Below are 45,318 nucleotides of genomic sequence, written 5' to 3'. Positions count from 1 at the left end.
AGGATCCAGTTGACGGCCGTTCCCCGCTCGGGGCGGTAGCGCGGAGCGGTCCGCCACACCTCCACCAGCACCTCCTGCGCCACCTCCTCCGACTGGGCCCGGTCCCTCACCACGGCCCGCACGACACCCAGCACCCCGCCCGCGACGGCGTCGTAGACCCCGGCGAAGGCCTCCTCGTCACCCAGGGCCACACGGCCGACGAGTTCCTGCAGATCGGGCTCTGTCGATGGATCTCTGCCGACATGTACTGCTTCCTTCACCGAGAGCCTCCGTCATCGCGACATGTCCACGCGTAATCCGTTCCCGCGCGGACCGCGGATTGGTCGCGGTGATGCCGAACGGGCTGGTGGTGCGGGCGGGAAAGGACCCGTCTGCCGCTGCGCCGGCCCCCTTGCGCGTGGGTCGGGCGACCCCTCAGTGCGTCCTCAGGGAAGGCTCAGAGTTCCGCCAAGCGACGGCCCGGCGGCGGGCTCGATCATCGAGGCGTTCAGGCGGCACAGCCATCCGAGGGACGGAGACCTCATGATCTACACAAGTATGCGCCCGGACGTCGGCGTCGTCGATCACCCCCTGCACGCGTGGGTGCTCGGCGACGCGGCGCGGCGTGGGACGCGGCCGGCGATGGTGGACGTCTCCAGCGGACGCACCCTCACCTACGCCGAGCTGGCCGGGCTGGTCGGCAGGCTCGCGGCGGGTCTTGCCGCCGAGGGCATCGGCAAGGGCGACGTGGTCGCGTTGCACTCGCCGAACACGATCCTGTTCCCCGTGGTCCTGTACGCCACCACCACCGTGGGCGGGACGGTGACCACGCTGTCGCCGCTGGCCGCGCCGGACGAGATCGCCAAACAGCTGATCGACTCCGAGACGCGGCTGATGGTGAGCGTCTCGGCGCTGATCGAGTCCGCGCGGGCGGCCGTCGAGGTGGTCCGGCGCATGACCGGCCGGGACATCGAGATCCTGGTCTGCGACAGCGCCGAGGGCCACCGTCCGGTGCTCGGGCTGCTCGGTGACGGCGATGTTCCGGCCTACGAGTTCGACGCGGCCGAGGACGTCGCCGTGCTGCCCTACTCGAGCGGCACGACGGGTGTGCCCAAGGGCGTGATGCTGACCCACCGCAACCTGTGCACGAACCTCGAGCAGATGGCCGGCCTGCATCAGGTCGAGGAGGGGGACCGGGTCATCGCGATCCTGCCGTTCTTCCACATCTTCGGGTTGACCGCGCTGGTCAACGGCGCCCTGCGGCGCGGTGCGACGGTGTACGTGCACGCGCGGTTCGACCTGGAGGCGTTCCTGACCAGCCTGGAGCGCGACCGGATCACCCACGCGTACGTGGCCCCGCCGGTGATGCTGGCGCTGGCCAAGCACCCCGCGGTCGGGAACGTGGACCTGTCGGGTCTGCGGCGGATCATCTGTGCCGCGGCGCCGCTGGACGCCGGGGTGCAGGCGGCGGTGGCGGACCGGCTGGGCGTGGAGGTCGGGCAGGGGTACGGCATGACGGAGCTGTCCCCCGTCTCGCACCTCCACGCCGACGGCAACCTCGGCGAGCCCGCCGCCTGCGTGGGGCACCTGCTCCCGTCGACGCAGGCGCGGCTGGTCGATCCCGACACCGGTCTGGACGTGGCGGAGGGCGAGCCGGGCGAGGTGTGGATCCGGGGGCCGCAGGTGATGAAGGGCTACTTCGGCCGCCCCGAGGCCACCGACGCGACGGTCGACGCCGACGGGTGGCTGCACACCGGTGACATAGGCCGGGTCGACGAGGACGGGAACTGGTTCATCGTCGACCGGGTCAAGGAACTCATCAAGTACAAGGGCTACCAGGTGGCGCCGGCCGAACTCGAAGCGATCCTCGTGCAGCATCCCGGCATCGCCGACGCGGCCGTGATCGGCGTCCACGACGAGGCGGGGGGCGAGATACCCAAGGCGTTCGTGGTGCCGATGACCGGGGTGTCGATATCCGCCGCCGAGGTGATGGCCCATGTCGAGGGCCAGGTGGCTCCGTACAAGAGGATCCGGCGGGTCGAGTTCATCGAGGCGGTGCCGAAGGCCGCCTCCGGCAAGATCCTCCGGCGCCGGCTGCGGGACCGGGAACCGGCCCGCTCCTGAGGCCGCGGCCGTCCGCGCCGGCCCCGGCCCGTGCCCCGACCTGACCCAACTGCCCGCTAATGAAAGGATGTTGTAAGGTTTTTGTGTGGACGGCGCGGTGTACCGGTTCGGGCAGTACGCGTTGGACGCGGACCGCCGCAGGCTCAGCTGTGACGGGCTGCGGGTCGATGCCGAGCCCCGGGCCCTGGAGTTGCTGTGCCTCCTGGTCGAGCACCGCGATCGTGTCGTGTCCGAGGACGAGCTGTGCGACAGGATCGGTCGCGGAGGCGCCGTCAGCAGGACGGCGCTGGCGGCCTGGGTGCGCACGGCCCGGCTAGCGATCGGTGACAGCGACAGCGGACAGCAGCTCATCCGCACCGTGAGTCCGCACGGCTACCGGTTCGTGGCCGGTGCGACCGTGGCGTCCGGCGGCGGACCGGCCCCGGGGGCCGATCACGAGGTCATCCGTTTCTGCCGGTCCGCGGACGGCACGCGGATCGCCTACGCCCTGACCGGCGAGGGGCCGCCCCTGGTGAAGACCGCCAACTGGCTGACCCATCTCGACCTCGACCGCACCATCCCGATGTGGGCCCACTGGTTCGACGGCCTCACCCGTGGCCGGCAGCTCCTCCGCTACGACGAGCGCGGCTGCGGCCTCTCCGAGTGGACGGTGCCCAGCTTCACCCTCGACGACCTGGTCGACGATCTCGACACCGTTGTCAATGCCGCGGGGCTCGACCGCTTCCCCCTGCTCGGCGTGTCACAGGGCGGCGCGGTGGCCGTCGCCTACGCCGTGCGCCACCCCGAGCGGGTCAGCCGGCTGGTCCTCACCTCGGCCTACGCCCGGGGGCAGCAGATCCGTGCGGTCAGCGACGACGAGCGCGACGCCGCCGAGGTCGACCTCAACATCGCCCGCGCCGGATGGCGTTCCCAGGACAGCAGCTTCCTGCGCTACTTCGCGTCCCAGTTCCTCGCCGACGCCACGCCCGCGGAATGGGACGCGTTCGCCGCCTACCAACGGCAGACGACCTCCCCCGCCAACGGCCTGCGCTTCCTGGAGGAGTTCACCCGCATCGACGTCTCGGGCATCGCCGATCAGGTGGCCTGTCCCACGCTGATCGTCCACTCCCGCGACGACGCGCGGGTTCCCGTGGCACAGGCCCTGGAACTGGCCACGCTGATCCCCGACAGCCGGCTGGTCCTCCTGGAGGGCCGCAACCACCTGTTCACGGCCACCGATCCCGCCTGGCCGACCTTCCTGTCCCACCTGCACACCTTCCTGTCCGAGTAGCCGGGACCCGCGCGCGACGTGCCGGCGCACGGCGGACGGGGACCGTCGGAAGGCGAACCGCGGGAGTCCCGCCGTCCGAAGCGCGGACGGCGGGACTCCCGTACCAGGGCCCCCGGGCGGGTTTCGAAAGTCCCCCTGCCCGGCGGGCGCCTGGCACGCAGGCGCCCGCCGGACCCGCCCCGCGGGCGGACGACGCTCCTTTCGGAGCGCGCCCTAGCCGATGACGATGTCGCAGTCGGCCCGGCCGTGGTCGGCGATGGCGGCGAAGTCCGCCTGGATGTTCGGGTCGTACGCCTCCGAGCTGATGGTGCGGGTCTTCTTGCCGGGTACGCCCTTCTTCCCGGTCGCGTGCGTGACGGACGCGGCGTCCCAGTTCAGGTCGCAGGTCCAGTGGAAGGTCCGGCTGAGGAGGTGCGAGTTGTGCCCGCTTCCCGTGATCGACCAGTTGCCGTCCGCCTTCACCACGAACGTGACGTCACCGCTGACACCGCGGCTGCTGTCGCCGGTGGCGAAGGTGACGGACTGGCCGTCCGCCGAGACGATCTTGGTGGTGTCGTTGGCCTGCGCGGGGAGCGTACCCAGCGTCAGGGAGCCCACGGCGGCCCCCGAGGCGATCAGCAGCGCCAGCCCCCGTCGAGTCCCGATGAGGCCGGGCTTCCTGGTGTTGTCGAATCGCATGTCTGTCCTTTTCTCTCGTGTCTCGCCTCTTGATCAGCGCCGGGCGGGGGAGCGATGTGTGCCGAAGTGCCCCTCCGTGCGGCGTGGTTCAAGCTTCGGTCCCGTCACGGGTCCGGACCTTGGGGGAGGTCTGAGGCTTCTCTGAGGGCGAGCTGAGGGGGCGCGTCCTCAGCGAGCCGGCCGCCCGGCGCGGCCTCGGCCGGCCACCGGACCGCGGGTCACTCGGCCAGGAAGGCGTCGATGTGGGCGAGGAACTCGTCCCAGGCCGGCTCGAACGCGGTGAGCAGGTGGTTACGGCTCTTGAGCAGGACCAGCCGGCTGTCGGGGATCAGCGCGGCCAGTTCACCGGCCTGCGAGGCGGGCACCCGTTCGTCGTCCCGCGCGTGGATGATGAGCGTCGGGCACTGCACCCGGTGGGCGATGTCGGACACGTCGATGTGGGCGAACTGCTCCAGGAACCGGACCCCGTTGGCCGGCGAGGTCGTCTGCCGCTGGAAGGCGGTGAACTCGTCCCATTCCCGCTGCGTGCCCTCGGGCAGGAACTGGGAGGCGAAGACCCGCAGGAACCGGGGGTCCTGGTGGATCCACCCCACCCGCGCCAGATCCAGGTCGAGGGCCGCCTCCTCGCGCTCGGCCTCGCCCTGGGCCCGGACCTGACGTCCCCGGGCGTAGGCGCCGGCGAGGATCAGCCGGCTGACCCGCTCGGGGTGGCGCACGGCGTAGGCGACCGCCACCGCGCCGCCCTGTGACACGCCGAGCAGGGGGAAGCGGTCGAGCCCCGCGGCATTGACAACGGTGTCGAGATCGTCGACCCAGTCGTCGAACGTGAAGCCGGGCACGTCCCAGTCCGACAGGCCGCAGCCGCGCTCGTCGTACCGGATCAGCCGGCGGTCGCGGGCCAGGCCGCGCAGCCAGTGCGACCACACCGGTGTCGTCCATTCCAGGTCGAGGTGGGTCATCCAGTTGGCCGCCTTGAGCAGGGGCGGCCCCGAACCGACGGAGGCGTGGGCGATGCGGGTGCCGTCGTCGGCCCGGCAGAACCGGATGGTCTGGTGGTGGGCGCCGACGGGGCCGTCCGCGGGGGGCGGCTCGGCACCGCCCTGCTGCACGGACGCGGCCGAAGGGCCGCCCGCCACGGCCGTGGCCTCGGCCACGAACTGGTATCCCCGCCGGTGCACGGTACGGATCACCTGCTGGCGGCTGCCGGTGTCGCCCACGGCCAGCCGCGCGGTCCGCAGCGCCGTGGTGAGGGCGGCCTCACTGACGAAGCGGTCGCCCCACACCTCGTCCAGCAGCTCGTTCTTGGTCACCACCCGGTCCCGGTGCGCGACCAGGTGGCACAGAAGGTCCAGGGCGCGAGGCTCGACGTGGACCGACTCGCCGGCCCGGCGGAGCTGGTGCCGGGTCAGGTCCAGCTCGTATGCACCGAATCGGTACGTGTCCCCCTCCACCTTTGCAGCGTACAACCCGCCTTCATGGGCGTACACATGACCGATTGCGCCCGGGAGCCCGGAGGCCGGGCACGCCACGCGCGGACCTCGACCGGCCGGGCACGGAACGTCGCCGGAAGGCGGCATCAAAATCGCATAAAGATTGCCGGAAACCGGCAATGAATCGGGCGGTCTCTCCATGTCAGGATTCCGTCAAGTTGGAGATCAGCGGCAATGGAGAGGGGGCGGCGCGCATGGCCTGGTTTCTCGGAATCGGCATCACGGGGGTCGTGCTGCTCGCTCTGTCGCTGGTCTTCGACGGGCTGCTGGACGGCGCGCTCGACGGCGCGCTGGGCGGTGGCCTCGACGGGTGGCTGTCGCTGCCGGTCGTCGCCGGGTTCCTGGCGATGACCGGTTTCGGCGGAGTCATCGCCCAGGCGGCCACGGGGGTCGGCCCGCTGGGAGCCACCGGCGTCGGCGCACTGTCGGGGGTGGGCACGGCTTGGCTGACGTATCGCTTCAGCCGTGCCCTGATGCGTGACCAGACGTCGGTGGCACCCACCGGGAACGACCTCGTCGGTACCTCCGGCAGCGTGGTGACGGCCATTCCCGCCGACGGGTTCGGCGAGGTGCTGCTGCATCTCGCGGGCCAGCCGGTGAAGCTCGCCGCGCGCAGCGCGGCACCGGTGGCCAGGGGTGCCGAGGTGTGGGTGGAGGCGGCTCCTTCCGCCACCTCCGTCCTGGTCCGCCAGGTCGACCACTGACTTACCGGCGTCGCCGTCCCGCCCTTCTCTTCGTTTTCCGCAACCGTCCTTTCCTCTACATGAATCGGGGGCACTGTCATGAGTCCTGTCGTCGTCGCCGTGGCCGGAGTGGTCGTGCTCCTCGTGCTGCTGGCACTGGTCGTCATCAGCCGCTACAAGGTCGCCGGGCCGAGCGAGGCGTTCATCGTCACCGGCCGCCGGGGCAAGAAGGCCACCGATCCGGAGACCGGCCGGGTGTTCACCGACAACAGCGGGCAGAAGGTCGTGGTCGGCGGCGGGGTGTTCGTCGTCCCCTTCGTGCAGCAGAAGTTCAGCCTCGACCTGTCCTCCCGGCACATCCCGGTCGCCGTGCGCGGCGCGGTCACCCTGCGCGGGGTGAAGGCCAACCTCGACGGTGTCGCGATCGTCAAGGTGGGCGGCACCGAGGACTCCATCCGCGCCGCCGCACAGCGGTTCCTGATGCAGCAGGACGGCATCGTCGGCTTCACCCAGGAAGTCCTCTCCGGCGCGCTGCGCGCGATCGTCGGCCGGATGTCGGTGGAGGACGTCATCCGCGACCGGGCCGCGTTCGCCGGCCAGGTCGCCGAGGAGGCGGAGGCGAGCCTGTCCGGGCAGGGCCTGGTGCTGGACGCCTTCCAGATCCAGGACATCACCACCGAGGGCTCCTACCTGGAGGACCTGGGACGGCCCGAGGCGGCACGGGCGAAGCAGGAGGCCGACATCGCCGAGGCCGTGGCCCGGCGGGCCGCCGAGCAGGCCCGGCTGAAGGCGGAGGAGGAGATCGCGGTCGCGCAGCGCACGTTCGCGCTGCGGCAGGCGGAGATCAAGGCCGAGACCGACGAGGCCGGGGCCCGTGCGGCGGCCGCGGGTCCGCTGGCCGAGGCGGCCCGGCAGCAGGAGATCCTCAGCGAGCAGGAGAAGGTCGCCGAGCGGCAGGCCGCACTGACCGACCGTCAGCTCGACACCCAGGTCCGCAAGCCGGCCGACGCCCAGCGGTACGCCGCCGAGCAGGAGGCCGAGGCCCGCAGGGTGGCCCGGGTCAAGCAGGCCGAGGCGGAGAAAGCGGCGGGCATCGCCACCGCGCAGGCGGAGGCGGAGCGGGCCCGGCTGACCGGTGAGGGCGAGAAGCAGCGGCGCAGCGCACTGGCCGAGGCGGAGGCCGTCGAGGGCCTCAAGCAGGGTGAGGCCGAGCGGTCCCGGCGTGCGGCGATCGCGGAGGCGGTCCGTCTGGAGGGCGAGGCCGAGGCCGCGGCGATCGGCGCGAAGGGGACGGCCGAGGCGGACGCGATGCGCAACAAGGCCGACGCGTTCGCGCGGTACGGCGACGCGGCGATCCTCCAGATGCTCGTCGAGGTGCTGCCGCAGGTGGTCGCCAAGGCGTCCGAACCGCTGAGCGCCGTCGACAAGATGACCGTCATCTCCACCGACGGGGCGAGCCAGTTGTCGCGCACCGTCGCCGACAACGTGGCCCAGGGCGTCGAACTCCTCAGCTCCACCACCGGAGTCGACCTCGCCGAACTGCTGAAGGGCGTCACGCGGCGGGCCGAGGGCGCGCAGCCCGCGCCCGAGACCAACGGAAAGATCGAGATCGCCGGCTGAGCCGGGCGGCGATCCGGAGCACGGAGCCCGGGCGGGCGGTGACCGCCCGGGCTCCGCCGGTTCCGTCCGGGCGCGCCCGCCCGCCCCCGGGCACTGACAGGACCCCGTGACCGTCCTTTGCCGCGATGCCGCGATGCCGCGATGCCGCGGGGGCGGCCGGGTCGGTGCCGGTGAGTTCGTGGACGCGCTCCACCCGGTGGGTCAGGGCGCGCACACTCAGGCCGCCTTCCGCCTTCCGCCTTCCGCCTTCCGCCTTCCGCCTTCCGCCTTCCGCCTCGCGCCGGGTGACCAGGACGATCAGGACGATCAGGACGAGGTGGCGTCCACCCGGGTGCCGGAAGGGGGCGGCCACCCGGCGGAAGCCGCGTCGGGGGCGGTTCAGGCGAGGGCGAAGTAGCGGACCCACACGTAGGCGAGCGAGATCGTCACCGTCACCGCGGTCACGATCAGGCCGTACTTGGTGAACTGCCAGAAGGAGATGGGCTGCCGGCTGCGCTCGGCGATGCCGAGGACGACCACGTTCGCGGAGGCGCCGATGGCGGTGGCGTTGCCGCCCAGGTCCGCCCCCAGCGCGAGGGCCCACCACATGACGTGGTCGCCCGCGCCTCCCATGTCGCGGACGATCTCGGCGGTGATGGGCGCCATGGTGGCGACGTAGGGGATGTTGTCGACGATGCCCGACAGGACGGCGGAGCCGCCGAGCAGCGTCATCGAGCCGGCCAGTTCGTTGCCGCCGATCAGGTCGGCGAGCTTCTGGGAGATCTCGCCGACGACACCGGTGTCGATGAGGCCGCCGATCATGACGAAGAGACCGGCGAAGAAGGCCAGCGTGGGCCACTCCACCTCGGTCAGGACGTCCCGCGTCTCGACGGTGGAGACCGCCACCAGCAGCCCGGCGCCGAGCAGGGCGACGATGCTGGGCTCGAAGTGCAGGACCGGGTGCAGCACGAACCCGGCCACCACCAGGGTCAGTACCAGCAGCCCCTGGGCCAGCAGGCGCGGGTCCCGGATGGCCTCGCGCTCCTCCAGCTCCATGATCTCGGTGGCGCGCTCCTCGTCGTAGACGAAGGACCTGCGGAACATCACCCGGCACAGGGCGAGCAGGACGACGACCAGGACGGCCGCGAGCGGGGCGAGGTGGACGACGAAGTCGTTGAAGGTCAGGCCCGCCCGGCTGGCGATGATGATGTTCGGCGGATCGCCGACGAGGGTGGCCGTGCCGCCGATGTTCGAGGCCATCACCTCGGCGATCAGGAACGGCGCGGCGGGCAGCGCGAGGCGCTCGCACACCAGCAGGGTCACCGGGGCGATGAGCAGGACCGTGGTGACGTTGTCGAGCAGCGCGGAGGCGACGGCCGTGATCACGACGAGCATGGTCATCACGCGGAAGGGTCTCGCGCGGGCGCGCTTGACCGCCCAGATGGCCAGATACTCGAACATGCCGGTCTTCTTGAGCACGCCGACGATCATCATCATGCCCATGAGCAGGAAGATGACGTTCCAGTCGATGCCGGAGTCCTCGGAGTAGAACGCCGAGACGTCGTCGGTCGCCCCGATCGCCAGCATCAGGCCCGCGCCGCCGAGGGCCACGGCGACGCGGTGGATCTTCTCGCTGATGATCAGGACGTATGCGCCGACGAAGACGACGATCGCCGCCCAGCTGTGCCAGTCGTTCACGGTCCTCCGATTGCTGTCAGGGCCTGCTGTGGGGTGTCGTCGTGCTGGTCCGGCGCGGCGGCCGTGAGCTCCTCCACGTCGAAGGCGCGCGCGATCGGCACGTCCGTGGAGCTGTGGGCGACGATCGAGAACGCGATGCATACGGCGATCAAGGTGAACGCCTCCTCGGCCTGCGGGATTCCGGACTGCAGGACCAGCAGGCCGTACACCACGGAGGCGAAGCCCTTCGGGCCGAACCAGGCCGCCACCAGCTTCTCCTTGCGGGAGATGCGCGTGCCGAGCAGCGACAGCAGCAGCGAGGCCGGCCGGATCAGGACGATGGCCACCACCACCGCCGCGTACCCGCCGACCGGCAGGTCGCCGAAGAGGCCCGGGGTCAGCAGCGCGCCGAACACCAGCAGGGCCGCGAACTTCGCCAGCTCCGCCAGCGCCTCGCCGAGCGGCTCGAAGGACCTCTGGGCCTCCGGCGACACGTGCGTCAGCGTCGCGCCCGCCGAGAACGCCGCCAGGTAGGGGTTGGCGTGGGTGAGGTGGCAGGCCGCGTACAGGATGACGCCCGTCGCCAGCGGCAGGAGCGGCTGCAGCTTCGGCTCGGCACCCAGCAGCCGGAACCGGACGAGCCGGCCCACGCACAGCGGCAGCGCCGTGCCGAGGACCAGACCGAGCAGCAGCTCCAGCGCGATCTTCCCCGGGGCGGCCTCCGCGCTGCCGGCCGTCGGACCGGCCGCGGCGATCAGGAGCAGGACGACGGGCAGGGCGAGCCCGTCGTTGACACCGCTCTCCACGTTCAGCAGCTGACGCAGCTTGGCCGGGACTTCGGCGCGTCCGACGATCGCCGAGGCGAACACCGGGTCGGTCGGCGCGAGGACCGCGCCGACGAGGAACGACGTCGTCCAGTCCAGACCCACCAGGTAGTGGGTGATCAGGGACATGAAGACGAACGCGAGCGGCATACCGAGCCCGAGCGCACGGGCCGGGTGGCTCCAGTTGGCGCGCAGCTTCGGCAGTGAGACGTGCATGCCGTCGGTGAACAGCACCGCGAACAGCGCCAGGTCCGCCGTCACGGAGACGATCTCGCTGTCCGGCGTGATGTGGATCAGCCCGAGGAAGCCGTCGCTGACGAGTGCGCCGCCGACCAGGAAGAGGAAGGAGGTGGACAGCACCGTCCGCGCCGCAAGGCCGGACAACAGCACTGCCACCAGCAGCGCGATGCCGAATACGACCACCAGCACCATGACGGACGCCCCCGATCGGAAGAGAGAGTGATCCCCTGCTCGCCGACCAGACTTCCCGGCACACCGAGGGGAACCTTACCTTCCCTTGACGCATCCTTAACAGATCACTGACCAGCACCCAGGAGGCGCGGGGACTGCCGGGTTCCGGCAACGTCGGCCGAGGCCGGCCCCCGTACGTGGGGGACGCGGCACACCGGCGTCAGGACGCGGCGATCAGCAGCTGCTCCAGCAGGTGCGCGGCGGTGATCACCCCGAGCAGGCGCGTCCCGTCCCGCTGCTCTTCCGCGACCGCCACGAGCGGGCTGCGCACCTGAGCCATCAGGGCCGCGACCTCCAGCGCCGTCGCGTCCGGCTCGGCCACCGGCGGCGCGGGCACGCTCTCGGACAGGCAGTCGTGGACGGTGCGGCCCTTGAGGGCCTGGCAGAGGCGGTCGGCGTGCCGCTCGTCGACCACCGCGGCCAGCGTCGGGTCGTCGATGACGTAGGCCGGCACCACGGTCTTGATCATCTGGGAGGCGGGGAGGATCGCCCGGGGCGCCCCCCGCTCGTCGAGGACCAGCAGCGCCGGCAGGCTCTGCTCGGCCATCAGGCGCGCCGCCGCCATGGCGTCGTCGTCGATGCCGACGGTCTCGTACTCCACTGCCAGTTCACGTGCCCGCACGTTCGGCTCCCGTTGTCGTTTCCGTGTCGCTCCCCAGGGAAGCGTCAGGCGTCGCGCGATGTCCAGACCGGCGGGTGGCGCGGCGCGCGTGCGGCACGCCGGAGGCACTGACGGTCCGGTAACGATCTGTCTGCGCGAATACCTGCACAGTGCAAACAAACATACGATCCACCGTATGAACAGAGCTGTGAAGATCGGCATAGCCGGTACCTCTACGGCGCTGCTCACCGTCGGGGGAATCGGCGCCTACAACGTCGTGCAGGCGATGTCCTCGGGGACGACGGGGAGTGGTGGGACCAAGGCGGAGAGCGGTTTCGACCCGGCGGCGGTATCGAGCGAGCCGCCGTCGGACGCCAAGGCCGTCGAGCTGACGCGCACCTTCCTGGACCAGTGGTCCGCACAGCGGCTGGACCGCGCCGCGAGCGACACCGACGCGTCGGCCACGGCCGTATCGGCCCTGCGGGGATACGCGGACGGCCTGCACCTGAAGAAGCTGACCTTCCGGCACCTCACCTCGGCGGGTCCGTCGACGGTGACGGCGGGGGCCACCAAGGTCACCTTCGACGTCACGGCGCAGGTGGCCGGGGGCACCTGGACCTATGCGAGCGCGGTGGCGGTACGGCAGAGCACGAACGGCCGGACGGCGGTGCACTGGAACAACTCGGTGCTCTCTCCGGGCCTGGGGGACGACCAGTCGCTGACCGCCGGCACGCTTCCCGCGGGCGTGAGCACCGCCAAGGTCGTGGCGAGCGACGGCAGGACCGACCTGTCCCGCTTCTCCTCCCTGCGGGGCATGGCGGCGACGATCCGCAAGAACGCCACACCGAGCGGCGGCAGCGCGGGCACGGGCGTGGCCGTGCTCGGCGCGGACGGTGCCGGCGTGAAGACACTGAAGGTCTTCTCCCGGGGGAAGGCCCCGGTCATCAGGACGACCATCGACGCCTCCCTGCAGGAGGTGGCCGAGGCCGCCGTCAAGGACCCGCACCTCCAGGACAAGCCCGCCGGGACGGTGGCGCTGGACTGGAGGACCGGTCACCTGCTCGCGATCGCCCACACCGGCGCCGACGGCGACATCGCTGTCAACGGCATCAAGTCGCCGGGCTCCACCATGAAGATCATCACCTCGGCGGCCCTGTTCGACCGGGTGGGCCTCACCCCGAACTCCCCCGCCCCGTGCACGGACTCGCTGATGGCCAACAGCCAGCTCTTCCACAACGACTCCGGGGTGCGGGCCAACCCGGCCTCGACCCTCGCCCAGGCGTTCACGGTCTCGTGCAACACCGCCTTCATCAAGGACGGTTTCCACTACCTCGTGCACGGCCAGGAGGCCTCCGCGCTGCACGACGAGGCCGTGAACGTCTTCGGCATGGGCAGCTGGTCCATCGGCGGCGGGGTCGCGACCACCGACCCGAGCATCCCCGTGGACGCGCAGGGCGGCGACCAGGCGGCCCAGTTCATCGGCCAGGGCAGGGTCACGGCGACCCCGCTGTTCATGGCGTCCGTGGCGGCCACCGTGCGCGGCGTCGGGTTCAAGCAGCCCGTCATCCTGCCCGGACAGCACCAGGAGACCGCGCCCCGGCCCATCTCCGCCCGCACGGCGGGCTATCTGCAGTCGATGATGCGTTCCGTGGCCACCGGCGGTACCGCGGCCCCACGACTTGGCGGTCTGCCGGGTGTGGGCGCCAAGACCGGCACCGCGGAGGAGGGCGACCACACCAACGGATGGCTGACCGCGTACAACTCCCGTATCGCCGTCGCCGCCCTGGTCGAGGGCGGCCGCTCCGGTGTGGACTCCGCCGGGTACGTCGTCCGGCACCTGCTCACCGGCAACTGACGTGGCGCGGGCGGCAGTTGCCGCCGCGGTGCCGATTCCTCGCCGTCCTGGCCGGCCGCACCGCCCCCCGGCCGCTCACAGGAGCTGCTCGATCTGCCGCAGCTCCTTGCGCACGCTGGGCAGATCGGTGCGGTCCCGGTCCAGGACGACGTAGAGGAAGAGCCCTTCGTGCCGGCGGCGGTTCAGCGGCCGGATGAGGTGGTACTCCGTGTCCAGGGTGATCAGGATGTCTTCCAGCCGCGTCGGCGCGTAGCCGACCAGGTCCAGGGCCGAGAGCTTGGCGCGTACGACGTCCGTGCCGCCGCTCGCGGCCTTGCCGAGGTCGAGGCCGTCCGGTGTGCCGAGCGTGCCGAGCGTCATCCGGCTGACGTAGTCGACGACCATGACCCCGAGCGCTCCGTCGAGGCGCATCGCCCGACGCAGCGCGATGGTGATGGCGGACACGGTCAACCCCCTAGTCGTACGGCACGAGCTTGTGTTCCGGCCGTCTTTGCATCGTGCCACGATTCACGGCGACTGGCCCCGGCAACGGGCGGGCAGGTGAAACCGCCGTCCCGCACCCCACCGCCCCTGTGCCCGCCGCCCCGGCGGCCGGGCTCCCCGCCGGCGCGACGCCCCGTCCCGCAACGAGTCCTCAGCACAGCTGTTACACGTGTTTGGCCTCTCCTTTGCATGGTGCAAAATATGATGGCGGTTTGTCTCACGGCCGCCGCTTTGGGCGGCCGTTGACCGCTGCTGCACCCATTCCGGGGGGATGTGGGTATGAGTTCCGCACATGATGTCGGCGCGCGCCGTCGCGTCCGCCGTCTTGCCGTCGGCACCGTCGTGGTCCTGGCCCTGGCCGGACTGAACGGTCCGTGGCTGTACCGCTTCGGGAACGAGAAGTACCACGCGTACAAGATCAACAGACCGGAGTACAAGTCCGCCAACGGCCACTGGGACCTGGTGGACGTGCCGAAGGAGTTCCGCCAGAACACCATCCACGGGGCCCTGCTGCAGACCGGCAAGGTGCTGCTGGTCGCGGGCTCCGGCAACAACCTCGACAACTTCGACGCGAAGAACTTCCGCTCGGTGGTCTGGGATCCGGTCAAGAACACCTTCCACGAGATCAGGACCCCGGCCGACCTGTTCTGCACCGGCCACATCCATCTCGCCGACGGCAACCTGCTGTTCGCGGGCGGCACCAAGCGCTACGAGAAGCTCAAGGGCGACGTCACCAAGGCCGGCGGCCTGATGGTCGTGCACAACGAGAACCCGGACAAGCCGGTCACCCTGCCCGCCGGCACCCGCTTCACCGGCCGGGAGAACCACAAGACGTTCGTCTCCAGGGACCCGGTCACCGTCAAGCCGGCGAAGAAGGTCTTCGACAAGAGGACCGGCGCGTTCCTGCGCACGGAGGCGAGCCTGGGCCGCACCTACGTCGAGGCGCAGAAGAAGGGCGCCAAGTACGAGACCGGCGCCCAGGAGAACTACCGCATCCAGGGCCTGACCGGCTCCGACACCCACAACGTGTACGGCATCGCCAACAAACTCGGCCTGGACAAGAAGGACTTCCAGGGCATCCGGCAGGCGTACGAGTTCAACCCCTACACGGAGAAGTTCACCAAGGTCGCCCCGATGAACGAGGCGCGCTGGTACCCGACCCTGACCCGCCTGGCCGACGGCCGGGTGCTGGCCCTGTCCGGCCTGGACGACATCGGCCAGGTGGTGCCCGGCAAGAGCGAGATCTACGACCCGAAGAGCAGGACCTGGCACTACAGCGGCAAGATCCGCCAGTTCCCCACCTACCCGGCCGTCTTCCAGCTGCCCGACGGCACCTTCTTCTACTCCGGCTCGAACGCCGGCTACGGTCCCAGCAACGTCGGCCGCGCGCCGGGCATCTGGCGGTTCGGCCCCAACAAGTTCACCAAACTGCCCGGCCTGGGCGACGCGAACCTGATGGAGACCTCCGGGACCGTCCTGCTGCCGCCCGCCCAGGACGAGAAGTTCATGGTGGTGGGGGGCGGCGGCATCGGTGAGTCGACCAAGTCGTCGAAGAAGACCCGGGTCATCGACCTCAAGGCGAACAGCCCGCACTTCACGGACGGGCCCCGGCTGCAGGAAGGCACCCGCTACCCGGAGCTGTCGATCCTCCCCGACGACACCGTCCTGATCACCGGCGGTTCCCAGGACTACCGCGGTCCGGCCGCCGAGAACATCCACCAGGCCCGTATCTACGATGCCAGGACCGGCCGGATGCGTCGCGTGGCCGACCCCGAGGTGGGCCGCAACTACCACTCCGGCTCCATCCTCCTGCCCGACGGCCGGGTCATCACCTTCGGCGGCGACTCCCTCTTCGCCGACCGGGCCAAGACCAGGCCCGGCGTGTTCGAGCAGCGCCTGGAGATCTACACCCCGCCGTACCTGTACCGCGGCTCGCGGCCCTCACTCACGAGCGGGCCGGGCACCGTCAGGCTCGGCCGGACGGCGACCTTCGCCACCAAGTACGCCTCGGTCATCAAGACGGCGCGGCTCATCCACCCCAGTTCCACCACCCACGTCACCGATGTCGAACAGCGCTCCATCGCACTCGACTTCAAGAAGACGAAGGACGGCAAGGGCATCCGGATCACCGTCCCGGACAACCGCGACCTGGTCCCGGCCGGCTGGTACATGCTCTTCGTGACGGACGACCAGGGCACCCCGTCCAAGGCGCTGTGGGTCCGAGTGCCGTAGGGCAGCGCCGGGCCGCCGCCCGCCCCCGGGGCCCCGCCCGGCGGCCGCGGCGGCCCGGACGCCCCCGGGCCACCCGGAACGGAACTCTGACGTATGGCGGACACAGCGCGACAAACGGCGGTCCTCGCGAGAGGCTGCGGCTGGGGCCGTATCCGTCCTGGGACGAACCGCCGTCCCGCGTCCAAGGAGCCGCCGTGAACGCCACCGACGACAGTTACCGTTTCGACGACCTCACCGCCCTGTTCATCAACTGCACCCTCAAACCCTCCCCGCAGCGGAGCCACACCCAGGGGCTGATCGACAAGAGCGCGGCGATCATGATGTCCCGGGGGGTGACCACCTCCGAGATCCGGGCCGTCGACCACGACATCGCCACCGGCGTCTACCCCGACATGACCGAGCACGGCTTCGCCACGGACGACTGGCCGGCCGTGTACGAGCAGGTCATGGCCGCCGACATCCTGGTACTCGCGGGGCCGATCTGGCTGGGCGACAACAGCTCGGTGACGAAGAAGGTCGTCGAGCGGCTCTACGGCTGCTCGGGGCTGCTCAACGCCGAGGGCCAGTACGCCTACTACGGCCGGGTCGGGGGCTGTCTGATCACGGGCAACGAGGACGGCGTGAAGCACTGCGCGATGAACGTCCTCTACAGCCTGCAGCACCTCGGCTACACCATCCCGCCGCAGGCCGACGCCGGCTGGATCGGACCGGCGGGGCCGGGGCCGTCGTATCTGGACCCCGGCTCGGGCGGCCCGGAGAACGACTTCACCAACCGCAACACCACCTTCATGACGTGGAACCTCATGCACCTGGCGGCCCTGCTCAAGCGGGCCAAGGGCATCCCCGCGCACGGCAACCGGCGCTCGGAGTGGGACGCGGGCTGCCGCGTGGACGCGCCCAACCCCGACTACCGCTGAGCCCTACGCGGTCAGTGGCACCCCGTGCTCGTCGGCGAAGATGCGCCGGCACTGGCCGTTGCAGAAGCCGTGGAGCGTGCCGTCGACCTCCAGGGTGAGGTCGGTGGTGCCGAGGTCGACGGTCATGCCGCACACCGGGTCGATGACGGTGCCGGGCGGCAGGTCGGCGGTGCTCAGGCGGGCGATGGCGTCGCGGTGCGGGGCGGTCATGTGCTGGATCAGGTCGAGGCTGCCCATGGGGCGTCCGCACATACCGAGGCTGCCCTCGGCGATGCCGACGACCTGGACCAGGGCGTGCGGCTGGTCGCGGAGGCGGTCGGGGTCGCGGCCGGCCTCCGCCTCGGTCTCGGCGAGGGCCTGGGTGAGCCGGTCGATGGCGTGGGCGCTCATCTCCTTGCGCCAGGCGGCCGGCGCGCCGACCCGGATCAGGTAGCGGGGCGGATCGGCCGGGTCGACCGGCCGGCGGTCGCCCGTGATCCAGGCGGCCGGCTCGTGGACGAGGACCTGGGTGAGGGCGCGCGCGGAGTCCATGACGGCCTCCGCGTGGGCGTCCTCGGTTCCCATGAGAGCGTCGATGAGCCGCTCGCCGAGTCGTTGCCGTTGTGCCGGTCCGAGAACGCCCGCGGGGGCGAAGACTTCGATGACAATCATGGCTTCATGCTGCTCGGGCGGGCCGTGGTGGTCGTCGTACGGGAGAAGCGGATCGGGATTACTCCGCAGGGAGTGGCGGGCTACTGCACCGGGAGTACGGCGCTCGTCAGGCACCGCTGCGGGTGCGGTTGCGGGTCCTGACCCGGAAGATCACCAGCCCGACCGCGGCGAACCCGGCCGCCCAGGCCAGCCCCAGTGCGAGGTGGCTCCACAGCGCGGTGTGGCCGAAGGAGCCGCCCACGGCGAACTGCATGGGTCCGAAGGACGGGAACCACTGCAGGACGGGCTTGTTGGCCAGCGGGTTGCCCAGCGGGTTCTGCAGGAAGGTGTCCATCAGCCCGCCCATGATGATCAGGAAGAAGCCCTCCAGGTCGTGCTTGACCAGGACGCCGAGGAGCAGGCCGAGAGCGCCGTAGGTGAGCGCGATGGCGGCGAAGCCGGCGAGCACGGCGAACCAGCCGCCGGGGTCCGGCCGCCAGAAGGGCAGGATCGCGAGCGCGGTGTAGAGGGCGATCGCCCCCGCGACCAGGGCGACGGCCAGGGACTTGGCGCCGATGAGTGTGCCCTGCCGGTATCCGGCGAAGACCAGGCGGCGGTCGAAGGCGAGGGCCTTGCGGACGGCGTCGAAGACGACGAAGCCGGCGATCATCGTGACGGAGTTGAGGCCGGCCGAGATCAGCGTCAGATGCCCGCCGTCCACGTGCAGGACCTCGCCGGTCGCGTACAGCTTGAAGTCCAGCGGGGTGTGTCCGGCCAGGGCGTCCATCATCAGGTACCACGCGGGCACGAACAGGACGAGCAGCAGCCCGGCGAGCCGGTTGCGGGTCTGGTCGCGCACGCAGAACCGCAGCGCGGTGGGGAACTGCCCGTACAGCGGCCGCGGCCGGAGTGCGTCAGACGCCGACATGGTGGTCCTCCTTCGACGTCGTACGCGGGGTGAGCCTGCCGTCGGTGAGATCCGCCAGCACGTCGAAGCGGTCCTGTTCGAAGACGAGGTGGGTGATGACCACGACGGCCTTCCCGCGGGCGCGCAGGTCGTCCACCAGGTCCCAGAACCGCAGGTAGGTGTCCCAGTCGAAGCCCTGGTACGGCTCGTCGAGGAGCAGGACGTCCGGGTCGTGCAGGAGGGAGAGGGTGAGGTTGAGCTTCTGCCGTGTGCCGCCCGACAGTTCGCCGACGGGGGACGCGCCGTACCGCTCGTAGCCGAGCACGCTCATCAGGTCACGGCCGCGGCCCAGATCGGGCAGGCGGTGGGCGGCGGCGAAGTAGCGCAGGTGCTGCTCGACGGTGAGGCTCGCGTTCAGGACGGGGTCCTGCGGGCAGTAGCCGAGCGTGCCGGACAGCACGACCTCGCCGCGGTCCACGGGCAGGGTGCCGGCCAGGATCTTCAGAAGCGTCGACTTGCCGGCGCCGTTCTCGCCCACGACGGCGACGAGCTGCCCGGGGTCGACGGTGAGGTCGGCGCCGCGCAGGACGGGGTGCCTGCCGTAGGACTTGTGGACGTCCTGAGCCTGAAGTACGGGTGTCGGTGCGGGTGTTGAGCCGGGCGCCATGCGCAGCCTCCCTAGGGGGCGTCTCCTTGTGTTTCCGGTGGTTCCGGTGGTTCCGGTGTTTCCGCGTTCAGCCCGCCCGCGTAGACGCTGAGCATCTCCGGTGCCCAGCGGGTCATGCCGTCGGCCGAGAGCGGGTCGGTGCCCAGCACCTCGGTGAGCCGGTCGCGCAGCAGGAACAGGGCCAGGTCGTTGGAGAGGAGCAGGGCGGCGCGTACCGCCGGGTCCCGCCCGCGGGAGGCCAGTCCCGCTGCCGCCAGGTCGTCCAGCGCGGCCCTGCTCAGGTCGTACAGCCGCCGGAACAGCAGCCGTGCGGCCTCCGTGTCGGACAGCAGGAGCCGGCGCAGGTAGCCGGGCAGCGGTGAGTCGCCGGGCAGGTGCCGGGCGAACACCTCGCTCAGCGAACCCGCCCCGGACCCGGGGTCGAGCAGCTCCGCACCGCCGTCGCCCGTCAGCTCGCCGACCATCGCCTCGAAGACGTCCAGGACGTACTGGTCGACCTCCTGGCGCAGGCCCTCCTTCGAACCGAAGTGGTGCACGACCAGCCCCGGCGACACATCGGCGGCAGCGGCGATCTGCCGCACCGTCACCGACTCCGGCCCACGTGCGGCGAACAGGCCGAGGGCCTCGTCGCGGATGACCGCACGGGCGGTCCGGTCGTCGCGGGTTGAACGCATGTACAGGATACTAAACGCTTGTCCAGTCAGTGTCCAGGCCGGAGGAACGGACGCTGTGCCGGGTGCCGCGTCTCAGCCGGTGCGGGGCATCGGCGGGGGCGTGCCCGCGTAGGCCGGTGCGGACGGCAGGCCGGTCTCGGTGGGCACTCCGTTCGGCAGCAGCGGCTCGGACTGCTGCGAGGCGGTGTCGCCGGGCGTACCGCCGGGGACACCCGAGCGGCTGGACGCGTAGGACAGGGCCCCGACGGCCACGAGGACCGCGGCGATCGCGCTGAGGATCCGGCCCACCCGCCGGCATCTGGCGGGGCCGTCCATCTCCCGCCACGGCGGGCCGGGCCACACGTCCTCCGGCTCCCACACCTCGCCCACCGCGTCCAGCGAGTCCTCGGCGGGCGCGCCCGTTCGCTTCCGCTGCCCCGGGCCCTGCGGGCCGGCCGGATCGGGGCGCACACCTGCCGCCCGCTCCCGCGCGGAGAGTTCCCTGGTCGCGGAGGCCTGGATGGCCTGCTCGGTGTCCTCCAGGAACTTGCGCCACACGGTGTCCGGGACGGGCGGAACACCGCCCCCCTCACCCGGAGTTCCGCCCTCTTCCGGGTCCTCAGCGGCCATGGCGTCGCTTCTCCTCGCCTCTTCTCGACGGCGTCCCGGCCGCGGGGCGCCGCGGAGCGCGCGGATCGGCGGAAAGGGCGCGGAGCACACTCGTGGCCGAGAACCGGATGGCGGGAGACCTGTCGACGGCCGGCCTGTCGCTCCCACTCCCGACAACGTGCCGATCACTCCTGGGCGCCGGGCGACACCGGCCGCCGACGTGGTCCCCCGGGCGAGAGTTTTGCACAGTGCAAAATGTGATCGCCAGGTCTTTGGGGCCGTCTTGGTCTCGAATTGGACCTGTGCGGTGCCGGGGTCTCACGGCAGCCGCGCTCCCGGGCCGGCCTCCAGGCGGACGAACGGAACGGCCCCGCCCGCTTCCCGGAACCCGGCGTCGGTGCCGTCCGTCCTCAGGCCCGTGAACGCACCCAGGCGGCGGGCGGTCCGCGGGCGGCGCCGGGCGTAGCGGGCCATGATCTCGGCGCCGTCACCCGGCGTGAGGAAGTGGGCCGTCACCGCGTGACGGCGGGTACCCACCTCGATCAGGGTCTTCGGCTCCGCCCGCAGATTGCGGTACCAGGCCGCCTTCGGGCCGAAGCCGGACGCGACGATCCAGCAGCCCTCGTCCGGTGCGTACTCCACGACCTCCAGCACCACGCGGCGGTCGAGTCCGCTCACGCGGCCCGTGTGATGCAGCAGGAGAAGCCGCCCGCCGAAGACCCATCCCAGCCCGCAGCGGAAGATCGGTATCGGCAGACGGGCGAGGAGCCGCCGCCATCCCGTGGGGAGCCGGGGCGGTACCGGTGGGGTGTCTCTGTGCGGCATCTTCGCCTTCCGACGTCGAACAGGTCGGCTCCCGGCCTCTATTGGGTAAAGGGCTCGACCGGGAGCGCTTTTCTCACAGGCACCTTTGCATAGTCTAAATGCGGGGAGGGGTGTCTGTGCCAAAAGCGATATCAGACGGTTCTCATGCCTCTGCAACCTGTCTGGAGGACGCATGACCGAGCCGAAGCCGACGCAGGCTACCGCGGTGCTGTCCTGGATGCCCGTGGCGGCGATGGCCGTGGTGGCCGGGGCGGATGTCGTGGCCGGTCCGGGGGTGGGCCTGCTGCCTCTGGTGTCGCTCGGGCCGGCGTTCTCCGGGCTGGTCGGCGGGTGGCGGCGTACGGCGCTGATCGGCGCGGTGGCGCTGATCGTCTGCGTGGCGCTCGGGATGTACGACGGGCTGTTCGAGGAACGGCGCGGCTTCACCGCGATGGCCTCGGTGGCGGGGGTCACCGGCGTGGGCATCGCCGCCGCGGTGACCCGCTCGCGCAGGGAGGCCGAACTGGCCAGCGTCCGGTCGATCGCGGAGGTGGCGCAGCGGGTGCTGCTGCGCCCGGTGCCGCGGTCCGCGGGGCCGTTGCAGGCGGCGGTGTCGTACACGTCGGCGGTGGCGGAGGCGCGGATCGGCGGGGACCTGTACGAGGTGGTGGCCTCGCCGCACGGGATCCGGGTGATCGTGGGCGATGTGCAGGGCAAGGGGCTGGCGGCGGTGGAGACGGCAGCCGTGGTGCTCGGGGCCTTTCGTGAGGCGGCCCACGACGAGCCGGACCTGCTGGGGGTGGGAGAGCGGCTGGAGCGCAGCGTGGCCCGGGAGCTGGAGGGCGAGAAGTTCGTCACGGCCGTGCTGGCCGAGATCGGCTCGGATCACGAGGTCGTCTTCCTCAACTACGGTCATCCGGCGCCGATGGTGGTCCGCCGCGACGGCGGCGTCGACTTCCCCCAGCCGCTCGTCTACGCCCTTCCCCTGGGGCTGGGCGCCCATGGCGGCGAGGGGCCCCAGCCCTATCGGGTGGACTTCGCGCCCGGCGAGCAGCTGCTGCTCTACACCGACGGGGTCACCGAGGCCCGGGACGAGGACGGCACCTTCTACCCGCTCGGGGAGAGGGCGAGTCTGCTCAAGGAGCCCGACGCCGGCCGGGCCCTGGAGTCGCTGCGTGAGGACCTGGTGCGCCACGTCGCCGCACCCCTCCATGACGACGCCGCGATGCTGCTGCTGCGCTACCACGGTCATGGGGAAGGAAAATCTGTTCCCATCAGATGAGGGGGCAGCACCTTCGGCAAGGTAGAAAGGAGGCATGCCGGAGCGTGAGAACCCCGCAGGGGCGATGGACGACGTCGATGCGGTCACCCGCGCGGTGCTGACCGCGTCCCGCCTGTTGGTGGCGGTTTCCGCCCGCTCGCTCGCCGAGGTCGAGGATCGGGTGACACTGCCGCAGTTCCGGATGCTGGTCGTGCTCTCCACCCGCGGTGCCACCAAGCTGGTCACCCTCGCCGACCTGCTCCAGGTGGCGCCCTCCACGGCGATGCGGATGGTCGACCGGCTCATCGCGGCCGGGCTCGCCGACCGGCAGACCAACCCGGGCAACCGCCGCGAGACCCTGCTGCAGCTCACCGAGGAGGGGCGGCGTACCGTCGCCGACGTCACGGTCCGGCGCCGCACCGAGATCGCCGCGATCGTCGAGCGGCTCTCGCCGATCCAGCGGCTGGCGCTGGTCGAGGCCCTGGGCGCCTTCAACACGGCGGGCGGTGAGCCCCCCGCTCCCGCCCTGGACGGCTCGGAACCGCATCCGCTGGGCTGGGTGGTCGACGGCATGATGGCGCACGACACCTGACGGCCTCCCGGCCGTTCATCACGATTCCCTGACGGCTCTTCTCCGGGACCGGAAGTTTTTGCATAATGCAAGTGAATTGTGAACGTCGGTTGCGCTGGCGTGTTCCGGCGATGCGCGCGACGTGCGGATGGCCGGTCGCGTGGGGTGTCTCCGGGCTGTGGCCCCGGTGGTCGCCGGCGGACGGGAAGGATGCGGGGGTGTGACACGCGTGCGCCGGAAGCGCCAGCACTCGTCCCCGTCCGAGCTGCATCTGATGGCGCACCTGCGGACCTCGGTCTGGGGCCCGGCGGAGTTCGTCGGGCGGCCGCCCTGGTGGCTCGTGGGCGAGGGACTCCTCGCCGGCCTCCTCGGCGCCGGGGCGATCGCCGGTGCGACGTTCTACGGCGCCTGGACGGGCCGGCCCTCGCTGGCCGACGGCGAGGCGGGCCTGGTGTGCACGGGGGCGCTGGCGGTCTATCTGATCCTCGTGGGGGCCGGACGGGCGCTGATCGGCATTGCCGCGCTGCTCGGTGTGTGCCTCGCGCTGCAGGTCCCGCAGGCGGCCGCCGGGGTGGTGCTGGCCGAACGGGGGCAGGTGCAGTCCGTGGTGGTGACGTCGGTCGAGGACGGCCGGGCGGCGCAGGGCGGGCACGCGCGCTACCTGTGCTCGGTGGCGGACAGCGACGGTGTCCCGCTCAAGGTCCGCATCTGGCGTGGCTGCGGCGAGGCCACCCGGCCCGGAGACGCGCTCGCCGTGGTGTCCGACCCGCGGGGACGGGTGCCGACGCGGGGCGCGCAGACGGGGGCCGGACTGCCCGGGCCGCTGCGCGACCTGGCCCCCTGGGCCGCGGCCCTGGTGGCCGCGACCCTGGTCGCGGTCGTGCGCTCCTACCGGCTCTCCGAGCCCGCGGGGACCGTGAGCCCGCGGGAAGCCGGCGCGGCCGGCCGGCGCTGATCAGCCGGCCGAGGGGCTGGGCTTCGGCGACGCGGTGTTGATCCCCAGGTCCGGCCGTGGGGTGAGGACGACGATGGGGGAGCCCGGCGGGGCCGGGGGCGGGGTGAGCTGCTCCTTGGGAAGCTTGGGCGGGGTCGTCTGCTGGAAGTTGACCTGGTCGAAGTTGACGACGCCGGTGTTCTCCAGCACGGTGATGTGGTCGAGGACGGTGTCGTTGGCCAGGTCGGCGAGCTGACGTACGAGGGTGTTCTTGGTGGTGGCGCGGACCTTGGCGATGGCCGGGAAGATCTGGCCGTGCGTCACGCGCATGATGTTGGCGGCGGTGCTGTCGAACTGTCTGCCGGACTGGGCCGCCGACGTCTGCACGAACTGCTGCTGCTGCGGGGTGGCCTGGTTGGGCAGCGTGATGTTCAGCTCCGGCGCGATCCTGCGGCACAGCTCGTCGAGGCCGGCGTGTCCCACGATCAGGTGCTTGCCCGCCTCCCGCATCTCCTCCGTCGAGCCCTTCTCCAGCGCCAGTTCGCCCAGCGGGTACTCCCACAGCCCGGCCGAGCGCACCTTGACCACGAAGTCGCGGTCGCCCTCGGTGAGCGGTCCGTACTGTGTGCTGGCGATGACCCGGTTCGGATCACCGGACACGGTCCGCACACCCAGCATGGCGGGGTAGGCGAGCGCGGTGAGGGTCAGGCCCAGCGCGCCGACCACGACGACCGATCCTGTCAGGTTGCGGGAGATGGACATGCGTCCTCCAGGCATGAGCGGCTGGTACGCCAGGAGGTACGGAGCGATCGGCCCGACCGATCATTGCGCTGGGTAAAATGTGCCCGCCCGCGGAGGCCGGGCCGTGCTCACGGGGACGAGGTCATCCGACCGTGGGGGACGGCGACGGCGACGGTGACGACGAGGACGTCGGCGTGGTGGCCGGTCCCGTCGGTACTCCCGCGGTCGGCAGGTCGGGGGGCACGGTCAGGGCGATCAGGGGTGCCCCGGGCTGCGGCACCGGTGGCGTGACCTGGTTGGAGGGGAGCTTCGGCGGGGTCGTCTCCTGGAAGTTGACCTGGTCGAAGTTGACCAGTCCGGTGTTCTCCATCTGCGTGATGTGATCCAGGACCACGTCGTTGGCCTGGTCGGCCAGCTGACGTACGAGGCTGTTCTCCGTGGTGGCGCGGATCTTGGCGATGGTGGTGAAGATCGAGCCGTGCGTCACCCGCAGGATGTTGGCGAAGTCGGAGTCGAACTGCTTGCCGGTGTCGGTCTTGAACTTGTCCAGAAAGCCCTGCTGCTGCGGAGTGGGCTGGTTGGGGATGGTGATGTTCAGCTCGGGTGCGATCTTGCGGCAGTTGGCGTCGAGCGCGGCGTGCCCGATGACCAGGTGCCGGCCGGCCTCCCGTACGGCCGCCGTCGTCCCCTTCTTCATGGCCAGATCCCCGGAGGGGCCCTCCCAGAGCCCGGCGGAGCGCACGAAGACGACGAAGTTGCGGTCGGCCTCGGTGAGCGGGCCCCACTGGGTGCTGGCGATCACGCGCGACTGGTTCGTCGACGTTTTCTGGATCCCGAGCATGCTCGGGTAGGCCAGAGCGGCAAGGGTCACGCTCAGCGCGCCGCCCACGAAGACGGTTCCTATCGTGCTGCGCGAGATGGGCATCGAGCCTCCCGGTGTGGACGGCGGTACATCGGCAGGTACGGGCCGGTAACGGAAAGAGAATCTTTGCTTCAGGTAAAGCTTGCACTATGCCACGCTGCGTCCGCGGGGCGGCCGGCTTCCGGTGGACCGGCAGCCCGGGATCTCCACACGGTGACACCGACGTGCGGGGCGACGGTACCTGCCGGGCACCGGGGCGGTGAAACGGCCGAGGTGAGCGCACGCGTGTGAGCGCGGGGCGTGCTCCGTGTGCGTGGCCCACCGCGGCACGGGGCGGGCCTTCGCACGGCCCCCGCCGCCGTCAGGCGGCCGTGTGCACCGCGCGCAGGGCGCTCTGGTGGCTGAGCCAGCCGACCGGCTTGCCGTGCTCCGAGTCCAGGACCGGCACACCGGTTCCGGCGGACGACAGCAGGGCGTGCAGCGCCTGGGCGAGGGGCTGGTCGGCGAGGACGGGCTCGGGCGTCTCGGCGAGCTGCCCCGTCCGCGTCGGCGCGTCCTCCGGCTGTTCCGCGAGGGCCTCCGCCACCGCCTGCGCGGTGACGACACCGGCGTACTCCCCGCCGTCGTCGATCATGGGGAGGGCGCCGTGGCCGGACAGGCTCAGCAGCTCGGCGGCGTCCGCGAGGCTGGTGGACGTGGCCAGCGGGGAGGGGAGCGGCTCCATGACGGCGCTGACGCGCTGGGTGCCGATCCGGGCGCCGGGAGCGGGGCCTTCGAGGTCGATGCCGCGGCGGCGCAGCTTGAGGGTGTAGATGGTGTCGCGCGTGACCAGGCGGCTGACCGCGGTGGCCAGCACGATCGCCAGCATCAGCGGCAGGATGATCGAGTACTCGCCGGTGAGCTCGAAGAGGATCACCACGGCGGTGATCGGCGCGCGGGCCGCGCCCGCGAAGACCGCTCCCATGCCGACCAGCGCGTACGCGCCCACCGCGCCCGCGGAGTCGGGCAGCAGGTGGTGGACGCCGATGCCGTACGCCGAGCCCAGCATCGCCCCGATGAACAGGCTCGGCGCGAACACCCCGCCCGAGCCGCCGATGCCGATGGTCAGGCTGGTGGCCAGCATCTTGCCGACCAGCAGCAGGAGCAGGAAGCCGACCGCGTAGCCGCCCTCGGTCGCCTTCTGCAGCACCGGGTAGCCGACCCCGTACATCTCCGGCAGGGCCAGCAGGACCAGCCCGAGCAGGAGGCCGCCGACCGCCGGGCGCAGCCACTCAGGACCGCGCCAGATCCAGTCGCAGGCGTCCTCGATCAGATACAGGAAGCGGGAGAAGCCGACGCCCACCGCCGCGGCCCCGACACCGAGCGCGGCGAACAGCGCGTACTGGGTGAGATGGTCGACGTGGAAGTCGGGCAGGGCCAGGAAGGCGTTGTCGCCGAACGCGGCCCGCCCGATGACGCTCGCGGTGACGCTGGCCAGCACCGTCGCCCCGAAGGCCTCCGCGCTGAAGGTCCCCAGGATCAGCTCCATCGCGAAGAAGACGCCGGCCAGCGGGGCGTTGAAGGTGGCCGCGATGCCGCCCGCCGCACCGCAGGCGACCAGGAGCTTCATCCGGCCCTCGGTCGCCCTGGTGACCCGGCCGAGGGTGGAGCCGAGCGCCGAGCCGATCTGCACGATCGGTCCTTCGCGGCCCACGGAGCCGCCGGAGCCGATGCACAGCCCGGAGGCCAGCGTCTTGACCACGGCGACCTTGGGGCTGATCCGTCCGCCGCGCTGGGCGACCGAGAGCATCACCTCGGGCACCCCGTGACCGCGGGCCTCCTTGGCGAACCGGCTCACCAGCGGCCCGTACAGCAGGCCGCCGACGACCGGGGCCAGGAGCACGAAGTACGGGCCGAGCCAGGGCACGTGCGGATTGCTCGCGCCGGGGGAGGCGGCGTAGTCGGCGTGGCCCGAGAGGAGGTGCGTGAAGGTCTTGATGCACCAGCGGAAGACGACCGAACCCGCGCCGGCTCCCGCGCCGACCACCACGGCGAGCGCCATCAGGCTCCACGGGGTGTTGCGCAGTCCCGGAAGTCGTGGCTTAGGAGTGAAACCCCTCGTTGCGTAGCTGGGCACGTGCTTCCCGTCCGTCGTTGCCGCTATGGCGCTCGTCGATTCCGCTTCCATATCTTTGCATTATGCAAAACGAGTCAAGGGCGCGTGTCACAGGCCGTGCTCCGGGAGCGTCGGCACAGGCCAGGCCCGGGGTGGCCGGCGGCAGTCGTTTCCCCCGCCTCGTCGCGGCGGCGGCGTCGGAGGGCCGGGCCCGGGCCGCGGGCATGCCGGGGTGGCCGGGAGCGCCGCCGTGCCGGTGGCCGGCGCTCCCGCCCGCCGCGTCCGCACCGGATGCGTCCCGGCCCGGCGGCCCTTCCGTGGGTGCCCGGAGTCAGCCCGCTTCGGCGCGCGCCTCGACGTCCTCGATTCCCGTGGGGCGCCCGGCCGCGGTCCACCGCGCGTACAGTCCGGCCGCGATGAGCAGCGTCGCGGCCAGGGACAGGATCGGCCAGCCGCGCAGCAGGTTCACCGCCAGGGTGAACGCGACGGCCACCGCGGCCAGGCCGTTGAGCCAGGCCAGGACCCTGTTGTTCTCCCGGGTGGCGAAGCGGGCCATGGCGATGAGGCCCACCAGGAAGCTGACGAACACGGCGACGGCGTAGAACAGGACCAGTTCCTGCTCCTGCCCGGCCGCCGCGACGATGATCAGCGCGGCGGCGCCCAGGTAGACCACGACCGACCAGTACGGGGTGTGGTGCCGGTTGGTCCGGCCGAGGACCGGCGGCAGCACACCGGGGCGATCGGCGGTGCCGGACAGGGCCTTGAGCAGTCCGGGCCCGGCCTGGAAGGAGGAGCTGGCCGCGGCGAGCAGCAGAAGCGAACTGGTCAGCTGGAAGGCGCCGTAGAGCCAGCCGGGTCCTGCCGCGGCGTGCGCGATGTCGGCGATCTGGGTGGAGTCCGCGCCGGGGATGCCGGTGTGCAGCCGGACGGCGAGGGTGGTCAGGGCGAGGGTCAGGCCGCCGACGATGACGAGCAGCAGGGCGAGGGTGCCGCGGCCGAAGCGGCGGCGGTGGGTGTCGTCGAGCTGGCCGAGCTGGGCGATCGCGGTCGAGGGCGCCTCGATGCCGGTGGCCAGGGCCATCGCCACCGGGAAGGCCAGCACCACGGCGAGCACGGCGGAGTGACCCGGTGCCGTGGACGTGGCGGCGTGGCCCGTGGTGTGCGGCGAGGTGAAGCCCAGCACCAGCACGGACACGGAGACGATCACGAAGGCCACCGTCATGAACGCGAACAGCAGCCGTCCGCCGTGCCCGAACCAGGTCAGCCCGGCCACGACCACCAGCAGCAGCAGCGCCAGCGGGACGCGCCACGGGGCCAGGCCCGGGAACAGGGCGATGACCGCGCTGGCCGCCGCCGCGATCGAGATGCCGATGGTCAGCACGAAGTCGACGACCAGGGCCCCGATGGGCAGGAACGTCCAGCGCGCACCGAAGGCGCGCCCCGCCGCGGCCGCCGCGCCACCGCCCTTGGGGAAGCGCCGCACGAGCTGCCAGTAGTTCGCGGTGACCACCACGACCAGCCCGACGACCAGGCTCATCGTCGGCAGCAGCAACGCGAGATCGCCATGCAGGGCGCGCAGCGCGGCCTCGATGGCGTAGGCGACCGAGGAGACCGGGTCGGCGATCACCGCGAAGGCGAACGCGAAGAAGAGCACGGAACGCCGTGGGCCGCGCCCGGTCACGACGGGGGAGGGGACGGCTGCGACGGCGGCAGCCTGTTTCGGCGAAGTCACGCGAAGACCTTCCTTGATGCCCGTACGGACGACTCGTCGCTGGTGTACGGACGACTCACTGGGACACTTCGCCGACCCGACTTCCCGGCACACCGGCTCCGACGCTACGTCATGGAGCCGTCATCGGGGCGTTAGGGATGCATCAAGATTCACGTCGTCCGGCCGGACGGCCTCCGGGCCTTCTTGCACCGGGTTTTGCATAATGCAAAAGTGGGATCCCGGGGAGGACGTCCGGGCAGTGGAAGAGGCGAAGTGCACCGATGAGAGCAGTGATCTGCGGAGCCGGTATCGCCGGACTCACGCTGGCCGGCCGCCTGCACAACGTGCTCGGCTGGGACGTCGTGGTCGTGGAGCGGGCCCCGCGGCCGCGCACCGAGGGATACATGATCGACTTCTTCGGCCCGGGCTATGACGCGGCCGAGGCCATGGGCGTGCTGCCCTGGCTGCAGGAGCTCGGCTACCCGGTCTCCGAGGCGGCCTTCCTCGACGACCGGGGCCGCTGCCGCGCCCGGCTGGGGTACGACCGGTTCGCCCGTTCCCTGGACGGGCGGCTGCTGAGCATCATGCGGCCCGATCTCGAACTCGCCCTGCGGGAACGGCTGTCCTTCGCCGTCGGCCTGCGGTTCGGCGTGGGCCCGGCACGCATCGACCCGACCGCGTACGGCGTCCGCGTCACCCTCACCGACGGCACCGCTCTCGACGCCGACCTCCTCATCGGGGCGGACGGTCTCCACTCCACGGTGCGGTCCATGGTCTTCGGCGAGGAACAGCGGTGCGTGCGCCACCTCGGCTACCACACCGCGGCCTTCACCTTCGACGACCCTCACGTCCACGCCGAACTGGGCGACCGGTTCTGCCTCACCGACAGCCTGGAGCGGCAGATGGGCCTCTACGCCCTCCGGGACGGCACGGTCGCCGCCTTCGCCGTCCACCGCGCGGCCGATCCCCGCCGCCCCGAGGACGCGCGGGCCGCCCTGTACCGCGAGTACGGCGCCCTCGGCTGGCTCGTGCCCCGCGCCCTGGCGGGCTGCCCGCCCTCCCCGCAGGTCTACTACGACCAGGTCGCCCAGACCGACTTGCCCGGCTGGAGCCGCGGGCGCGTCGTCCTGGTCGGCGACGCCTGCCACGCCGTCTCCCTGCTCTCCGGGCAGGGCGCCTCGCTCGCCGTCGCCGGCGCCTACGTCCTGGCCGACCAGCTCGCCGGTGCGCGCCGCGTCGAGGACGCGCTGCACGGCTACGAACGCCTGTGGCGGCCGGTCATCAAGGACAGACAGCGTGCCGCCCGAAGATCGGCCCGCTGGTTCGTCCCCGACACGGCACGGCGACTGCGCGTTCGCCGTGCCGCCCTGCGCTTCGCGGGCCTGCCCGTCGCGAGCCGCCTCACCGGCACCTCACTCGCCGGGAAGCAGCGGCCCGCCCTGCGGCAACTCGCCGCGGTACCGACGTAGGTGCCGGACGGACCGGGGCACGGTGACCCCCGGCGGGATCAGCTCGCGGCACCGGCCCCTCGCCCACTCGCAGAACCCGCAGGCGCCGGTACCTCCCCGGCCCCACGCCCACTCGGGAGGCCCGCAGGCCGGCACCTCCCCGGCCCGGTCCCGGTGCGGGCGGTCCTACCCGCCCGACCGGGACTCGCCCGAGGCGCGGCGGTCAGGGGGAGGAGACCCGCGCCTGGAGGCGGACCAGTCCGGCCACCCCGAACTGAAGGGACAGCGGGAGCGTGTGCCCGGCGGTGATGCCGCGCACGTGATGCAACTCCACGCGCGGCCCGTCACCCCGGAAGGTGACGGTGGTGCCGGACAGCAGCAGGATGCCCGCGGTGGACAGGGAGCCGTTGCCCTCGGCCGACTCCCCGCCGACCAGCTCGCCTCGCCCCCTGTCCGGGCTCGCCACCATGCCCAGGTGCTCGGGCACCGCGCCGCCGTTGCGTATCGACATGGTCAGCGTGCCGTCGCCGGACCGGTCGAGGTGCGCGACGGCGTCCGTGATCGTCAGATCGACATCGCCGGTGTGCACGCTGAGGTGCCCGAGGGAAGAGGTGACGCCCGAGGCGGGTCCGCCGTCGGTCGCGGCGGCCCCGGAGGTGCCGTCATGGCCGGAGTTCGCGCAGCCCGCGGCGAGAAGGGCGAGGGCGGCGGACAGGGATGCGATCAGGGGTGCGCGGACGCGCGCGGCTGTTCCCGTCATCGTTGCATTGTGCCAAGGTCGGCACCGGCCGCGTCGCCGACCCCCTGGCGACCGGGATGCCCCGCCGGCCGGCCCGTGCACCGCCCGGCGGTCGGTCCGTGCCGGGGCGCACCGCGCGCACCGGCGTCATCGGCCGACCTTCACCGTCTTCTCCACGGTGACCTGGTCGATGTCGGAGACGCGGACCGTGGCCTTGATCGTCCAGGTCCCGGCGATCGGGAGGTTCAGGGTGTCGCTGCCCCAGTAGCCTCGTTCGTCGACCAGCCCGGCGTCCAGCGGGCCGACCTGCTGGTCGGCGAGGGTGAAGGTGAGGCGCAGTTCGGGGATGCCGACGGGACTGCCGTCGGCGCCGTAGACGATCGCTTCCACCACGTTCCTGCCGACCCGGCCCGGTTCCAGGGTGACCTGCACCTTGCCGCGCCCGGAGAGGGTGTTCTTGCCGGTGTCGTACGGGATCAGGGTCAGGGACACCTCGGGCTGCCCGGCCACCGAGGTGGCCGCGGCGGTCTCGGCGGCCCGGCCCGTCCCGGTGCCGGTCAGCACCGTCGTCAGCACGAGGACCAGCACGCCGACCGCCACCTCGGTCAGCACGGACCGGCGCAGCCCGCGCCGGTGCGCCCCGGGCACCGGCCCGTCCCCGCCGGCGTGGTCCCCGGGGGCGGCGGGAGGGCTCTCACCGTGGCCCGCGGCCACCAGCACCCGCTCCTCCTTCGGCTCGTGCAGCAGGCGGGCGGTCCAGCGCCGTGAGTACGAGGCCGCTGCCAGCATCACCAGCACGGCCCAGATCTTGAAGACGAGGATCCTGCCGTACGACGTGGAGAACGCGTCCCACGAGCCGAGCCCGCGCCAGGACTGGTAGACGCCGGTGGCGGCCAGGACGGCCACCGAGCCGAGCGCGATACGGGAGAAGCGGGCGACCGCGACGGGCGGCAGCGGGGCCTCGGCGGGGGCCCGGTACAGCGCGAGCAGCAGCGCGGCCAGGCCGCCCAGCCACACGGCCATGGCCAGCAGGTGCAGCATGGAGGAGGCCACGGCCACGGGCACCTGGATCCCGGCCGAGGCATGGTCGGCCGCCGCCCAGGTGGCGGCCAGGCCGAGGACCAGCGCACCCGCGGCCGCGAGGGCACGCCGACCGGGCCGCCGTTCCACGCTGCGGTTCCGCACCAGGACGGCCACCACCACGAGCAGCACCACCCTGGCCAGCAGCGCGAGCCCCGGCCGGCTGCCGGCGGTGTGCCGCAGTGAACCCGGGTCGAACATGCCGCCCAGCCCGGCACCGCTGTCGTAGGGGCCGCGCAGCAGCACCAGCATGACCGTCGACGCGAGCAGCGCCCACCAGCCCACCAGGAACGGCCGCCGCACCACGCGCGCGGCCGTGGCCGAGCGCCAGCAGGCCAGGACGAACACGGCGAGGCCGATCAGCAGCGCCAGCCCGGCGTAGGCGACGTAGCGGCCGACGCCGTACAACGCGCCGACGGCCGGATCGACGGCCGGCGGGGGAGCGGCGTCGGCACGGGTCGCCGACGGCTTGCCGACGGAGAAGGTGAAGGCACCGGACACGGCGTGGCTGTCCGACGACACCACCCGCCAGGACACGGTGTACGTCCCCTGCTTCAGACCGCGCTCCAGTGCCACGCTGTCCGTGTTGCTCCGGCCGCCCGCGTGCCGGGGGTCGCCGTCCGCCACGGGGCGGTTGTCGGGATCGAGCACGCGCAGCGAGTCCTCGACGAGCGCGACCGACTCGTCGAAGGTCACGGTGATCTGCTTCGGCGCGGCCTTCAGCACGCTGCCCTCGCGCGGGTCGCTGCCGGTCAGCACCGCGTGCGCGGAGGCGGGAGCCGCGCCCTGCAGAAGGGCACAGGCAAGGACGGCGACCACCACCAGGAGCGATGCGACCGTGCTCGTGCCGTTGTTCGCCTGTCGTGTCACGTGGTTTCTCCGGGTCCCGCCGGTGCCTGGGTCACGGATACGTACGGACGCGTCCACCACCGCACTCATCCTGGCACTCCTCCGCCGCCCGGGGCGGCCGGTCGAACACGGCAAGCGTGAGGTTCCAGACCCTCCGGGCACAGCTCCCTGATCACTGACGTGCGAATGGCTCGCCACGTCCTCAGCGAGCACTCCACATGGGCACGCCAGCCCCTGACGATCTCGGACCCGGCACATGGAACCACCAAGGGGCCGGGCACACTCTGCGTGTTGTAGTCCCTTTGAGACAAGGAAACGACACACATGATCACGCTCACCAAGGATGACGGCCCGGCGGACCTGGACGGAGTGACCCACCTGTCCATCGGGGTTTCCTGGGATCCCACCGCCGGCAGCAGCGGCGGGATGATGGGCAAACTGCGCCGTAAGAAGGGCACCGACCTCGATCTGATCGCCATAGCCATGCAGGGCGCGGACCCGGTGCGCCTCGCCGGCCTCGACTCGCTCGACCCCTTGGGCAACGGGGCGCTGGTCCACAGTGGCGATAACCAGACCGGGCACGGAGACGGGGACGACGAGACGGTGACCGTCGACTTCGCCGGGATCCCGCCCGTCATCACCTCGATCGTGTTCGTCGCCGCCGCGTACAAGAAGGGCAGCTCCTTCCAGTTGGCGCGCAACATCAGTTTCAAGGTCTACGACGCGACCGGCGGCAGCTCCCAGCAGGTCGCCGACATCTGGCCGAGCCTGCTCACCAGGGACAACGGGTGTGCCGTGGCCAAGGCGACGCGGGTCGGCGGCAGCTGGAAGCTCCAGGTGATCAACGAGACGGGCAAGATCAAGCAGGGGGACGAGCATGCCCTCATGCGTTTCGCTGCCAGCAAGTAGGACGTGACCGCGGCGCGGGAGCTGGGGCGGCCTTGGCGCGGTTCGGGCCGGAGCGGCATCCGGTGAGCGGCGGTGAGCCGGTCGCCACCGACGACGGCCCGGCGCATCGCCCCGGCTGCGCCGGTGATGTCAGCCGGATCGTTCCGGGACGGGGACGGGGCCGGGGCTGGGGACGGGGCTGGGGACGGGGCCGGGGACGGGGCCGGGGACAGGGATAGGGACGGGGCCGGGGACAGGGCCGGGGACCTGGCTGCTCAGTCGACGTCTTCGAACGTGGGGCGCCGGCCTGCGCGGCGTCGTACGAAACCGCGTCGGCCGGCCAGCAGGGCGAGGCCGGTCCAGCCGGCGACGCCCATCAGGAGAGAGCCGAGTCGGTTGTCCGGGTCGACGTCGGAGGCCGCCTCCAGGGGGACGACCCCGTCCGGGTCGCTGACGACCGTGAGCCGGTCGCCCACCTTCCAGTCCGGGTGGTTGCCGTTGTAGTCGAGGGTCTCCTCGAGCTTGCGCCCCGAGGGACCGACGAGGGTGAAGCGGTGGTTCGAGCCGCCGTCGTCGGCGCTGTCGGCCGTGATGCGGACGGTCTCACGAACGCCGCGGTGGTCGAGCGCCGCCTCCGGGGCGTACTGGACCGAGCCCACGAGCACGAACACCGCGGGCAGGACGGAGAGGGCGGCGAGCCACCAGGCGCAGTGGAGGAAACGCATGAGGATCACGAAGACGAGGCACCCGACGAGGCCGGTGATGATCGGGATCACGTCCATGCCCAGGGCGAGATACGAGATCCCGGTGTTGACCGCGGCGATGATCCAACCGATCGCCACGACCACGAGGGTGAACACGAAGTAGAGACCCCGGTCCACGGTCTCGCCCTGCGATTTCTTCATGTCCACGGCAGCCGTCATTCGGTGCAGCATAGTCAGCCTGGCGGCACCACTGGACGGAGGCCGGAGCCGGATGCCAAGGCAGCGGCGCACCGGCGCACCGGCGCAGCGGTGCAGCGGTGCAGCGGCGAGGCGGTGCGGGCCCGACGGTCACTTTGACGCCGTACCGGTCGGTTCTTTGTGCACTTGCACCGGAACTCGGGCACGCCCCGGCTCCTACGGTTTCCCAAACCCGAGGGGCTCCGGGCGTCTTCCCGGTGGTGATGCCCCCCGTTCGGGTCCTGCCGGCCCGTCACGGTCGACGGGTGGCCGGAGGAAAGGATCGCAATGTATCGGATTCAGGCGCTGCAGCCCGTGCTCGGGGGTGTCCGCTTCCAGGCCCAGGGGGCGGAGGACGGCATTCTCGGGCAGACGGAAGACAAGATCAACTCATTGTTCGATCCGCTGGCCAAGGGACTCGGGGACTTCGTCTTCGCCGACGTCACGGTCTTCGGGACCACGTTTCCGTGGATCGTCGCCTGGCTGGTGCTCGCCGGTGCGGTCTTCACCCTCTACTTCGGTTTCATCCAGTTCCGTACGCTCAAGCTCTCCCTGAACCTCCTGCGCGGCCGGTACACCAGGCACGACGACCCGGGCGAGATCACCCACTTCCAGGCGCTGTCCTCGGCGCTGTCGGGCACGGTCGGTCTCGGCAACATCGCGGGTGTGGGCGTGGCGATCACCATCGGCGGTGCCGGTGCCACGTTCTGGATGGTGCTGTGCGGCCTGCTCGGCATGGCGTCGAAGTTCGTCGAGTGCACGCTCGGCGTGCGCTACCGCGACCAGCACCCGGACGGGTCGTTCTCGGGCGGCCCGATGAAGTACCTGAGCAAGGGGCTGGCCGAGCGGCTGCCGGGGGCCGGCGGCCGCATTGCCGGCAAGGCGCTCGCCGGGCTCGCGGCCGTCATGATCCTGCTGTTCGGCATCGGCGGCGGCAACATGTTCCAGGCCAACCAGACCGTCACCCAGATCCGCAACATCACCGGCGGTGACGACGGCGCGCTCGGCGGCAGCGGCTTCGCACTGATCATGGGCATCGTGCTGGCCGTCGTCGTCGGCGCCGTGATCATCGGTGGCATCAAATCGATCGGCAAGGTCGCCAGCCGCCTCGTGCCGGGCATGGCCGTCGTCTACGTCGGTGCCTGCCTCATCGTCATCCTGACCCATGTCACGTCGGTCCCGTCGGCGTTCGGCTCGATCTTCCACGAGGCGTTCACCGGCGAGGGCGTGGTCGGTGGCGTCATCGGCGCGCTGATCGTCGGCTTCACCCGCGCCGCCTTCTCCAACGAGGCCGGCCTGGGCTCCGCACCCATCGCCCACTCCGCCGTGAAGACCCGCTACCCGGTGACCGAGGGCCTGGTCGCGCTGATCGGGCCGTTCGTCGACACGGTCGTCATCTGCACCATGACCGCGCTGACGATCGTCATCGCCGACAGCCCGTTCTGGAACGAGGCCAAGAGCCAGTACGCGGCCGACGGCAGCAAGGCGGACGGCGTGACGGTCACCTCCTCGGCCTTCGAGACCGTCCTGCCGTGGTTCCCGAAGGTCCTCACCGTGGCCGTCCTGCTCTTCGCGATCTCGACGATGATCACCTGGTCGTACTACGGCCAGAAGGCGTGGACCCACCTGTTCGGCAAGACGAAGACCAGCGAGCGCGTCTACCAGGTGATCTTCTGCCTGTTCATCGTCATCGGCTCGGTGCTCACCTTCGGCAGCGTGCTCGACTTCACCGACGCGGTGCTGTTCCTACTGGCCCTGGTCAACATCGTGGGCCTCTATCTCCTCGCCCCGTTCGTCAAGCAGGAGCTGGCCCGGTTCCGGGAGGCGCTGCGCAGCGGTGACGTCGTCGCGCGAGCGGCGGAAGCACCGGCGCGGGCCGCGGAGGAGGCCGCCGGCTGACGGCACGGCCGACCGGTCCCGAGCCCCGGGCCGCTTGGATTCAGTGCCCGTACGACGACGTGTGCGACGCGTCCGGTACGGGCACCGTCTCCGTCTCCAGCAGCAGTTGAAGGTGCACGAACAGGCACTGGTGCGGGTCCGTCAGGTCGATGCCGCTGATCGTCTCGGCCCGCTTCAGCCGGTAGCGCAGGGTGTTGGTGTGCAGATGCAGGACGCGGGCCGCCGCCCGCATGTTGAACTGCGCGGCGAGATACGTCAGCACGGACCGCACCAGTCCGCTGTCGTGCTCGCGGTCGTGGGCCAGCAGCACGGAGACCCGCGGGTCGCGCAGCTGCGGATGCCGCTCCAGCAGGGCGAGCGTCTCGCCGACGAGGACCTCGGAACGCACGTCGGCAATGGTGGCCACGCGCCGGTCGCCCTGGTGCGTGATGACGCCGAGCACCTGATCCGCCTCCGCCTTCGACGCGGCGATCGAGTCCAGCCCTTCGACCACCGAGCCCACGGCCGCGCGCACATCGAGGTGCAGGCGCTGCCCGGCCGACCGCACGATCTCGCCGGCCAGCCCGGCGACGATGTCCTCACCGGCTCCTTCCGGCAACCCGGGCAGCAGCACGTACACCCGGCTGCCGCCGGCTGCCACCAGGGCCCGGCGCCGGAACGCGCCGGCGTGCACGGTGACCAGGCTGGTCATCTCCGCCCGGCGCAGCTCGAAGGCCGGGCGGTCGACGGAGGCGGAGGTCTCGGCCGGAACGCAGGCGGACGGGGAGGAGCCCGTCGATGCGGATCTGGTCGAAGCGGATCCGATCGATGCCGATCCGGTCGATGCGGATCCGGTCGATGCGGATCCGGTCGATGCGGATCCGGTCGGAGCGGAGTCCGTCAGGGCGAAAGCCACGACAGCCGCCGGTTTCGTCAGGTCGGCCCCGATACGGGCGGCGAAGGTGCGCGGGTCGATGTGCCCGTCGAGCATCCGCCCGAGCAGCGCCTCTTCCACCTGAAGGTCCGAGGGGGTCCCGGTCCGATGCCGTACGAGGAGCAGGGCCGCGGCACGGGCGGCGCCGACCAGGGCCTGCTCGGCCGTGCCGGACAACGGACCGCTGCCCTCCTGCACCCAGATCGAGCCCAGCCACTGATCCTGGACCCGGATGCCGATCGCCAACCGCCGTCGGATCCCCAGCTCGGCTCGCTCATCGATCCGCACGACCTCGCCGCCGGCCCGCAGCCGGTCGAACACACCCCATTCGCGCAGCAGCGACAGGTAATGGGCGGGTCCCTCCCAGCCGAGGATGGAACGCCACCGCAGCTCGTCCACCCCGTCGTCGGAACGGGAATACGCCAGTACGCGGTTGGTGGCATCCTCGATGCTGATGTTGCCCCCGGTGAGCGCGGCTACGGTCTCGGCCAGCGCGAAGAGGTCGGCCGGCTGCTCGGCGGACTCCAGCTCACCGGCCCGGCGCGTGTCGGCGATCACGCCTCTGACCAGGGAGTCCAGGTGAGCCCAGCGGACCTCCGGGCGGATGCCGAGCACCACGGTCCCGGTGTCCTCGGCGAGTGCTTTCAACGCCTCCCGGTCGTCGTCCGGATCGATCTTGACGACCACCGCGGCGGCCCCGCGCCGGGCGGTGGCCCGCGCCACGCGCAGCGCCCGGCGCCCACGGGCCCCGATGATCAGCACGAGATGCGCCTGGTAGGGCTCCGGCTCCTCGTCGGCGTCGAGGATGGCCACGTCGCCGACTTCGACGTCCTCCAGCCCGACACGTGCGGCGACCAGGTCGATGACCGGCTCACCGAGCGCCAGCAGCAACTGCCGTATGCCCGCGCCGGCCGGGGGCGCCACTGTCTCGTCCACGATGAGTAACCGCCCTACCCGCCCCACTGAATGGCAGGACAAGCATACAAAGAGGCGGCAAAGGCGGGAGGCCCCCAGGGCGCAACCGCCGGCGCTCCCGCTGGGGAAGCGACGGCGCCTGGGCGGGTTCCGCGGGTCCTGAACCGTGCAGATTCCTGGTCTCCGAGGTGGCCGTGTGGGCCGGCTCACCCCGCTGCGGACCGTGGCTTTCCTGTGGGTGGGCAGGGCTCTGGAGCCATGCGATCCGTGCGATGGGAGCGATGGGAGCGACGGGAGCGACGGACATGGCTCGGGCACCCGGGTCTGCGGACGGCTGGCAACCCCCTGCCGTCCCGGTCACGCAGTCCCCGCGCACGTCTACACGGACTCCGAGGACCTGGCGATCATCAAGGAGGCCACCAAGCGCCGGGCCGCTGTTCTCGCCCACATCCGAGGGGCCCGGACGCACGCCGTACAGGTCGGAGTGCCGCCACGCGGTCACTGCCGTCACCGATACGCCAGCCTTCTGGCGGGCGATCAACTGCCTTCTCTCGCAAGCAACTTGGGCCCCACCCACGACGAAGAACATGCAGGACGTTTGTCCGCTGTCGCCCACGAACAGCAGGCCGAGGGCTCGCCTGGGCGAACGTGAATGGTGAGCGCCACGCTGCGACGCGACAGGTGCACCCTCCCAAGACGCGCATGCCCACTGCGTGTCCCATCTCGGAGCACGACAACACTCGCAAAACGCAGCAAAGGCTCCCAAATAAAACAGCCCCAGGTCTCTGACCTGAGGCTTCAAAAGAGCGGGTGACGAGAATCGAACTCGCGCTCTCAGCTTGGGAAGCTGATGTTCTACCATTAAACTACACCCGCGCGGGACGCCGGATGAGACCGGTGTCTGATCGCAACGTCACCCTACCTCATCCCAGGCCCCCGGCGCTGAAGCCGCGGGGCCGGTGCGCGTTTCGGGCGTCGATGCTGCTGCGGGCGGCGGGAGTTGGGGCGTACGGTGGAGGGGTGGGAGAGGGTCCGGGTGGGGCCGGAGTGCCGCCTGGAGGGTCGTTCCTTTGATCCCGTAATGTGGCTTTTGTCGTCAGGTGAGCAGTAGCCCGACGCGGCTCTTGGGGAAGGGACTCTTGGACTTGATGGAGCGCACCGTCGTCCGCTGTGCCGATGGGCACGTGTTCAGCACCGCTTCGTTCCCGATGCAGCAGGCCGATCGGCTCGGCCCCCACCGGCTTGTCCGGTGTCCACGCTGCGCCCGGCTCCGCAGTGTGGTGCCGGTCAGTCTCGAAAAGCATTAGAGGCACCGGGAACACAGCCTGAGCGGGCGCGCGGACGGCGCGATTGTGGCCGGTCCGCGCGCCTTGCGTATCCTCGGGACGTGCTTCTCTCAGACAAGGACATCCGGGCCGAGATCGACGCCGGGCGAGTGGTGATCGATCCCTATGACGAATCCATGGTTCAGCCGTCGAGTGTCGACGTGCGCCTGGACCGGTACTTCCGGGTCTTCGAGAACCACAAGTACCCCCACATCGATCCGTCCGTGGAGCAGGTGGACCTCACCCGGCGGGTGGAGCCCGAGGGCGACGAGCCCTTCATCCTGCATCCCGGGGAGTTCGTCCTCGCGAGCACGTACGAGGTCATCACGCTTCCCGACGACCTCGCCTCCCGGCTCGAGGGCAAGAGCTCTCTCGGACGGCTCGGACTCGTCACCCACTCCACCGCCGGCTTCATCGACCCCGGCTTCTCCGGGCACGTCACGCTGGAGCTCTCCAACCTCGCCACGCTGCCCATCAAGCTCTGGCCCGGCATGAAGATCGGGCAGCTGTGCATGTTCCGGCTCAGCTCGCCGGCCGAGTTCCCGTACGGCAGCGAGCGGTACGGCTCGCGGTACCAGGGCCAGCGCGGGCCCACCGCTTCCCGCTCCTACCTGAACTTCCACCGGACCCAGGTGTGACGGCGGCGCCATGGGTGACGTACGGGAGAACCTGACCTACGAGGCGTTCGGCACCGCGGTGCGCGAGCTCGCGCAGACGATCGCCGACGACGGGTACGAGCCGGACATCGTGCTCAGCATCGCCCGCGGCGGTGTCTTCGTCGCCGGCGGGCTCGCCTACGCCCTCGACTGCAAGAACATCCACCTGGTGAACGTCGAGTTCTACACCGGCGTGGGGACCACCCTCGAGATGCCCGTCATGCTCGCCCCCGTCCCCAACGTCATCGACTTCTCCGACAAGAAGGTGCTCATCACCGACGACGTCGCCGACACCGGCAAGACCCTGAAGCTGGTACGCGACTTCTGCCTCGACACGGTCGCCGAGGTGCGCTCGGCCGTCATCTACGAGAAGTCGCACTCACTGGTGAAGTGCGACTACGTGTGGAAGCGGACCGACGAGTGGATCAACTTCCCGTGGAGCGTTCTGCCTCCGGTGAGCAGGTCGGGAGAGGCGCCGAAGGTGAACCGGGAAGCAGTCTGATCGGTTGAGGCGTCGGCGTGTCCGGGGTGCCCGAACGCCGGATCATCTCCACGACGTGCACCGTCTGTTTCCTGTGCGCACACCGCCGTACCGGGTCCGCCGACCACCCGCACTCGATCACCCACGCACCGGTCGGGAGCCCCCAGAACTCGGCGAACGTCGTCTCGTGTGCGCGGACGTGGCGGAGATCTGCCGGGCGTTCGCGCGGCCGCGTCCGGCAGACCAGACAAAGCAGAGCAGACGGCGGGCCGTTACTGCCGATGGCCGACGTGGTGACGGGCCGAGCGGCCTTTTCGAGGGGACCTGTGGCCCCTCACCCGGGAGGTCCCTCGCCCCGAAGATGGTGGGGCAGGAGAGGTATGGGGGTGAGCGGGGATGGCGTCGCCGACGCGGGAACGGATGGCCGGGGTGCTGCGGAGGGCCCGGAAGATGAACGACCGCGCCCGCCAGCAGTACGCGGCGGCCCAGCGCATGCGCGAGGAGGTCAGGGCGATGCTGGCCAGGAGCGCCGACCCGCGGACCACGGCGCCACGCCCGGCGCCTCCCGCGTCACCCCCTCCCGCGTCACCCCCTCCCGCGTCACCGCCTTCCGCGTCACCGCCTTCCGCGTCACCGCCTTCCGCATCACCGGGTCCCGTTTCACCGCCCCACGTTTCACCGGCTTCCGCGTCACCAGGGCCCGAGTCGCCGGACCGCGGCGCAGCGGCCCCTTCTTCTCCGCCTCCTCCTCCACCACCCCGCGGCGATAGATGAAGAGGGGCTCCCGGCGCAGACGGCCGGGAGCCCCTCTGCGTCGTGGGGTGTCAGACGTGTCGTGCGTGTCAGAACGTCCCCAGCTTCACGATCGACAGCAGCGCGATCAGCTGGATCGCCGAGGCGCCCAGGGCCCTCGGCCAGGGCAGGTCGTGGGAGCGGCTGACCATCAGGGTCAGCAGGGCGCCGGCGGCCACCCAGGTCGCCCAGCCCAGGCCCTGGACGAAGGTCGCGTCGCCGCCGAAGAACATGGCGAAGACCAGGCGCGGTGCGTCCGTGAGGGACGTGATCAGCATGGAGAGGCCGACCGTGGGCTGCCAGGCGCCGTCGCCGCCGAGCTGGCGGGCCAGGGTGTGGGTGACCACGCCCAGGACGAAGGCCGACAGCACCATCGCGACGGCCGTCGTCAGGACGATCGGGACCGCGTTGGAGAGGGTCGCGTCGATCGCGTCCTTGCGGGCGCCGTCGAAGCCGAAGACCGCGAGCAGGCCGTAGAGGAACGTCACGATGAGGGCCGGGCCCCACATCGTGTAGTCGCGCATCTGGAGGAAGGTCTGGGTGGGGGACAGGATGATGCCCCTCAGCAGGTCCTTCCAGTGCAGACGGGGGCCCACGGGGCCGGCCGGGGCCGAGCCCGCGCGGTACGTGCCGCCCTGGCTGTAGGGGTCCTCGCCGACCGAGAACGCCTGGGTGTGGCCGGGGTTGTTGGCCGCGTACGGATCGTGGTGGCCCTGCGGTGCGTATCCGCCGGGGCCGCCGAAGTACTCGGGCTCGTCGTACCCGCCCCCGTTGCCCTGCTGCCACTGGCCGCCGCCGTGGCGGTACGGCTGCTGCTGCGCGGAGGGTTGGCCGTACGACGGGCTCTGCGGAGCCTGCTGTCCGTACGGGGGTTGCTGCGGTCGCCGTGGCGGAGCTCCGTTGTTGCGGGCCCCGCGTCCGATCCTGAATCCTGCCACGCCTTCGAACGTAACCGATCCCGCAGAGTGACGTGCCGGGCCCGGCGATTCGGGCCCGGGTTTGCTGCCGAGCTGTGACATCCCCTAAGGGAACGTCCAGACGGCCCCTAGGGAAGGGGTGGCCCGGGGAAGGGGAGGAGCCGGGCCCGAGGGTGAGGGTCCGGCTCCTCGTTCAGGGGCGGCCGGTCGGCGGCCATGGGCCGGCCGGTCCGCGCAGCGGCAGGCGGATCAGTCCGCCAGGAACTCCGCGCTGGAGAAGGTGACCGACGGCTCGGCCGCCACCAGCCCCTTCTTCACTCCGGGGTAGACGGCGACGGTGTCCTTCGTCTCGCCCCGGTAGGTGCGCACCGCCAGGTCCGCCCGGCCGTCGCCGTCGAAGTCGCCCACCGCCAGGACCCTGGTGGTGCCGCGGGCCGCGGGGGTGACGGTGACCATGCCGGCCGTGGACAGGCCCGTCGTACGGCCGCGGAAGATCCGCAGCCGTGAGCCGCTGGAGACGAGGTCGCTGAGACCGTCGCCGTCGAAGTCGGCGGCGTCGAGCATGGAGCCGGGGGAGTCGAGGGTGGCGCGGGCCGGGTCCGGGAGGTCGTAGCGCAGGGACGTCCTGTCCATCGCGCCGACCGCGGCGTCCAGGGCCGCTCCCCTGCCGAAGCGGCCGAGGGCGACGTCGACGCCCTCGGGCAGGGCGGTTCCGGTGCGGGCCGGGCCGGCGGGTCCGCCGAGGACGACGTACGCCTTGCTCGTGCCGTCCGCCGCACGGACCACCAGGTCGTCGTAGCCGTCGCGGTTCACGTCGGCCGCCGGGCCCGTGGGCGCCTCGCCGGGGGCGGGGAGGGGGGCGCCGGCCGCGCGGGGAGAACCCTTCCTGCTGAACGGGCCGCGCAGATAGCTGAGTCGCTGCCCCGACGCGTGCAGGACGAGGTCCTCGGCGCCGTCGCCGTCGAAGTCGCCGCACACCGGCTGGTCGGGCCAGTCGTTGCCGAAGCGGGCGGCCGCGGGGACGGTGAGGGGGACCGCGCGGGTCAGGCCGCGGGGGGAGCCGAAGAGGATCTGGAGCGGGACCGGGGGCATGCCCTGCCCGTCGTAGGGCGGGTCGGTCGAGACGATGAGGTCGGTGAAGCCGTCCTTGTCCAGGTCGCAGCTCGCCTCCGCGTCGAAGACGGCGGGGAGGTGGCCCTTGGTGCGGGCGGCGTACCTCGCGGGAGCGAGCAACTGCCGGGCCCCGGGCGTCAGTCCGTGCGCGCCGCCGTAGACGATGCCGATGCCCGCGTCGTCGGCGTGGCTCTGGGCCTTCACCAGGGTGTCGAGGACGAGGTCGCGGTGTCCGTCGCCGTTGAAGTCGTCGGGGGTCCTGCTGCCCGTGCCGCGGGGGACGGGCAGCTTGGCGGGGGCGTCCGCGGCGTGCACGGGGCCGGGACGGGCGGCTCCGGCGTCCGCCCCGGGGCCGCAGGCGGCGAGCAGGAGCGCGGTGCAGCCGACCGCCGTACACATCCCGACTCTTCGCACCCGCACCGTTCACCTCGCCGGCCCCGTCGACAACGCCTGGGCAATGATGCACGTGTTCGAGACGCGGCGACAGACCCGGGTTCGGCCGACCGGTGGACCGCCGCCGGACACCACCGCGGACGCCGTCGCCGTTCGGGTGCGTCAGGATGGGGGCATGAGCGTCGTGAAGATCAACGTACTGACCGTGCCCGCCGAGCAGCGCGAGGTCCTGGAGAAGCGCTTCGCCGCGCGGGCCTCCGCCGTGGAGGGGTCCGACGGCTTCGAGTGGTTCGAGCTGCTGCGGCCGGTCGAGGGGACCGACCAGTACCTGGTGTACACGCGCTGGCGCGACGAGCAGTCCTTCCAGGCGTGGCTGGAGGGGCCGATGCGGGCGGCGCACCAGGGCGGCGGTGAGGGAGGCGAGCGGCCGAAGCCGGCCGCCACCGGCTCGACGCTGTGGTCCTTCGAGGTGGTTCAGCAGGCCGAACCAAAGAACGGCTAGATCCGAGGCCACCCGATCTTCATCACCGACCGCGCGCACGTTGGCTAGAAGGCTCATGAAGATCTTGGGGTTCTGGCCCCGCCGCGTGAGCGGCGGGGCCAGACTCGTTTTGTGGTGATGGGGGAATGGGCCGGGGAGA

General features: G+C 71.4%; 39 protein-coding genes and 1 tRNA gene. 16 read left to right on the top strand and 24 right to left on the bottom strand.

The window, feature by feature from the left end; translation table 11 throughout:
• Positions 1–260 (bottom strand): sigma factor (locus ACIRPX_RS42300; RefSeq protein ID WP_404205437.1); only part of this gene is annotated, 260 nt, incomplete at its 3' end.
• 262 nt (positions 261–522) lie between these two features.
• Between ACIRPX_RS42300 and ACIRPX_RS42295 the strand changes: the two genes are divergently transcribed.
• Positions 523–2,103, top strand: a complete 1,581-nt coding sequence (locus ACIRPX_RS42295; protein WP_404205436.1) for an AMP-binding protein — start codon at positions 523–525, stop codon at positions 2,101–2,103.
• Positions 2,104–2,188: 85 nt separating this feature from the next.
• On the top strand, positions 2,189–3,373 hold the full coding sequence (locus ACIRPX_RS42290; RefSeq protein ID WP_404205435.1) for an alpha/beta fold hydrolase: 1,185 nt from the start codon (positions 2,189–2,191) through the stop codon (positions 3,371–3,373).
• Between the two features lie 213 nt (positions 3,374–3,586).
• Here ACIRPX_RS42290 and ACIRPX_RS42285 read toward each other — a convergent pair whose 3' ends face one another.
• Both ACIRPX_RS42285 and ACIRPX_RS42280 read right to left on the bottom strand, forming a co-directional pair.
• Positions 3,587–4,051 (bottom strand): hypothetical protein, encoded by a 465-nt coding sequence (locus tag ACIRPX_RS42285; protein ID WP_404205434.1) that lies wholly within the window; start codon positions 4,049–4,051, stop codon positions 3,587–3,589.
• A gap of 218 nt (positions 4,052–4,269) precedes the next feature.
• Positions 4,270–5,502: an alpha/beta fold hydrolase gene (locus ACIRPX_RS42280; protein ID WP_404205433.1), complete on the bottom strand. Its 1,233-nt coding sequence runs from the start codon at positions 5,500–5,502 to the stop codon at positions 4,270–4,272.
• Between the two features lie 233 nt (positions 5,503–5,735).
• On the opposite strand from ACIRPX_RS42280, the gene ACIRPX_RS42275 reads away from it, so the two are divergent.
• Both ACIRPX_RS42275 and ACIRPX_RS42270 read left to right on the top strand, forming a co-directional pair.
• Positions 5,736–6,245 (top strand): hypothetical protein, encoded by a 510-nt coding sequence (locus ACIRPX_RS42275; RefSeq protein ID WP_404205432.1) that lies wholly within the window; start codon positions 5,736–5,738, stop codon positions 6,243–6,245.
• Positions 6,246–6,323: 78 nt separating this feature from the next.
• Entirely contained in the window at positions 6,324–7,844 is a 1,521-nt protein-coding gene (locus ACIRPX_RS42270) for a flotillin family protein (RefSeq protein WP_404205431.1), read from the top strand.
• 378 nt (positions 7,845–8,222) lie between these two features.
• On the opposite strand, the gene ACIRPX_RS42265 is transcribed toward ACIRPX_RS42270, so the two are convergent.
• The 3 genes from ACIRPX_RS42265 to ACIRPX_RS42255 all read right to left on the bottom strand — a co-directional run bounded on the left by ACIRPX_RS42265 (position 8,223) and on the right by ACIRPX_RS42255 (position 11,417).
• The gene (locus ACIRPX_RS42265; protein WP_404205429.1) at positions 8,223–9,521 is read right to left on the bottom strand and encodes an SLC13 family permease; all 1,299 of its coding nucleotides are present in this window, start codon (positions 9,519–9,521) and stop codon (positions 8,223–8,225) included.
• A complete protein-coding gene (locus tag ACIRPX_RS42260) occupies positions 9,518–10,756 on the bottom strand; it encodes a cation:proton antiporter (protein ID WP_404205428.1) in 1,239 nt (412 codons plus the stop codon). Before ACIRPX_RS42260 ends, ACIRPX_RS42265 begins: the two co-directional genes overlap by 4 nt.
• Positions 10,757–10,955: 199 nt before the next feature.
• The gene (locus ACIRPX_RS42255) at positions 10,956–11,417 is read right to left on the bottom strand and encodes a CBS domain-containing protein (RefSeq protein WP_404205427.1); all 462 of its coding nucleotides are present in this window, start codon (positions 11,415–11,417) and stop codon (positions 10,956–10,958) included.
• A gap of 175 nt (positions 11,418–11,592) precedes the next feature.
• Between ACIRPX_RS42255 and ACIRPX_RS42250 the strand changes: the two genes are divergently transcribed.
• Positions 11,593–13,251, top strand: a complete 1,659-nt coding sequence (locus ACIRPX_RS42250) for a penicillin-binding transpeptidase domain-containing protein (RefSeq protein WP_404205426.1) — start codon at positions 11,593–11,595, stop codon at positions 13,249–13,251.
• Positions 13,252–13,326: 75 nt separating this feature from the next.
• Here the strand turns inward: ACIRPX_RS42250 and ACIRPX_RS42245 are convergent, their stop codons facing one another.
• Positions 13,327–13,695 carry a hypothetical protein gene (locus ACIRPX_RS42245; RefSeq protein WP_404205425.1) on the bottom strand — a complete coding sequence of 123 codons (369 nt, stop codon included), beginning with the start codon at positions 13,693–13,695 and terminating at the stop codon, positions 13,327–13,329.
• Positions 13,696–14,013: 318 nt separating this feature from the next.
• On the opposite strand from ACIRPX_RS42245, the gene ACIRPX_RS42240 reads away from it, so the two are divergent.
• Both ACIRPX_RS42240 and ACIRPX_RS42235 read left to right on the top strand, forming a co-directional pair.
• Entirely contained in the window at positions 14,014–15,966 is a 1,953-nt protein-coding gene (locus ACIRPX_RS42240) for a galactose oxidase-like domain-containing protein (protein WP_404205424.1), read from the top strand.
• 194 nt (positions 15,967–16,160) lie between these two features.
• Positions 16,161–16,883, top strand: a complete 723-nt coding sequence (locus tag ACIRPX_RS42235) for a flavodoxin family protein (RefSeq protein WP_404205423.1) — start codon at positions 16,161–16,163, stop codon at positions 16,881–16,883.
• A gap of 3 nt (positions 16,884–16,886) precedes the next feature.
• Here the strand turns inward: ACIRPX_RS42235 and ACIRPX_RS42230 are convergent, their stop codons facing one another.
• From ACIRPX_RS42230 to ACIRPX_RS42205, 6 genes are all read right to left on the bottom strand, one after another.
• Complete coding sequence (locus ACIRPX_RS42230; RefSeq protein ID WP_404205422.1) at positions 16,887–17,534, bottom strand: hypothetical protein; 648 nt, start codon at positions 17,532–17,534, stop codon at positions 16,887–16,889.
• Positions 17,535–17,640: 106 nt separating this feature from the next.
• Complete coding sequence (locus ACIRPX_RS42225; protein ID WP_404205421.1) at positions 17,641–18,441, bottom strand: hypothetical protein; 801 nt, start codon at positions 18,439–18,441, stop codon at positions 17,641–17,643.
• A complete protein-coding gene (locus ACIRPX_RS42220; protein WP_404205420.1) occupies positions 18,428–19,087 on the bottom strand; it encodes an ABC transporter ATP-binding protein in 660 nt (219 codons plus the stop codon). Before ACIRPX_RS42220 ends, ACIRPX_RS42225 begins: the two co-directional genes overlap by 14 nt.
• 11 nt (positions 19,088–19,098) lie before the next feature.
• Positions 19,099–19,761 (bottom strand): TetR/AcrR family transcriptional regulator, encoded by a 663-nt coding sequence (locus ACIRPX_RS42215; RefSeq protein WP_404205419.1) that lies wholly within the window; start codon positions 19,759–19,761, stop codon positions 19,099–19,101.
• A 72-nt stretch (positions 19,762–19,833) separates the two neighbouring features.
• Complete coding sequence (locus ACIRPX_RS42210; protein ID WP_404205418.1) at positions 19,834–20,370, bottom strand: hypothetical protein; 537 nt, start codon at positions 20,368–20,370, stop codon at positions 19,834–19,836.
• A 297-nt stretch (positions 20,371–20,667) separates the two neighbouring features.
• Entirely contained in the window at positions 20,668–21,174 is a 507-nt protein-coding gene (locus ACIRPX_RS42205; RefSeq protein ID WP_404205417.1) for a nitroreductase family deazaflavin-dependent oxidoreductase, read from the bottom strand.
• A gap of 172 nt (positions 21,175–21,346) precedes the next feature.
• On the opposite strand from ACIRPX_RS42205, the gene ACIRPX_RS42200 reads away from it, so the two are divergent.
• The 3 genes from ACIRPX_RS42200 (at position 21,347) to ACIRPX_RS42190 (ending at position 23,940) form a co-directional block, all read left to right on the top strand.
• Positions 21,347–22,435 carry a PP2C family protein-serine/threonine phosphatase gene (locus ACIRPX_RS42200; RefSeq protein ID WP_404205416.1) on the top strand — a complete coding sequence of 363 codons (1,089 nt, stop codon included), beginning with the start codon at positions 21,347–21,349 and terminating at the stop codon, positions 22,433–22,435.
• A gap of 34 nt (positions 22,436–22,469) precedes the next feature.
• Complete coding sequence (locus tag ACIRPX_RS42195) at positions 22,470–23,006, top strand: MarR family winged helix-turn-helix transcriptional regulator (protein ID WP_404205415.1); 537 nt, start codon at positions 22,470–22,472, stop codon at positions 23,004–23,006.
• Between the two features lie 199 nt (positions 23,007–23,205).
• Positions 23,206–23,940, top strand: a complete 735-nt coding sequence (locus ACIRPX_RS42190; protein ID WP_404205414.1) for a hypothetical protein — start codon at positions 23,206–23,208, stop codon at positions 23,938–23,940.
• Here the strand turns inward: ACIRPX_RS42190 and ACIRPX_RS42185 are convergent, their stop codons facing one another.
• From ACIRPX_RS42185 to ACIRPX_RS42170, 4 genes are all read right to left on the bottom strand, one after another.
• The gene (locus tag ACIRPX_RS42185; protein WP_404205413.1) at positions 23,941–24,681 is read right to left on the bottom strand and encodes a DUF4142 domain-containing protein; all 741 of its coding nucleotides are present in this window, start codon (positions 24,679–24,681) and stop codon (positions 23,941–23,943) included.
• 121 nt (positions 24,682–24,802) lie between these two features.
• The gene (locus ACIRPX_RS42180) at positions 24,803–25,585 is read right to left on the bottom strand and encodes a DUF4142 domain-containing protein (protein ID WP_404205412.1); all 783 of its coding nucleotides are present in this window, start codon (positions 25,583–25,585) and stop codon (positions 24,803–24,805) included.
• A 298-nt stretch (positions 25,586–25,883) separates the two neighbouring features.
• Complete coding sequence (locus ACIRPX_RS42175; RefSeq protein WP_404205411.1) at positions 25,884–27,563, bottom strand: chloride channel protein; 1,680 nt, start codon at positions 27,561–27,563, stop codon at positions 25,884–25,886.
• Between the two features lie 385 nt (positions 27,564–27,948).
• Positions 27,949–29,349: an amino acid permease gene (locus tag ACIRPX_RS42170; protein ID WP_404205410.1), complete on the bottom strand. Its 1,401-nt coding sequence runs from the start codon at positions 29,347–29,349 to the stop codon at positions 27,949–27,951.
• Between the two features lie 260 nt (positions 29,350–29,609).
• Here ACIRPX_RS42170 and ACIRPX_RS42165 point away from each other — a divergent pair, with 260 nt between their 5' ends.
• Positions 29,610–30,797, top strand: a complete 1,188-nt coding sequence (locus ACIRPX_RS42165) for an FAD-dependent monooxygenase (protein WP_404205409.1) — start codon at positions 29,610–29,612, stop codon at positions 30,795–30,797.
• Between the two features lie 202 nt (positions 30,798–30,999).
• On the opposite strand, the gene ACIRPX_RS42160 is transcribed toward ACIRPX_RS42165, so the two are convergent.
• On the bottom strand, positions 31,000–31,536 hold the full coding sequence (locus ACIRPX_RS42160) for a hypothetical protein (RefSeq protein ID WP_404205408.1): 537 nt from the start codon (positions 31,534–31,536) through the stop codon (positions 31,000–31,002).
• Between the two features lie 126 nt (positions 31,537–31,662).
• On the bottom strand, positions 31,663–33,534 hold the full coding sequence (locus tag ACIRPX_RS42155) for a copper resistance CopC/CopD family protein (protein WP_404205407.1): 1,872 nt from the start codon (positions 33,532–33,534) through the stop codon (positions 31,663–31,665).
• A gap of 234 nt (positions 33,535–33,768) precedes the next feature.
• Between ACIRPX_RS42155 and ACIRPX_RS42150 the strand changes: the two genes are divergently transcribed.
• Entirely contained in the window at positions 33,769–34,353 is a 585-nt protein-coding gene (locus ACIRPX_RS42150) for a TerD family protein (protein WP_404205406.1), read from the top strand.
• Positions 34,354–34,607: 254 nt separating this feature from the next.
• On the opposite strand, the gene ACIRPX_RS42145 is transcribed toward ACIRPX_RS42150, so the two are convergent.
• Positions 34,608–35,255 (bottom strand): hypothetical protein, encoded by a 648-nt coding sequence (locus ACIRPX_RS42145; RefSeq protein ID WP_404205405.1) that lies wholly within the window; start codon positions 35,253–35,255, stop codon positions 34,608–34,610.
• A gap of 306 nt (positions 35,256–35,561) precedes the next feature.
• On the opposite strand from ACIRPX_RS42145, the gene ACIRPX_RS42140 reads away from it, so the two are divergent.
• Entirely contained in the window at positions 35,562–37,172 is a 1,611-nt protein-coding gene (locus ACIRPX_RS42140) for an alanine/glycine:cation symporter family protein (RefSeq protein WP_404205404.1), read from the top strand.
• 40 nt (positions 37,173–37,212) lie between these two features.
• Here the strand turns inward: ACIRPX_RS42140 and ACIRPX_RS42135 are convergent, their stop codons facing one another.
• Both ACIRPX_RS42135 and ACIRPX_RS42130 read right to left on the bottom strand, forming a co-directional pair.
• Complete coding sequence (locus ACIRPX_RS42135) at positions 37,213–39,021, bottom strand: PucR family transcriptional regulator (protein WP_404205403.1); 1,809 nt, start codon at positions 39,019–39,021, stop codon at positions 37,213–37,215.
• Between the two features lie 784 nt (positions 39,022–39,805).
• Positions 39,806–39,876, bottom strand: a tRNA-Gly gene (locus ACIRPX_RS42130).
• Between the two features lie 511 nt (positions 39,877–40,387).
• Between ACIRPX_RS42130 and dcd the strand changes: the two genes are divergently transcribed.
• Positions 40,388–40,963, top strand: a complete 576-nt coding sequence (dcd, locus tag ACIRPX_RS42125; RefSeq protein ID WP_404205402.1) for a dCTP deaminase — start codon at positions 40,388–40,390, stop codon at positions 40,961–40,963.
• A 10-nt stretch (positions 40,964–40,973) separates the two neighbouring features.
• A complete protein-coding gene (locus ACIRPX_RS42120) occupies positions 40,974–41,483 on the top strand; it encodes a phosphoribosyltransferase (protein ID WP_404205401.1) in 510 nt (169 codons plus the stop codon).
• An 821-nt stretch (positions 41,484–42,304) separates the two neighbouring features.
• On the opposite strand, the gene ACIRPX_RS42115 is transcribed toward ACIRPX_RS42120, so the two are convergent.
• Complete coding sequence (locus tag ACIRPX_RS42115) at positions 42,305–43,273, bottom strand: Yip1 family protein (RefSeq protein WP_404205400.1); 969 nt, start codon at positions 43,271–43,273, stop codon at positions 42,305–42,307.
• A 147-nt stretch (positions 43,274–43,420) separates the two neighbouring features.
• Complete coding sequence (locus tag ACIRPX_RS42110; RefSeq protein ID WP_404205399.1) at positions 43,421–44,683, bottom strand: FG-GAP repeat domain-containing protein; 1,263 nt, start codon at positions 44,681–44,683, stop codon at positions 43,421–43,423.
• 169 nt (positions 44,684–44,852) lie between these two features.
• Here ACIRPX_RS42110 and ACIRPX_RS42105 point away from each other — a divergent pair, with 169 nt between their 5' ends.
• Complete coding sequence (locus tag ACIRPX_RS42105; RefSeq protein WP_404205398.1) at positions 44,853–45,179, top strand: antibiotic biosynthesis monooxygenase family protein; 327 nt, start codon at positions 44,853–44,855, stop codon at positions 45,177–45,179.
• Positions 45,180–45,318 lie beyond the last annotated feature (139 nt).

Origin of the sequence: Streptomyces sp. NPDC101225 (assembly GCF_044767585.1) — a bacterium.
In the GTDB taxonomy this organism is placed as follows: domain Bacteria; phylum Actinomycetota; class Actinomycetes; order Streptomycetales; family Streptomycetaceae; genus Streptomyces.
Note: the sequence above shows the minus strand (reverse complement) of the source record. Positions and strands in the feature narration are given on the sequence as shown.

What these genes read in the sequence shown, in the direction of transcription:
- ACIRPX_RS42295 (WP_404205436.1), top strand. Translation starts at nt 523, where the DNA reads ATGATCTACACAAGTATGCGCCCGGACGTCGGCGTCGTCGATCACCCC.
- ACIRPX_RS42285 (WP_404205434.1), bottom strand. Translation starts at nt 4,051, where the DNA reads ATGCGATTCGACAACACCAGGAAGCCCGGCCTCATCGGGACTCGACGG.
- ACIRPX_RS42275 (WP_404205432.1), top strand. Translation starts at nt 5,736, where the DNA reads ATGGCCTGGTTTCTCGGAATCGGCATCACGGGGGTCGTGCTGCTCGCT.
- ACIRPX_RS42270 (WP_404205431.1), top strand. Translation starts at nt 6,324, where the DNA reads ATGAGTCCTGTCGTCGTCGCCGTGGCCGGAGTGGTCGTGCTCCTCGTG.
- ACIRPX_RS42260 (WP_404205428.1), bottom strand. Translation starts at nt 10,756, where the DNA reads ATGGTGCTGGTGGTCGTATTCGGCATCGCGCTGCTGGTGGCAGTGCTG.
- ACIRPX_RS42250 (WP_404205426.1), top strand. Translation starts at nt 11,593, where the DNA reads ATGAACAGAGCTGTGAAGATCGGCATAGCCGGTACCTCTACGGCGCTG.
- ACIRPX_RS42240 (WP_404205424.1), top strand. Translation starts at nt 14,014, where the DNA reads ATGAGTTCCGCACATGATGTCGGCGCGCGCCGTCGCGTCCGCCGTCTT.
- ACIRPX_RS42230 (WP_404205422.1), bottom strand. Translation starts at nt 17,534, where the DNA reads ATGATTGTCATCGAAGTCTTCGCCCCCGCGGGCGTTCTCGGACCGGCA.
- ACIRPX_RS42225 (WP_404205421.1), bottom strand. Translation starts at nt 18,441, where the DNA reads ATGTCGGCGTCTGACGCACTCCGGCCGCGGCCGCTGTACGGGCAGTTC.
- ACIRPX_RS42220 (WP_404205420.1), bottom strand. Translation starts at nt 19,087, where the DNA reads ATGGCGCCCGGCTCAACACCCGCACCGACACCCGTACTTCAGGCTCAG.
- ACIRPX_RS42215 (WP_404205419.1), bottom strand. Translation starts at nt 19,761, where the DNA reads ATGCGTTCAACCCGCGACGACCGGACCGCCCGTGCGGTCATCCGCGAC.
- ACIRPX_RS42210 (WP_404205418.1), bottom strand. Translation starts at nt 20,370, where the DNA reads ATGGCCGCTGAGGACCCGGAAGAGGGCGGAACTCCGGGTGAGGGGGGC.
- ACIRPX_RS42205 (WP_404205417.1), bottom strand. Translation starts at nt 21,174, where the DNA reads ATGCCGCACAGAGACACCCCACCGGTACCGCCCCGGCTCCCCACGGGA.
- ACIRPX_RS42200 (WP_404205416.1), top strand. Translation starts at nt 21,347, where the DNA reads ATGACCGAGCCGAAGCCGACGCAGGCTACCGCGGTGCTGTCCTGGATG.
- ACIRPX_RS42195 (WP_404205415.1), top strand. Translation starts at nt 22,470, where the DNA reads ATGCCGGAGCGTGAGAACCCCGCAGGGGCGATGGACGACGTCGATGCG.
- ACIRPX_RS42185 (WP_404205413.1), bottom strand. Translation starts at nt 24,681, where the DNA reads ATGTCCATCTCCCGCAACCTGACAGGATCGGTCGTCGTGGTCGGCGCG.
- ACIRPX_RS42180 (WP_404205412.1), bottom strand. Translation starts at nt 25,585, where the DNA reads ATGCCCATCTCGCGCAGCACGATAGGAACCGTCTTCGTGGGCGGCGCG.
- ACIRPX_RS42175 (WP_404205411.1), bottom strand. Translation starts at nt 27,563, where the DNA reads ATGGCGCTCGCCGTGGTGGTCGGCGCGGGAGCCGGCGCGGGTTCGGTC.
- ACIRPX_RS42165 (WP_404205409.1), top strand. Translation starts at nt 29,610, where the DNA reads ATGAGAGCAGTGATCTGCGGAGCCGGTATCGCCGGACTCACGCTGGCC.
- ACIRPX_RS42160 (WP_404205408.1), bottom strand. Translation starts at nt 31,536, where the DNA reads ATGACGGGAACAGCCGCGCGCGTCCGCGCACCCCTGATCGCATCCCTG.
- ACIRPX_RS42155 (WP_404205407.1), bottom strand. Translation starts at nt 33,534, where the DNA reads ATGAGTGCGGTGGTGGACGCGTCCGTACGTATCCGTGACCCAGGCACC.
- ACIRPX_RS42150 (WP_404205406.1), top strand. Translation starts at nt 33,769, where the DNA reads ATGATCACGCTCACCAAGGATGACGGCCCGGCGGACCTGGACGGAGTG.
- ACIRPX_RS42145 (WP_404205405.1), bottom strand. Translation starts at nt 35,255, where the DNA reads ATGACGGCTGCCGTGGACATGAAGAAATCGCAGGGCGAGACCGTGGAC.
- ACIRPX_RS42140 (WP_404205404.1), top strand. Translation starts at nt 35,562, where the DNA reads ATGTATCGGATTCAGGCGCTGCAGCCCGTGCTCGGGGGTGTCCGCTTC.
- ACIRPX_RS42120 (WP_404205401.1), top strand. Translation starts at nt 40,974, where the DNA reads ATGGGTGACGTACGGGAGAACCTGACCTACGAGGCGTTCGGCACCGCG.
- ACIRPX_RS42115 (WP_404205400.1), bottom strand. Translation starts at nt 43,273, where the DNA reads ATGTCACAGCTCGGCAGCAAACCCGGGCCCGAATCGCCGGGCCCGGCA.
- ACIRPX_RS42110 (WP_404205399.1), bottom strand. Translation starts at nt 44,683, where the DNA reads ATGTGTACGGCGGTCGGCTGCACCGCGCTCCTGCTCGCCGCCTGCGGC.
- ACIRPX_RS42105 (WP_404205398.1), top strand. Translation starts at nt 44,853, where the DNA reads ATGAGCGTCGTGAAGATCAACGTACTGACCGTGCCCGCCGAGCAGCGC.